The following is a 47,097-nucleotide window of genomic DNA, read 5'->3' on the forward strand; positions in this document are numbered from 1 at the left end:
CCGACCGTGACCGGGCGCTTGAACCGCTCGCCGGTCTGGCCGTCATACAGGTACGACTGGCCCGACCGGTCGAGGCCCGCCTTCTCCAGCAGATCCTCGATGTCGTTGATGTGGGCGCCGTCGAACACCGGGGTGGCGTACGGAATGCCCTTCGACAGGTTCCGCGCGAGTTCGACGAGATCCTCGTCGCTCTCCGGCAGTTCCTCCTCAGGCCCGTAGATGCCACCCAGATAGTCGATCAGGGCCTTGCGCTGCCCGCCGTTCTGCCAGGATTCCAACAGTTCGGCGACCTGACGGCCCAGGCCTGCGGCGGCCCACCCCAGGTGGGTCTCGAAGATCTGGCCGACGTTCATCCGCGACGGCACGCCCAGCGGGTTCAGCACGATGTCCACGTGCTGGCCGCTTTCCAGGTACGGCATGTCCTCGATCGGCAGGATCTTGGAGATGACCCCCTTGTTGCCGTGACGGCCGGCCATCTTGTCCCCGGGCTGAAGCTTGCGCTTCACCGCCACGAACACCTTGACCATCTTCATCACGCCCGGCGGCAGTTCGTCGCCGCGCTGCAGCTTGTCGACCTTGTCCTCGAAGCGGCGATCCAGACGCTTGCGGGCCTCGTCGAACTGACGGCGCAGCGCCTCCAGCTCGGCCATGGCCTTCTCGTCGTCCAGGGCGATCTGCCACCACAGGCCAGGCGAGATCTCTTCCAGCTTGTCGGCGTTGATCTGGCCGCGGCCCAGGCCCTTGGGACCCGAGACGGCGACCTTGCCGACCAGCAGCTGGCGAAGACGCGAGGTCATGTTGCGGTTCAGGATCGCGAACTCGTCGTCGCGGTCCTTGCCCAGCCGGTCGATTTCCGCCCGTTCGATCGCCAGGGCGCGCTCGTCCTTGTCGACGCCGTGCCGGTTGAACACCCGGACCTCGACGATCGTCCCGGCGACGCCCGGGGGCAGGCGCAGGGAGGTGTCGCGGACGTCGGAGGCCTTCTCGCCGAAGATGGCGCGCAGCAGCTTCTCTTCCGGGGTCATCGGGCTTTCGCCCTTCGGCGTCACCTTGCCGACCAGGATGTCGCCCGGCAGGACCTCGGCGCCGATCGCCACGATGCCGGCTTCGTCGAGGTTGCGCAGCGCTTCCTCGCCGACGTTCGGGATATCGCGGGTGATCTCTTCCGGACCCAGCTTGGTGTCGCGGGCCATGACCTCGAACTCCTCGATGTGGATCGAGGTGAAGATGTCGTCGCGCACGATCCGCTCGGAGATCAGGATCGAATCTTCGAAGTTGTAGCCATTCCACGGCATGAAGGCGACGAGGGTGTTCCGGCCGAGGGCCAGCTCACCCAGTTCCGTCGACGGGCCGTCGGCGATGACGTCGCCGGCCACGATCCGGTCGCCCACCCGCACCAGCGGACGCTGGTTGATGCAGGTCGAGGTGTTGGAGCGCTGGAACTTCTGCAGGCGGTAGATATCGACGCCCGGCTTGGTGGGGTCGGTCTCTTCCGTCGCGCGGACCACGATCCGGGTGCCGTCGATCTGTTCGACGATGCCGGGGCGGCGCGCCACCACGACGGCGCCGGAGTCGACGGCCACGATGCTCTCCATGCCGGTGCCGACCAGGGGCGCATCCGACTGGATCAGCGGCACAGCCTGCTTCTGCATGTTCGAGCCCATCAGGGCGCGGTTGGCGTCATCGTTTTCCAGGAACGGAATGAGCGACGCCGCAACAGAAACGACCTGCTTCGGCGACACGTCCATCAGGTCGACGTCGGCGCGCGGCAGCAGGCCCGGTTCGCCGTTGATCCGGCCGGGGACCAGGTCGTCGACGATCACGCCGTGCAGGAGCTTGATGTTGGCCTGGGCGATGACGTGTTTCGCCTCTTCCATGGCCGACATGTAGACGACTTCCTCGGTCGTCTTGCCGTCCTTGATCCGCCGGTACGGGCTCTCGATGAAGCCGTACTTGTTCACCACCGCGTGGGTGGCGAGCGAGTTGATCAGGCCGATGTTCGGGCCTTCCGGCGTCTCGATCGGGCAGATCCGGCCGTAGTGGGTCGGGTGCACGTCGCGGACTTCGAAGCCCGCGCGTTCCCGCGTCAGGCCGCCCGGGCCAAGCGCCGAGAGACGGCGCTTGTGGGTGATTTCCGACAGCGGGTTGGTCTGGTCCATGAACTGCGACAGCTGCGACGAGCCGAAGAATTCGCGCACGGCCGCGGCCGCCGGCTTCGCATTGATCAGGTCGTGCGGCATGACCGTGTCGATATCGACGCTGGACATGCGTTCCTTTATGGCGCGCTCCATGCGGAGCAGGCCCACGCGGTACTGGTTCTCCAGCAGTTCGCCCACCGAACGCACCCGGCGGTTGCCGAGGTTGTCGATGTCGTCGATCTCGCCGCGGCCGTCACGCAGGCCGACCAGGGTCTTCAGCACCGCCAGCACGTCGTCCTTGCGCAGGATGCGCACGTCGTCGGGGCAGTCCAGTTCCAGGCGCATGTTCATCTTCACGCGGCCAACCGAGGAGAGATCGTAGCGCTCGCCGTCGAAGAACAGCGACTTGAACATCGCCTCGGCGGCTTCCACCGTCGGCGGCTCGCCCGGACGCATCACGCGATAGATGTCGAACAGCGCGTCCTCGCGGACGGTGTTCTTGTCCACACGCAGGGTGTTGCGCATGTAGGAGCCGACGGTGACGTCATCGATGTCCAGGACGTCGATGGTGTCGAAGCCCTGTTCTTCCAGGGCGGCCAGCAGCACCGGGTCCAGCTCGTCGCCGGCCTCGGCGTAGATCTCGCCGGTCTCGTGGTTGACCAGGTCGCGGGCCAGGTACTTGCCGGTCAGCGCCTCGGAGGCCAGCAGCAGGGTCTTGAGGCCGGCGTCGGCGAACTTCTTGGCGTTGCGCGCCGAGATCTTGGTGCCGGCCGGAGCGATTTCCTCGCCCGTATCGGCGTCGATCAGCGGGAACTCGGGCTTCACGCCGCGCCAGCGATCGCCCTTATAGGCGGTGGCCCAGCCGCCGGCGGCGCCCTTCTTCTCGATGCGCTTGGCGTACGAGATGGTGTCGTAGAACGTCGAGAGGATCTCCTCCCCGTCCATGCCCAGCGCCATCAGGAAGGTGGAGGCCGGCAGCTTGCGGCGGCGGTCGATACGGACGTAGACGATGTCCTTGGCGTCGAACTCGAAGTCCAGCCACGAGCCGCGGTAGGGGATCACGCGGGCGGCGAACAGCAGCTTGCCCGAGGCGTGGGTCTTGCCCTTGTCGTGATCGAAGAACACGCCGGGCGAGCGGTGCATCTGGGAGACGATGACCCGCTGGGTCCCGTTGACGATGAAGGTGCCCTTCTCCGTCATGAGCGGGATGTCGCCCATGTAGACGTCCTGCTCCTTGATATCCTTGACGGAGCGGGCGCCGGTTTCCTCGTCGGTCTCGAACACGATGAGGCGCAGCTTCACCTTCAGCGGCGCGGCATAGGTCATGTCGCGCTGAACGCATTCCTCGACGTCGTACTTCGGCTCCTCGAACTCGTAGGAGACGTACTCGAGCACGGCGCGCTCGTTGAAGTCCTTGATCGGGAAGACGGAACGGAAGACCGCCTCGACGCCCTCTTCCTTGCGGTCCGCGACGCGGGTTTCGCGCTGCAGGAACTGCTCATACGACGAGCGCTGAACCTCGATCAGGTTCGGCATCTGCACAGCTTCGGGGATGCGGCCGAACGACTTCCGGATCCGCTTCTTGCCGGTGAAGGATTGCGCCATTTTGATCCCTTGAGGGCGACGGGAGGGGGATTCCCGGCGCCGAGTGCTTCATCCTGCGCCCACCCTCGGAAACCCCCTTGCGGGAGCCGGGCGCCGGAATGCCCCCCGTCTCGTCGGGGGCGCCCCTTCGCATGGTCAGAGGGCTGACGACCATGCCTCGAGGCCTGCACGCGCGACGCCCGACGTCGCGTGAGCGCATACGAGCGCATCACGGGAATCCGGGGAATGTCGCGAAGGGAGCTCACATAGGACGATTGGGGCGCCTTGGGAAGACCCTTCAGCGGGAAAAACGCCAGGGTCTTCAGTCCCGGTCCCCGCGACCGGTCCCGCCGCCGCCGCGGGCCCGGTGTTTCGACCGATTGCGCCGGGCGAAGGCCGCGTCCAGTGTCGCGGCGGGTTGCGGGGGTGATCGATGGGTCGGATGGGCAGGGCGTGGCGTCGGACGCGCGGGCTGGCGGGCAAGCTTCGGCGGGCCCTGACCCCCTCCTCACCGGCCTGGACCGCCGCATCCTGGGCGCTGGTGGGGGTCTGGGGCGTCTGGCTGCTGGCCATGCTGCTGGTCGACCCCTTCCCCAGCTACATCCCCATCGTCCTGGCCGGCGAGGTGGGACCGTTCGTCTGGTTCGCCGGGGCCACGCTCGGGCTGATCCTCCTGGCCTGGGTGGTGGCGGCCCTGCCCGGCCGCTTCCGGGCGGCGCTGTTCCTGGCGCTGCCGCCCAGCGTCCTCCTGCTGATGTTCATCTGGGGCGAGGCCGGCGCGGGCATCGCGGCGGCTATCCTGCTCATCCTGGCGAGCCTGGCGGCCGGATCCGTCGCGGCGCTCCGTCGGCGCGACGCGACGCGGGGCGGCCGCATCTTCGCCGGCGTCGTGCTCGGCCTGACGCTGCTGCTGGCGGCGGCCTCGGTCACAGCCCTGGTCTGGCCGCCACGCGATGACGACAAGCGGCCAGTCCTGCACGTTGACGCCCGCGCCTCAACCCTCCCCGACCCGGGGCTGAACGGCCCCTACGCCGTCGAGACCTTCACCTACGGCAGCGGCTCGGACCCGCACCGGCCGGAGTATGCGGGCGGCGTACGGTTCCGGACCCGCGCGGTCGACGCCTCGAAGCTGGACCAGCGCTGGCAGGGGTTGGGCGGCTGGCTTAGGACGAAATACTGGGGCTTCGACCCCAAGGCCTTCCCGATTCAGGGCCGGGTCTGGGCGCCGAAGGGCCCGGGACCCTTCCCGCTCGTGCTGATCGTCCACGGCAACCATTCCATGGAGCGGTTCTCGGACGGCGGCTACGCCTACCTGGGCGAGCTCTTGGCCAGCCAGGGGTTCATCACGGTCTCCGTCGACGAGAACTTCATCAACAGCTCGGCCGCCGACGACGTCGACCTGCTGAAGACGCGCCACGGGGAGGAGAACGACGCCCGCGCCTGGCTACTGCTGCAGCACCTGGCCCAGTGGCGGGCCTGGAGCGACGATCCGGCCCATCCGATGCACGGCAAGGTCGATTTTGACCGGCTGGCGCTCGTGGGCCATTCCCGCGGCGGCGAGGCGGTGGCGACCGCGGCGGCCTTCAACCGGCTGGCGGCCTATCCGGACGACGCCACCCTGCCCTTCCGTTTCGGCTTCAACATCCGGGCCGTCGCCGCCATCGCCCCGGTCGATGGCCAATACAAGCCGCGCGATCGCCCGACGCCGCTGAAGGACGTCGACTACTTCGTGATCCACGGCAGCCTGGACGGCGACCTCACCTCGTTCATGGGCCAGGCGCAGTATGAGCGCGCCACGTTCTCGCCGGGCTTCGACGGCTTCAAGGCCAGCCTCTATGTGAAGGGCGCCAACCACGGCCAGTTCAACACCAGCTGGGGCCGCAACGACCTCGGCGCGCCGCACGACTTCCTGCTCGACGAGCGACCGATTCTGCCGCCCGAGGCCCAGCGGCAGGTGATGAAGGTCTATCTCTCCGCGTTCCTGCGGGCCGCGCTCAACGGCCAGGACGGCTACCGCGCCCTGCTGGCCGATCCGCGCGCTGGCGCCCGCTGGCTGCCGCCGGTGGTGCTGGTCGGCAACTATGCCGACAGCCGCACGACGCCCCTGGCGACCTTCGATGAGGACCTGGACCCCGCAACCGGCGCGGACGCCACCATCAGGCTCATCGGCCACAACCTCTCCGTCCATCGCGAGACGTACGGCAAGCTCAAGTTCCACGACCTCGATACGCAGATCGCCATCGTGGCCTGGGACGAGCGGGTCCACCGCGCCGGGGCTGCCTACGGCCTGGAGTTCACCACCCCGCGCGCGCTGGCGGCCGGGTCGTCGGTCGTGTTCGCCGCCGCGGACGCCGACACCAGCACCCTGCCGGAAGGTTTCAAGCCGCCGAAGGAGAAGAAGGACAAAGCCAAGCCGAAATCCGCGGACGGCCTCGACTGGACCGTGGTCCTCACGGACGCCGGCGGCCGGGAAGCGCGGGTTCCGCTCTCCAGCGACGAGCGGCTCTACCCCAGGATCGTCGGCCGCACCCGCCGCGCGCCCTGGATCGACTTCGACCCGGCCTCCGAGCTGGTGCTGCGCCGCTTCCGTCTTCCTGTCGCCGCCTTCGCCCGGGCCAATCCGCAGCTGGACCTGTCGCAGGTGCGCAGCCTCCGCTTCGACTTCGACCGCAGCCCGCGCGGCGCCGTGGCCCTGGACGACATCGGCATCGCGCCGGGGCCGTGAGGCCTACTCGGCCGCCACGATCGTCGGCGCCGTTCGGCCGGGCCGCCAGGCCACCGCGGCGTAGCGCGCCCGATACTCCGGGTGCTCGGTGCCCATCCAGCGGTCCCACCAGGTGAACCAGGCCGCGTAGTTGTAGCCCGCCTGGGCGTGGTGCAGGTCGTGATGGGTGGTGGTCGCGATCCAGTCCAGCCACGGCCGCCCGTCCGCCCGCGCCGGCATCAGCTCATAGCCGCAGTGCTGCAGGGTGTTGCGGCCGATCTGGTGCAGCATGAACAGGCCGGTAACGCCCCAGGGCGTCGGGAAGATCATCGGCCAGATCGCCACGAACGCCACCATCAGCATCGCCTCTCCCAGGTCGAAGCTGTAGGCTGTGAACGGCGAAGGGTTGTGGCTGCGATGATGGCGCAGGTGCACGCGGCGGAACAGGCGCGGGTCGTGCATCAACCGGTGCGTCCAGTAGAAATAGGCATCGTGGGCGACCACCATGATCGCCAGCGCCGCCCAGAACCAGACCGGCCCCCAGCCCTCGGCGAGGCCTGCCAGTGGATAGGCGCCCGCACGAGCCATGAAGGTGATCCCCACGCCGACGGTAGAGAAGACCGCGATCGAGCGAACCGAATACAGGAACTCGGTGATCAACTGTCGCCGCTCCGGCGTGGCCTCCCGGATCTTGCGGGCCGCCAGGGCGCCGCGAAGCGCCACCCATAGCACCAGCCAGACCGCCACCGCGAAGATGACATAGCGGCGCATATCGACGGTGATGTTGCGCAGCCAGATGTCGGTGACATCGGCCAGGAATATATGCATCGGAACCTCCTATGATCTGTCGCGATCAGGAGGCCCCAGGCGCCGTCCAGGCGTCTCACCGGGGTCCGAAAACCCTCGCCGATTTTGAAATCAGATCGCTTCCGGCAATTCCGGCAAGGTCTGCAGGGCTTGCTGGCGCCACGCCGTGGGGGTGGTGTCCGTCGCTTCACGGAACGCGCGATTGAACGGCCCCAGCGACCCGTAGCCAAGGTCGAAAGCGATGGCCGCCACGGTGGTGCGCGCCTCGCGCGGATCCGCCAGCCGCTGCTTGGCCGCCTCGATCCGAAAACCGTTGAGGAAGTCGGCGAAGTTTCGATGGTCGAGGCGCTGGTTGATCAGGCGCCGCAGACGATGTTCGGGCTCGCCCAGTTCCGTGGCGAGGGCGCCGATGGTCAGGCCCTCGCGGCGCCAGCCGCCCGCGGCCATCAGTTCGTTCAGCTTGCCCAACATCAGCCGTTCAGCGGACTCGGCGCGCGCGTCAGAGCCTTGCCCCGTGCGCCGCGGCGCACCGAACACGACCTGCCGCGCCTGCAGGAACACCGCGGCGCTGGCCAGCATCAGCACCGCGAAAACGGACACGCCATAGACCTCCCCGATCGACCACTGAAGCCAAGCGTCATCCCGATACAGTTTGAAGGCGAACGCGATCGCCACGTTCAGGATCGCGAATAGCGCCGACATGCCGAGCACCAGCGCCCGCAACCGCCGGCGCGTCTCCATGAGGTCGCCGGTCCAGCCCCGCACCACGACGATCCCGGCGTGAACCGCCAATGCGCCGCTGAACAGGTTCCGCGCGGCCCACAGCCAGTCCTGCCCCATGGGCGACAGGAACAGCCAGACCGGCCCGCTGCAGAACAGCACCGCCGCCGGCGCCCAGCTCCAGGCGGAGACCGGCCGGTCGTCGAAGACCGTCATCACGAACAGCCAGAACATGCCGGCGACGGCGAGCGCCGGCATGTTGAGCGGGCCCCACCGGCCGAACACGCTCCAGAGCGTGTTCGACTCCGCGACCAGCCAGCAGGCGATGCAGACGCTGGTGAGCCCCGACACCAGCCGCACCGGCCGGCTGAGGCCGCCGCCCGCCAGGCCAAGACCCAGCACCGCGGCGGCGCCCACGGCGATGCCGCGCACGAACATGTCGATCAGGGTGAGGGAGTCCGCCACGCTCGAAACCTAACACGACCCCGCGCCGGCCCAAGTGAAGCTGTGGTCATGAAAAGGGCCGGGATCGCTCCCGGCCCTTCGATAGTCTGAAGCGGATGACTCCGCCGAAGCGGTCCTACTTGATGATGACCGAGGCGCCGGCGGCTTCCAGCTTGTTCTTGACCTCTTCGGCTTCCTGCTTGGAGACGTTTTCCTTCACGTTCTGCGGGGCGCCTTCGACCAGGTCCTTGGCTTCCTTCAGGCCGAGGTCCGGGCGGACCGAGCGGACTTCCTTGATCACGTTGATCTTCTTGTCGCCACCGCCGGTCAGGATGACGGTGAACTCGGTTTGCTCTTCGACGGCTTCGGCCGGTGCGGCAGCGGCGCCGGCCGGTGCGGCGGCGGCGGCCGGCGCGGCGGCGGAGACGCCCCACTTTTCTTCCAGCAGCTTGGAGAGCTCGGAAGCTTCCAGGACGGTCAGGGCGGACAGGTCGTCCACCAGCTTTTCGAGATTGGCCATTCGGTTAGGTCCTTAAATGAGAGAGGTTTTGTCGGGAAGTGACGATCAGGCGGCGTCTTTGGCGGCGTATGCCGCCATGACACGCGCCAGCTGAGCCCCGGGGGCTTGCAGGACGCCGGCGATCTTGGTCGCCGGGGCTTGCAGCAGTCCGATGAGCTTGGCGCGGAGCTGGTCGAGCGACGGCAGGGCGGCGAGCGCCGTCACCGATTGCTTGTCCAGCACCTGTTGACCCATGAAGCCGCCAATGACGGTGAACTTGTCATTGTCCTTGGCGTACTGGGTCGCGACCTTGGCGGCGGAGACGGGGTCCGGGGCGAAGGCGATGGCGACCGGGCCGGTGAAGAGGGCGTCGCCCTCCGCGCCGATCGAGCCGTTCAAAGCCTTCGTGGCCAGGGTGTTCTTCACCACCTGCAGCTGGGCGCCTTCATTGCGAAGACGGCCCCGCAGATCGGTCATTTCCGCAACGGTCAGACCCATGTAGTGGGTCACGACCACGGCGCCGGCGCCACTGAACACGCCTTTCAGCGCTTCGATGGCATCCTGCTTTTGAGCGCGGTCCATTGCGGTCTCCATACTCAGGTTCGACGGCCGCAAGAGGCGGTCGCCGTCAGCACCTGTCCTGTTGTCGGAGAAGCCGCGGCCTCGCGCCCTCCTGAGTTGCGGAGGAACGACGTGCCGTCATCTTCCCGTCTCCCTATGGCCGAGGACGGGCTCGTCCTCGCGTTCCGGCTGCCGGTGACCCCGACGGCTCCACAGTTCTTGGACAGGATGGACAAGCCCGAAGGCCCATCCGTCCTCGCGTCTCCCCTTTGGGATCGGCGAAGCGGCGGCGTTTACACGAAGGTAGTCAGAAACTCAACTGCCGCGAAACGGCGCCAAGACCGAAATGTAGGTAGTGGGTCAGTTTGAAATCATGCGGCCTTGACCTTTTTGCGGTAGGTCGCGGGCCGCACCGGCTTGGCGTCCTGCGCCTCCACGATGCTCACCAGATCGGCCATCTCCCACAGGCGGTCGGTCACGCCAGCCGCCATCGCCGGGGTCATCCGCAGCGTCTTATGGATGCGCACGAAGTTGTAGTAGGCGAAGTGAAGCGCGATGGCGTTCACGTGCGCCTCGACCTTCTTTGAGAAGCCGTTCGTCAGGCGGGTGAAGCGGCGCATGTGCATCCGCATCGTCAGGTTCTGGCGTTCCACAAACGAGGTGTTGATCTGGGTCACGTCCGGATCGCCTATAACGACGCTTGGCGTGGCAGACAGGAGCTTAGGCGGGCTGTACCGGCGCTGACCCTCTGGCGCAGGACCGTACGTCTTCACGAGTTGCCCGTAGTCCACGTCGTTGTCGAAGACGCGGAAAGCGGCGTTGGCGTAAGAGCGCAGGCCATCGGATGTAAGCTGGAACCGCCCGGTGACCCGGCTCCGAACGTCGCTCAGGAACTCATAGGCGTAGCCGGCGTCACGGCCGCCGACGAGGACAGAGAACACCAGCTTGGTGTCGGCGTCGATGGCCGTCCAAGTCCACGTATCGCCCGCGCCTTCCGTGGCAGCCTTGGCGCTCTCGACGTTCCGCGCCTTGGCGTAGGTGAAGCTCCAAATCTCGTCCACCTGCACGCTCTTGCAGGTCAGGTTGCGGAACACGCGGTCCTGGTAGGCGCCCAGGGCGGCCCCGGCGTCGTTGAGCAGCTTCGCCACCGTGTTCTTGGAGGCGCCGGTGATGCGCGTGATGGCGCGGATCGACATGCCCTCGCAGAGCAGGTGCAGGATTTGAGCCCGTTGCGCTTGTGAGAGCTTGTTCATGACGCCAACATAACGCTTGATGCATATCGGTCAAGCATAAAAGTCAGTTAGAAGGTGAATCAGTTCAAGCCTTTGTCCGTACTCGGAAAAGGCGTTGACGATCAGCGTTTCTGTGCTATTTTGCGATGGCACCCAGACCGGGATTCGGACCCGGAACCTCCACCTTAGCAAGGTGGTGCTCTGTCCTGCTTGAGCTACCTGGGTACATCGGACGGAGCGCCAGGCCTGACGTCGGGGGCGGCTACCCCCGGCGCCAAGGGCCGGCGTTCAGTCACTGCTTACGGGCCGATCTACCACGGCGGGTCCCCCTTCCAGTCGAAATGTAGAGCAACCGGTAGTCCCCTCGAGGGGCTACCGGCCTGCATCCTATACGCCCCGAATCCACACTTCGCAACCGCTTGCGTTTGCGTTCGTACATGATGCGCAAACGCCCAAAACGCCGGGATTGATGTTTGTAACGCCCTCCGTTACAAACGCGCTCATCATCGGAACATGGATAGCCGACCATGGACGACTTCGAGACCTTCACACGCGACAGGATCGCGCGCCTCCGCTCCGAGGCGGACGCTCTTGAGAAGACCCTCAAGGAGTATACGAGCGCCAAGGCGCGAATTTCCGGCGCGTCTCGTCGTTCGGGAAGCGACAACCCGCGCGGCGGGGCCTTCGGCGCCATCATGGATGCTATCCGGGCGGCGGGCATTGATGGCCTAACCCTGGATCAAATGATCGACGTGGCGGCCGACGAAGGCTTTGAGGTGAAGCGCAACACGCTTCGCTCGCAGATCTGGACCGCCAAGAACGACGGCGACTTGGAGCAGGTCAAGACCGGCGTGTACCGGATCGCAGGCGCAGCCGAACTAACTTCCGGCCGCATTGAGTTCAGCCGCGATCTGGACGACGAGATGCCTCCCCGGCGACCTGCGCGCGAGGAGTTCACGCCCTTAGCGGAGGGGCCGGCGCCGGACAGGGGTTTTTCGTCCGGCCCGCTCCGGGCCGCCCCGCGCGAGGAGTTCTCGCACGACCTCGACGACGAAATCCCGTTCTAGTCGGGCGCCCAGCGTTTAGCGGCGGCTTTCCGGGCGATCTCTGATCGCTGCTCAGGCGTCAGCTTCGCCGCCCTTGCCGCCCCGCCCTTGAGGCCGCCACGCTGGCCTAGCTCAGCCATCTGCGACGGCTTCGATGGCGCCGGGTCGCGCGGCGCGTCACCCGTCACCATATCGGCGATGCGGCGGGCCAACTCGTTCGTGTCTTTCGGGCGCGAGGGTCGCTTCGTCATGGCGCCAACATAGCGGCGACTGCGAGGCGGCGCATCTGCTGGTCAATCGCGACTATTTTCAAACTGACCCACTACCGAAATGTAGTGGCGAACGAAACGGGAATTCGGCACAATCTCCCCATGACCAACCGTTTCGCCATCACCCTGACCGACGAGCAGAAGGCCCGGCTCGAACAGATCGCCGAGGCGCGGGAAGAGACGGTCGTGGCGATGGTGCAGGAAGCCGTCACCGAATACCTCGACTACGACGCTGAGTTCCGCCAGGCGGTCCAGGAGGGCCTTGACGACGTGGCCGCAGGCCGCGTCCACGACTGGGAGGACGTCAAGGCAGAACTTCGAACGAAGTACGGCGACCTCGACGATTGATCGTTCAGCTGGCGACCAAGGCTAAAGGCCGAACTCGGCTCCGCGATCGCTTTCGTACAGCGTGACAGCACGCGTGCCGCGGGGACGCTGCGATCCCGCGTCGAGGACGCAATCGGCAGCCTTGCACAACTTCCCAACCGAGGTCGGCCAGGCCGTGTGGCCGGCACCCGCGAACTGCTGGTCCGCGGCACACCCTACATCCTGGTCTATTCGGTCTTGGCCGATCGGGTTATGGTCCTCAGCATGCGACATACGAGCCAGGGCCAGCCGGGCTAGCGCCCTCGCAACCGTAAGCCTCACGCCCGCTCGAACACCGCCGCGATGCCCTGGCCGCCGCCGATGCACATGGTCTCCAGGCCGTACTTACCGTCGCGGCGCTGGAGTTCGCGCAGCAGGTTGGCCAGGATGCGGCCGCCGGTGGCGCCGATCGGGTGGCCCAGCGAGATGCCCGAGCCGTTGACGTTCAGCCGGTCGCGCTCGTCCCAGCCCCAGCCGCGCAGCACGGCCAGCACCTGCGGCGCGAAGGCCTCGTTCAGCTCGACTAGGTCGATGTCGTCCCAGCCCAGGCCGGTGCGGGCGAACAGCCGCTCCACCGCCGGCACCGGGCCGATGCCCATGCGCGACGGCTCGCAGCCCGCCGCCGCCCAGCTGACGAACCAGCCCATCGGGTCCAGGTTCAGCTCGGCCAGCTTGTCCTCCGAGACCACCAGGCAGGCGGCGGCGGCGTCGTTCTGCTGGCTGGCGTTGCCGGCGGTGACCACCCCGTCCTTCTCGATCGCGCGGAGCTTGCCGAGGCTTTCGGCCGTCGCATCGGCGCGGACCCCCTCGTCCCGGTCGAAGATGATCGGGTCGCCTTTCTTCTGCGGCACGCTGACCTTCACCAGCTCGTCGTCGAACTTCCCGGCGGCCCAGGCAGCCGTGGCGCGCTGGTGGCTCATGGCGGCGTATTCGTCGCATTCCTCGCGGCTGATCTGGTAGTCGCGGGCCAAGTTATCGGCGGTCTCGATCATGCCGGAGATCACCCCGAACCGGCCGACCGGCTGGCTCATCACCCGGCCGCGCTGCAGCCGGTCGTGCAGGGTCACCGAGCCCATGCGCGCCCCGCCCCGCATGTCGGTGGTGTAGTATTCGACATTGCTCATGCTCTCGACGCCGCCGGCGATCACCACGTCGGCCACGCCGGTCTGCACCATCATCGCCGCGTCGATCACCGCCTGCAGGCCCGAGCCGCAGCGGCGGTCCAGCTGGTAGCCCGGCACGGCGATCGGCAGTCCGGCCGCCATGGCTGACCAGCGGGCGATGCAGGGCGCCTCGCCGTTGCCGTAGCCCTGGGCGAAGACCACGTCGTCGATCTTCTCCGGATCGATCCCGGTGCGCTCGACCAGCGCCTTCAGCACCACAGCGCCCAGGTCCCCGGCGGTCATGCTGGCGAGGCTGCCCTGGAATTTGCCGACGGCGGTGCGGATGGGCGAGACGATGGCGGCGCGTTTCAAGTGGGTGTCCTCCGGGTGGTTGCAGGGTCCCTGAAGCCGCGGCCTGCCCGCGTCAAGAGCTTCAGCCGGTCCAGGCGGCCGGCCGCTTCTCCATCCAGGCCTTCACACCCTCCTTGTAGTCGGGCTCGCGGGACATCTCGACCAGCAGGGCCTCGGCGGCGCGCACCGAGCCCGCGGCGTCGCGGTGCAGGTCGCGATAGACTTGCCGCTTGGTCTCCCGCGCCGAGCCGGGCGCGACGCTGGCCGCCAGGGTTCGCGCATAGGCCAGCACCTCGTCCATCAGCCGCTCGGCCGGGACGATGCGGTTGAGGAACCCCATGGCCAGCGCCTCCTCCGCCGTGAACACGCGGCTGGACAGCAGGATGTCGTTGGCATGGGTCAGGCCGACGATCCGCGGCAGCACCCACGACAGGCCGAACTCCGCCGGGAAGTTGAACCGCCCATGCGCCGCCGTGAACTTGGCGCCCGGAACACAGAACCGCAGGTCCGCGAAGGCCGACAGCACCAGCCCGACGCCCGCGGCCGCCCCATTGATCGCCGCGATGATCGGCTTGCCCACCCCGAAGTGGTAGGCGAACGACGCGTCGAAGGCCGGGTCCACGCCATATCCCGGCTCGGCGATGTCCTCCGGCGTGCCGGCGTCGTACTGCCCTCTGGCCGAGTGACCCTCCAGCGCCTGCAGGTCGGCCCCGGCGCAGAACGCCTGGCCCTTCGGATCGCCGGTGACCACGATCACCCGCACCGCCGGATCGCGATCCGCCTCGCGCAGGATCCAGCGGTATTCCGTATGCATCCGCCCGGTCCAGGCGTTGCGCCGCTTCGGGCGGGCCAGGGTGACAACGGCGATGCCGCCGGTCAGGTCGTAGCGGGTGGCCTTGAGGTCCATGGGTCCAAATAGAACCCACCCTGCCCGCTCACGCTATGACGAACCGCAGGATCGCGCCGTTCCAGCGCTCGTCATCGACCCACTGCTCGTCGACCTCGCCTGCCGCCATCGCGGCCGCGACGCGGCGCCAGAAGGCCAGGGCGCCGATGTTGGCCTTGACCACGGCGATCTCCCACTGGCCCCGGCGCGCGGAGATCAGCTGGCGGGCCGCCGCGAAGCCGACCCCGCCGCGCCGGTGTTTCCGCACGACGAAGAACTCGGCCACGTCGTGATCCGCCGGTTCCCCGGAATGGCTCGACGCGCTCAGCAGGGCGAAGCCGGCCAGGTGGCCGTTCACCCGGATGAACCAGGCCGACCGCCCCGGCTCGACCCAATATCGTTCAAGCCCAGGATAGTCTTCGAACCGCCCGTCCTCCTCCAGCTCGCCGCGATCCAGCCCGGCCCAGTGCTCCGAGAAGTCGTGGACATAGAGCTGGAACATCGCGTCCATCGACGGGCGGCGCTCGTCGACGCAGGGCTCAAGGGTGACGGTCGGCATAGCCGGCAGAACTCCGGCGAGACTGCCGAAACGTCAAGCCATGTAGGCTATCTGCGTCACGGTGGAGGCCTTTAGATGCAGATGCGCTGGAGCCAGGATGAACTGGCGTTTCGCGACGAGGTGCGGGCCTTCCTCGACGCGAAACTGACGGCGCAGATGCGCCGTGACGTGCGCCGCCTGACCAGCGTCTACGCCCCGCATGAGCTCAGCATGGCGTGGCAGGCGATCCTGCACGCCCGCGGCTGGGCCGCGCCAGCCTGGCCAGTGGAATACGGCGGCTGCGGCTGGAGCGCCGCCCAGCGCTACATCTTCGCCAGCGAACTCGCCGCTAACGACGCCCCGTCCCTGTCGCCCATGGGGATCGGCATGTGCGGCCCGGTGCTGATCGGCCACGGCACGGCCGAGCAGAAGGCCCACTACCTGCCGCGCATGCTGACCGGCGAACACCTGTGGTGCCAGGGCTATTCCGAGCCCGGCTCTGGCTCCGACCTGGCCTCGCTGCAGATGAGCGCGATGGACGACGGCGACGACCTGGTCTGCAGCGGCCACAAGCTGTGGACCACCCACGCCAACGTCGCCAACTGGATCTTCTGCCTGGTGCGGACCAGCCAGGAGGCCATCCGCCAGCAGGGCATCACCTTCCTGCTGATCGACATGGCGACGCCCGGCGTCGAGGTGCGGCCGATCGTCATGCTAAGCGGCGAGCACATCCAGAACGACGTCTTCTTCACCGACGTCCGCGTGCCCAGGGCCAATGTGGTGGGCCGGGTCGGCGAGGGCTGGACCGTGGCCAAGTACCTGATGGAGTTCGAGCGCGGCGGCGGGGTATCGACGCCCGGCCTCAAGGCGCGGCTGGGTCGCATCCGGGCGTTGGCCGCCAGCGAACCCGATGGCGCCGGCGGGCACATCGCCGATGGCGCCGGCTTCATGGCGCGGCTCAATGCGCTGGGCATCGAGGTCGAGACCCTGGAGGCGGCGGAGCTGCAGATCCTGGCCAGCCTCAGCGCGGGCGATGCGCCGGGCGCGCGATCCTCGATGATGAAGATGGTCGGCACAGAGCTCAGCCAGCGCTTAACCGAACTCGCCCTCGAGGCGGCCGGCGCCTATGGCGCCGCCTACCAGCCGCACGCCGTCTGCCCCGGCGGCCCGGTCCTCGGCTTCGTCCCACCGACCGACCAGGGCCACGTCGGCCCCGACCACAGCCTGACCGTGGCGGCCAAATACCTCAACGACCGCGCCGGCTCGATCTACGCCGGGACCAACGAGATCCAGCGCAACATCATGGCCAAGGCCGTGTTGGGGCTGTGAGACGAAAAAGGGCGCGGCGTTTCCGCCGCGCCCTCAGGTCGCAGGATCTCGTCGGCGCTTAGGCGCTGATCGAAGCCTGATCCACCTTGAAGCCCGGTCCCATCGTGGAGGAGAGGCTGATCTTCTTGATGTAGGTGCCCTTGGCGCCCGACGGCTTGGCCTTGTTGAGCGCGTCCACCAGGGCGCGCACGTTGATGGCCAGGGCCTCCTCGGTGAACGAGGCCTTGCCGATGCCGGCGTGGATGATGCCGGTCTTCTCGGTGCGGAACTCGATCGAGCCGCCCTTGGCGTCCTTCACGGCCTGGCCAACGTTGGGCGTCACGGTGCCGACGCGCGGGTTCGGCATCAGGCCACGCGGGCCCAGAACCTTACCCAGCCGGCCCACCAGGGCCATCATGTCGGGCGTGGCGATCACCCGGTCGAAGTCCATGAAGCCGCCCTGGATACGTTCCACCAGCTCCTCGGCGCCGACGATCTCCGCCCCGGCGGCGGTGGCTTCGGCCGCCTTGGCGTCCTTGGCGATCACCGCGACGCGGACGTGGCGGCCGGTGCCGGACGGCAAGGCCACGACGCCGCGGACCTGCTGGTCGGCGTGGCGAGGATCGACGCCCAGGTTGACGGCGATCTCGATGCTCTCGTCGAACTTGGCGTTGGCGTTGGCCTTGACCAGCTTGATGACGGCGTCGAGGGCGTGGGTCTGGGTGCGGTCACCCGTCCAGGTCTTGGCGCGCTTGGGTTGCTTGGCCATAGGCTTAGGCCTCCACGATCTGCAGGCCCATCGAACGGGCGGAGCCCTCGATGACGCGGCTGGCGGATTCGATGTCGATGGCGTTGAGGTCCTTCATCTTCTTCTCGGCGATCTCACGCAGCTGGGTGCGGGTGATCGTGCCGGCGCTGTCGCGGCCGGGCAGCTTGGAGCCCGACTTGATGCCCAGCGCCTGCTTGATGAAGAACGACGCCGGGGGCGTCTTGGTGATGAAGGTGAACGACTTGTCCTGGTAGACCGTGATCACGGTCGGCAGGGGCGTGCCCTTCACTTCCTTCTCGGTGCGGGCGTTGAATTCCTTGCAGAAGCCCATGATGTTGACGCCGCGCTGGCCCAGCGCCGGCCCGATGGGCGGCGAAGGCGTGGCGGAGCCCGCGTTCACCTGCAGTTTGATATAGCCCAAGATCTTCTTGGCCATCTTTGCTCCTCTGTGGCCGGATGACCCGGCCGGTTGAGCCGTGGTGCGGGGTCACGGTGGCCGCCCCCTCCCACGGATTTGAGCCGCTTTCGCGACACCCGCGTAACGATCCACCGGAGCGGGGCCACGCGAAGCGGGCGGCTTTAGCAGCTAGGGGGCCGCGGAGCAACCGGGGGCGGCTATCCCGGCTTGTGGACCCAGAACTGGTACATGCCGCCGAAGGTCATGGGCCAGCGCCGTTCGAACTCGGCCCAGCGGTCGAGGTCGGTCGCGCCGGGATCGTCGGGGAACATCTGCCGGTAGGCGGCGCGCACGTCCGCCGCGACCGTGAAGCCCAGGAAGCGCAGGCCGTTCTCGCCGATCATCCGGGCCAGGTCCGCGATCTCCATCTCATGCTCCTGGACGTGCATCAGCAGGTCGCGACAGGAGCTGGCGGCGTAGAAGTCGGAGAACCGCATGGCGCCCTTCACGGGGTCGGCCTCTGGCGCGGCGACGATCGCCTGGCGCAACGCGCGGACCGTGCCCGGCGTATAGCTCTTCGCCAGGACCTTGGCGGCCTTGAGCCCCCGTCGCGCCGTGGCGCTGTAGAGGCCCAGCTTCATAACGCCGCCCGGCCGCAGCAGTCCGGCCAGGACGCGGGCGCCCTCGAACGGGTCGGCCAGATGATGCAGCACCCCGCTGCATTCGATGACGTCGAAGCTCAGGCCGGTCGAGCCCAGTTCCAGCAGGTCGGCCTGGGCGAAGCCAAGGTTGGCGATCCCCGCCTCCCGGGTCTTGCGCAGCGCATAGCCGAGGCTGGCGCGGCTGAGGTCGACGGCCAGCATCTTCGCGCCGGCATAGCGCTGGCCGGCGTGGATCGCGTGATACCCCGTGCCGCAGCCGGCGAAGAGCACATTGGCCGCCTTCGGGACCGGCCACCCGAAGATCGAGGCGACGGGGGCCACCGGCGTCACCCTGCGCCAGCGGGGATAGGGGCTGGCCTCGTACTGCGCCCGCACCTGCCCGGAGACCTCGTCGCGGATCGGCGTCAGGGCCTGGATCCGCACCTGCAGGGCCTGCTCCCGCCGCACAGTGCCGATCTGTTCCTGCAGCACCGTCCGCACCGGGCCCGACCACACCTTGCCCATCAGCAGGTCGGCGCCTGGCAGGCGCGCCAGCGGCGCGTAGCAGGCCAGGACCATCACCTCGGACGGCGTCAGCGTCTCGACCCGCGCGGCCAGCCCGTCCACCCGGCCCTGCTCCGCCGGCTCGACCGCCCAGGCGTATTCGTTCAGCTGGCACTGGATCGCCAGGTTCGCCAGCAGCGGCTCGGCTGCCGGCCCGCCGCCCTCGGTCAGCAGCCTCTGGCGCAGCTCGGTCATCCGGCGCTCCAGCCAGGCCGGATAGATCGGCACGCTGACCAGCAGTTCGGCCAGCAGGTCGTCGGCCGCCAGGCCCTCGACGGTCGCCGGCCAGTGCGCGCGCAGGTGAGCCGCCGCCGCGCCGATCGTCACGGCCCCCGCGGCGCCCTCACGGAACGCCCGCAGCAGGCTCACCCGCTCGTCCTCCGTCTGCCCGCCCTCGTCCGCCATGCCGCGGAGATAGCGTGCGGGCGGGCGCTTGGATATGCAGGCGCGATGCGCGATCCCGCCCGGTCAGACCGACTCCGCACCCAAGCGGCCCAGGCGCTGGCGGCCGGTCGCCTGGGCGAAGCTCAGGCCCGGCTCGAGTCAGCCGTCCGGGCCGACCCGCGATCGGCCTTCGCCCATCACGATCTCGGCGGGCTCCACAAGCTGCAGGGCCGGCTGCCGGAGGCCGAGACCAGCCTGCGGGCCGCCCACGCGCTGGCGCCCGACGACGCGAAGACCCGCCATGCCCTCGGCATCGTGCTGCTGAGCCAGGGCCGCTACCGCGAAGGCTGGCCGCTCTACGACGCGCGCCACGCGATCCCCGAGCTGCGGCTGCTGAAGCCCGCCCTCCCCTACCCGGCCTGGACGGGCGAGGACGTGGCCGGCAAGCGCCTGCTGATCTTTCCGGAGCAGGGCCTCGGCGACCAGATCCAGTACGCCCGTTTCGCCCCCTGGCTGGCGGCGCGCGGCGCCGACGTCACCCTGATGTGCCACCCGGCCCTGGCCCGGCTGTTCGACCGGAGCCTGGGCGTCCGGGTGATCGCCGCCAGCGGCCAGGTGGACTTCCCGGACCCGGACTATTGGGTGATGTCAGGCTCGATCACCGGCCGCACCGGGCTCGGTCCGGACGCGCTGCCGAACGCGCCCTACCTGCGGTCCGGCGACGGCGGGCCGGCGGCCTCTGGCGGCCTCGGCGTGGTCACCCGCGGCAACCCCGCCCACACCAATGATGCCAACCGCTCGCTCCCGCCCGATCTGGCCGCCCGGCTGCTGGCGCTCCCGGCCGCCGTCAGCCTGCAGCCGGAGGACACCGGCGCGAAGGACTTCGCCGACACCGCCGCCCTGGTCGCCGGCCTGGATCTGGTGATTGCCGTCGACACCGCCGTGGCCCACCTGGCCGCGGCCATGGGCAAGCCGACGTGGATCCTGCTGCCCCGCCTGATGACCGATTGGCGCTGGATGGAGGACCGGCCCGACAGCCCCTGGTACCCCTCGGCCAGACTGTTCCGCCAGCCGCGCGCCGGCGACTGGACGCCCGTCCTTGACGAGGTGCGGGCCGCGCTGGCGGCCCGCCTGCCCTAGCGCGTGTCAGGCGAAAGTGGATCCCGGTTTCGCCGCCCGACGCGCTCTAGTTCAAAGAGTGAGAGCCTTTTTATCTGGTCCAAGTGAGTCCACTTGAACCAGAAAGGCTCTAGCAGGTTGTTGAAATAGGTTTTTTAGGGTGCCTGAGGCGCAAGTTTGCAGCCCTAGAGATTCAGAAAACCCAATTATTTCAACTACGAGATTTTGCCTGTTTGAGCGGAAGGGCCATGAGAGGGCGAAAATCGGCCCTCACCGTCGACTTTTTCAACAGCCTGTTAGAGCCTTTTTATCTGGTTCAAGTGAGTCCACTTGAACCAGAAAGGCTCTAGGCTTGCAGCGCCTTGCGGGTCTGTTCCCAGTATTGGGCGCCGGTGATCAGGGTCACCAGGGCGGCGATCCAGAACAGGCCGTGAGCTGCCCATTCGAAGCCGCCGCGCAACGCCGTGCCGTCCGGCAGCGAGAACGCGCCCCAGGCGGCCACCACCAACTCCATGCTGAGCGCCACCATCTGCAGGGTGGTCTTCCACTTGGCCAGCAGGGTGACCGGCAGCTTGACGCCCTTGCCGGCGCTGACCTCGCGCAGCGCGCTGACCGTGAACTCGCGGAACAGGATCAGGCCGGCCGGCACAACCACCATCGGCTGGGGACCCAGCGACAGCAGGCCCAGGATCGCGCCGCAGACCAGCACCTTGTCGCCGATCGGGTCGAGGATCGCGCCCCAGACGCTCTCGGCGTGCAGCTTGCGCGCCAGCCAGCCGTCGAAGAAATCGGTCACCGCCGCCAGCACGAAGGCATAGACCGCCCATCGCTGCAGGGCGAACTGCTGCTCCGGCTCCAGGCGGTTGGAGAAGTAGGGCACGGCCCCGGTGGACGCCGCCAGGGCGATGAACATGAACAGCGCCATGACGAGGCGCGATCCGGTGAGGATGTTCGGCAAGGATTTCATCTACAGACCGAGCGTCCAAGCTTGAGCTTCGTTCCCGAAGCTTAGCCGCTTCGCGCCGCGCTCATACAGCTATTCGCCGGATCCGCGCGGCCGAAGCCCGCCCTTAGAACTTCGCCCGAACCCCAGCCTCATAGGTCAGGTCGTAGAATTCCCGCTGGATCGGGCGGCTGGCCGAGGCCTCGTAGAAGCGCAGGGGCTCGTCGGTGAGGTTCTTGACGTTGAAGTAGACGTTGTAGGCCGGGGTCACCTGATAGCTGCTGGTGAAGTCCAGGGTGGCGCGCTTGTCCTGGAAGACGTCCGTGGCGCGGCTGCCGCCGATCCCGAACAGGGTCTTGCCGACATACTGATAGGCCAGCCGCAACTGCAGGCCCCGGGCTTCATAGAAGACCGAGGCGTTGGCGGTCCACTTGGAGGCGCCGGGCAGGGCCACCGTCTCGCCGGGGCGCAGCTCGACCCGGGTGTCGACGTAGGTGGCGTTGGTGTCGATCCCCAGACCTTCAAACGGCGCGGGCAGGAAATCGAAGCGCTGCACGTAGGCCGCCTCGACGCCGCGGGCCCGCGCGTTGGAGACGTTGTCGAAGCTGGTCTGGCTGACGATGCCCACCAGGTCGGGATAGGGGCCGCGCACGACGCGCGCGACGATGAAGTCGTCGAACTCCTTGTCGAACAGGCCGAGCGAAACGATGCCGGAATGGGGCAGGTAGTATTCGACCGAAAGATCGAAATCCTTTCCGTAGGTCGGCTTCAGGTTCGGGTTACCGGTGCTGACGGTGTTGGCGCCCACATCGACGCGGCTGGACTGAGTGGTCTGCAGAAAGCCCGGCCGGGCGATGGCGGTGGCGAAGGTGGCCCGGACCACGAGGTCGTCGCTGGGCTGGTAGCGCAGCTGGGCGGTCGGGAAGGCGTTGGTGTAGCTGTGCGAGCGGCTGTTGGGCCGGTAGGAGACCGCGCCCGCCGCATCCTTGACCTGCGACAGGCCGCGATAGGTGGCGTCGGTCGCCTCCACCCGCACCCCGGCCAACAGGCTCCATGGTCCCCAGGCGCCCTGGTACTGGCCATAGCCGGCGTAGACGTCCTCGTCGTCGTCCAGGAACGCCCCGGCGTCGCGCCCCTGGTCGCGTGCCAGCTTGCGGGTGAACAGGGCGGGGTTGTTGTCGAGGAAGCGGCGCAGGTCCACGCCACTGGCGCGGACGCCCACGGCATAGTTGTCGTCATAGAAGACGAACGGGCCGCCGCCTGGGAAATCGCTGAGCAGCTTGGCGGGGCCGGTGTAGGCGAAGCTGAAATTATGCGGCTGCACCTGCTTGCTGCGCAGGCGGACCTTGCCGCCGACCTTCAGGGTGTCGGCGTCCGAGAGCCACTGGCCCGCCAGGCTGGCGTTGGCGGCATAGGACCACTCCTCGTCGCGGTCCTTCTCGTTGGCGTTGTTGATGCCGGTCAGGGCGTAGGCCTTGGGGTCGAGTACATTGCCACCGCTGGCCGACACCACCTTGGGCACGTCGGGATTGGTGGTGTTGTCGTAGACCACGGTCAATGGGTCGGGTCCGCGAAAGGTAGAGTTGATGTCGCGCTCGCGGGCGTAGGTCGCGCGGGAATAGGCGGCCTGGTAGTCGATGAGCAGGCGGCCGAAGCGGTCCTTGCCGCCCACCGCGAAGATCGAGTTGCGGTGGGTTTCCTGCTCGTCGCGCAGGGTGGCGGCGGTGTTGGCGCCGGAGGCGGTGAGGCTGTTCGGCGCGCCGGGCGTAACCGCGGCGTCGTCGCCCAGGCTGTTGTAGGCCAGGATCTGGCGGTTCACCGACTCGCGATAGCCGGCGACGGTGGCGCGGGCGAACCAAGCGTGGTCGTCACTGGCCTTGAAATCCAGCTCGCCGGAATAGCCGAAGCGGCGGCGATGGTACTGGTAGCGGCGCAGCTCGAGGGCGTCGAACACCTTGTCGGGGATGTCCGGCTGGCCGTCGATATAGGCCGCCTCGACGTCGTCGATGCCGCGGCGATCGTTGTTCTGGTACTGGGTCAGGACGAAGGACAGGGGCTCGCTCTCGGTGACGCCGGGCAGGCTCGCGCCCCAGCCAAGGCGGCCGCCGACCACGATCTCGTCGCGAAAGGCCTTGGTCTTGCGAAGCGGCTCATAGCCGCCGCCCAGGGTGACCTCGGCGAACAGTCGCTTGGCGTTGATGGCGGTGCGCGGGGTCAGCTCGACCTGGCCGCCCAGGCCCTCGGCCTCATGGTCCGGCAGGCCGGTCTTGTAGATCTCCAGGCGGTCGACGGCGCCGATCGGCACCGTGTCGAACTCCACGGCCCGACCGGTGAAGTTGAAATAGGTCAAGGTCGGCAGGGTGTTCAGCAGCACCACGCCGCCGAAGGTGGCGCCGTTCAGGTTGCCGTCCAGGCCGCGGATATTGACGTAGCGGCCCTCGCCCGTGTCGATCGACAGGGAGACCCCCGGCATGCGGCTCAGCGCCTCGGCGGCGTTGACATCGGGATATTTGGCGATGGTCTCGGCCGACTGGACATTGACCAGGTTCGGCGCGTCCTTCTGGACGACGCGGGCGGTGGCTTCCAGCCGCGGCGCGGTCACCACGACGCCCTCGACGGTGGAGGCGGGGGTTTCGGCCGGGGCCTCGGCGGCGGCGGCGGCGCCCCCCAGCGAGAGGGCGGAGGCCGCCGCCAGCAACAGATCGCGCCGCACCGTCATGGAATCGCTCCCGCACACCAACACTGCGGGGAGCCTTAGGCCGGGGACGAGACGGGTCTGAGAACTTCCGGTTGCAGAACTGTAACGGAATGGTTGGGAAATCCCAATCTTTCGGTCATGTTGGCGAACGCTCGGTCAGCCCCCCGCGTCGCGCCACTTCAGGATCAGCTTGCGGCCGCGGAATTCGAACGACTCCAGGCGGTTCAGAAAGCTCAGGCCGAGGAGTGAACTGCTGATCGGGGCCTTGTTGATCGTCAGCTTGAAGTCGCCCATCGCGATCGGGCCGATCTCTAGGCTCTGCACGGCGTAGGGCGCGCCATAGCCCGTGCCGTTGGCGGTCTCGGCCTCGGATTCGTAAGCGAGGCTGTCCACCGGGATCCCCAGGCGGCGCGCGTCGTCCGGGCTCAGCACGGTGTCGGTGGCCCCGGTGTCGACGACGAAGCGCACCCGCTGGCCGTTGACCTTGCCCACCACCACGAAGCCGCCCTGGTCGTTCTGCGGGATCACCAGCTCATGGTCGCCGGTGGTCACCGGGGCGCCGGGGCTGAAGGCCAGCCGGAGGCGTTGCGGCACGCCGGCCAGTTCCTCGCGATAGGCAAGGCCCAGCGCCAGCACCGCCACGATCGCCACCCAGATCGCCGCATGCCTCAGGTATCGGCCCACCGCCTCGCGCCGAAACCGCGCCAGGCCGGAGGCCAGCAGGATCAGCACCCCGGCGCTGTAGCCGACCGAGGCCCAATCGTCCCGCGTCCGCAGCGCCTCCGGAAACGCCCGCGCCAGCGCCGCCACGATCCCGCCCAGCGCCACGACGAACAGCAGCCAGAGCCACGGCCGGCGGCGCATCGGCGCCGGGGCCGGCTTCGGCGGCTCGATATCCCACGGCCCCCTGCCATTGCTCATGCGCTCGCTCTCCCCCCGCCGCGAACGGGTCGCGCACCGGGACGCTATCACGGCCTCGCCCAACCGGCAGCCGGGCCAGCCGGAACCAACGGGTGGTCGCGTTACAGGCATCGGTCTGCGGGATAGGCGCCGCGTACACCTTTCCGGATGCATCTTGCGCTGCGCTCAGACATCATGAGGCGAGGTGGGCCGCGAGATGCTCGGTAAGCACGCGATCGATACATTCTTCGTCGGCGCGACGACGCCGGGGCTGTGGCCCAGCGCACTTGAGACCATCGCGCAGGATCTCGGCGCGGACGGCGCAACGCTGACCAACGGCACGGCGATACCTTCGCGGGTCTCGACCTCGCTCGGCATCACGTCCATCGTCGAGGAGTATTTCACCCTCGCCGCCGGGTTCGACAGCCGCGAGGACCGGGTACAGCCCAGCCCAGACGGCGGGTTCGTCGGCGACTTCGACAACTATGCGCCCGACGAGATCGAGCGCGATCCGTTCTACATGGACTTCCTGCGGCCGCGCGGCTTCGGCTGGCACGCCGCGGCGGCGCTGAGCGGCGGCAACAGCCCCCTGGTGCTCAGCCTGAAGCGGCGATGGAGCCTGGGGCCCTTCCAGCGCGACGAACTGGAGCGGATCACCGTGGTGCTGCCGCATCTGCGGGCCGCGGCCTATGCGGCCCAGGTCTCCCTGCGGTTCCGCTCCGAGGACCACCTGCACGCGCTGACGGCCATCGGACAGGGCGGCCTGCTGTTGAACCGCGAGGGCCGGGTCCTGGCCCACAATGCGGCGGTGGAGTTCGGCGACGGGCTGAGCCTGGCGGAGGGTCATCTGAAGGCTGCCTATGCCTCGGAGCAGGGCGCGCTCGACCGGGCGGTGGCCATCGCGGTGAGCCGCTCGCCGCCCAGTGAGCTGCCGGCGCCCAGGGCCGCGGTGCTGCATCGCCCCTCGGGCCGCCGGCCGCTGATCGTGCGGATCGCCAGGTTGTTCGACGTGGCGCCCAACCCGATCGCCCAGGCGCGCGCGCTGGTCAGTGTGATCGATACCTCGACGGCGCCGGTCGCCACCTCGGACCTGCTGCGCCAGTTGTTCGGCCTGACGCCCAAGGAATCCGAACTCGTCCTGCTGCTGGGCCAGGGCCACACGCTGAGCCAGGCGGCCGAGCTTTGCCGGATCAGCCTGCCGCACGCCCGCCAGCGGCTGAAGATCATCTTCCAGAAGACCGAGACCTCCCGGCAGGGCGAGCTGGTCACCCTGGTGATGCGCCTGGCCTGACGGCGGGCTGTCGAGGATGCCATCCCACATGGGCCCTCCTACATGGGCCCTCCTGCATGGGCCCTCCCACATGGGCCCTCCCACATGGGAGTGTCGGCATCGCCGTTTCTTCAGCAAGGTCATCCTCGACGGGCTCGACCGACCTCGGTCAGGAGCGCCCGCAGTTCATTTGCGTAAGGGCATGGGCATGATGCGACTTCGGACAGTTTCCCTGGCGGCTGCCAGCTTCGCGTTTGCGGTGGCGGCGATGCCGGCGCTGGCGGGCACGACCTCCTATTCGGACACCACCTTCAACGTCTCCGACTACACGCTGGGCGCATTCAAGGACGCCGCGGTGACGGTGGATTCGTACGGCCAGACGCCCACCGGCGGCAATCCGGCCGCGGCCCTGCAGGGCACGGTCTCCAGCACCGGGACCAATCTGCAGGGCGTGCTGTTCACCGCGCTGAACACCACGTTCACCTACGATCCGACCGCCAGCGGCGCGATCACCTCGCTCGATTTCGCCCTCGAGCGCTATGCCAACCCCTTCGTCGGCGCGACCCAGAGCAATGTCGGCAGCTACTCGTTGCGGCTGCTCGCCGAACAGGCCGGCACGCTCTACCAGGCCACCTTCGTGTTCGGTCCGTTCAACGTGCCGGGCGGCGACTGGCATGCGCTGTCGCAGACCGGCATCCTGGCCAGCAACTTCTTCGTGCTGGACGGCTCGAACTTCGCGGGCTCGGGCGCGGTCGGCGGGCTGGATTACAGCGGCGGCGCGATCACCTTCGGGTTCGCGATGCGCGGCGGCGGCCTGTTCAACGTCGACGGCTCGCCGTTCACCGGCAGCGCCACCAACGATCTGCGCGCCGACAACTTCGCCCTGACGGTCAACTCGGCCAGCGCGGCCGTGCCGGAACCGGCGACCTGGGCGATGATGATCCTGGGCCTGGGCGGCGTCGGCGGAACCCTGCGTGCGCGCCGCCGGCGGCCGGCGCTGATCTAGCGGCGCCGATCCAGGCGCGGCGAACCTATCCGCCGCGCCGTCCGTTCGACGGCTTCGTATTCCCTTGCCCGCGGCATTGGTGAACAATGACCGACAAGGCCCGGCGGTAGTCCGGGCGAGGCTTAGGGGGATGGCATGAAGCGCTGGGCGTTGGCGGTCGGACTTGCGGTCCTGGCGAGCGCGTCGCCGAGCGGCGCGGCGGATCTTTCGAAGAGCCTCGTGCCCGGGGTGACCGGGGTGCTGGGCGAGTATGTGCAGATCGCCGGGGGCATGGCGCCCGGCACGCCGGCCGCGTTGAACACTGCGACCTTCCTGCGCTTCCGCGCCGCGGCGGACGCCGAGGCGCCCCGGCCGGCCAACGCGGTGATCGTCGCCCTGCCCGGCTTCTCGTCGACGCCTTCGCAGTGGCTGCTGGTCGCCGGCCAGTTGGTGGAGAAGGCCCAGACCCGGACGTGCGAGGGCAAGCCGTGCCGCATCGAGGTGTGGGTGCTGCAGCGGCGCGGCGCCAACCTGGCCGATACCACGGCGCTGCTCGCCGCGCGCAAGGCCCGCGATCCCAGGGTGGCGCTGGCCTATTACTTCGGCACGCCGTCGATGGCCCCGATGCCGGGCAAGGGCGCGCCGGCGCGGATCGTGGCGCCCGGTCCCGACGCGAAGTGGACGCCGCTGACCCAGGGCGACCTGGCGTTCATGGCCGACTGGGGCTTCGAGACCTATGCCGGCGACGTGGCCGCCATGATCGGCCAGATCCGCACACGGACCGGCGGCCGCAACATCTTCCTCGCCGGCCACAGCCAGGGCGGAGGCTTCGTGTCCAACTATGCCGGCTGGAAGCGGCCGGACGGCAGGCGCGGCGTGGAGGGCCTGTCGGGCCTGATCTTCCTGGACGGCGGGCCGTCGGTGGGGGCCGAGGCGCCACCGAGCGAGGCCCAGCTCAAGGCCTATCTGGACCGTGTGGCGTCGCTGCGCAGCGGCAAGGCCAAGGTCTATACCGACGGCAACGGCCTGCTGGGCGCCATCGCCGGGCCGGTCTCGGTCATGGGCCAGTCGGTGACCGGGCTCTATTACGCGTTCTCCGACCCCAAGGCGGAGGCGATCTTCCCCATGCGGGCAGCAGGCATGGCGCCGGCCCCGGGCGACGACTTCCTGGGCGCCTTGCGGGTCACCTGGCTGGCGCGCGCCGGGGTGACCTTTGATACCGAGCCGGTGCCGGGCGGCGGGGTGCAGCTGTCCTTCCTGCGCTTCCTCGGCCAGGGCCTGGGGCGGCTGGATTTCGCCCCGCTGCCGGGAACCGAGGCGCTGTGCGACAAGACCCCCGAGCCGATGCTGATGGGCCCGGTGCGGCCGGGGCCGGCGCCGACCTGCACGCCGACGGCGGCGATGGTGGACCGCGACAAGATCTATGGCTGGATCGAGCCCGGGGACGGCGGCCCGCGGGAGGCCGGCACGGCGAAGCACTGGGTGGACGCCCAGGCCTGGGCGCCGTCGCGCACCAACCTGCGTCCCGTCGCCGTGGACTTCCGCGACAGCGGCCGCAAGACCATCGACGCCGCGTCCATGGTCCCCTTCAACTGGTACCAGTCGGAACGGTGGGACTTCGACGCCGGCTTCGTCGGCCGCTACCGGACGCTGAAGATCAAGCAGGACGGCGTCGACCTCGACGTGGACAAGGCCGCCATCGTCGGCGTGCCGGTCTATGTCGCCCGCCAGGTCGCCCCGCCGGGCCAAGCGGGCAATCCGTTCCCGGGGGTCACCGACTACACCGAGATCAACCGCACCGGGACCCAGCAGAGCGACGCGGCGCGGGCGATCACGCCGCTGGATCCGAAGATCAACTCGACGATCTACAACCACAGCGACTTCATCGCCGCCGACGATTCCAAGGCGGGCCAGGTCCGCCCCGGCGAGCCGGGGGCGGCCCTGGTGTCGGACACCCTGGTGGACTGGGTGCTGAAGCGCTCACGCGGCGTAGCGACGACGCCGACCCCGGCGGCGATGGGCGTGCGCGCGATCTTCTGAGGCCGGGCTTCAGGCCGTCGCCAGGGTCTCCAGCCGGGTCAGCCAGTAGTCGGCGTCGTAGCGGTCGTCGCCGGTGAGGTAGCGCCACAGGCGCACGCGGTTGACGAACTCCAGCCGGCCGGTGTCCTGCTCGAACCAGGGCTCCGGCGTCATCAGGATCTGCTCGACGGTCTGGGGCTGGGCGGTCTTCACCAGGAAGATCGGGCGCTGGGCGGCCTGGGGCGCCAGGGTCGAGACGTCGAACTTGCGGCCCTGCGGCGCGCTGGGGTTCATGCGGATCTTGAACATGGTCCGCGTGCGGTCCGACAGGTTCACCCCGCCGCCGTGCCAGAGGCCGGAGTGCAGGAACAGCAGGGTCCCGGCCTCGCAGACCATGTGCTGCTGGCCGCGGATGTTCTGGTAGCGGCCGATGGCGACCTCGCTGACCCGGCGCAGGTGGGTGCCCGGCACGAAGCGGGTGCCGCCCATCTCGCGGGTCACGGCGTGCGGGTAGTACATGATCTGCAGGTCGAAGGCGGTCCGCGGGTCGATGGTCGAGTCCTGGTGGGTGTGCTGCGAAACGTTCTCGCCGCCGGCGGCCTCATGGTAGGCGCTGGGGAAGGTCACGTGCAGGAAATGGTGGTCGAAGACCGGGTCGTCGCCGACCAGGCTGCGGATCGCCCCGGCCACGACCGGCAGCGCCAGCAGGCGGGAGAGCGCCGATCCCTGCGGATAGGCCTGGCCCAGCGGGACGCCGGCCGACACCTCCGGAATGCCGCTGGCGGCCAGCATCTCGCCGTAGGTGCGCAGCAGCTTGCGGCCGGCGACGGCCTGCGGTGGGGGTCCGGCCTCGGCCAGGAACTGGGCGTTGATGGCGTCGGGGACCACGGCGTCAAGCCGCAGGAAGCCGCGGGCGGCGAAGCTGGCCATCGACAGCGCGTCCAGCAGGGGCAGGTTGCTCACGGCGCCGTCTCCACGATCTGCTCGAACCAGAACTCGTACTTCAGGTAGCTGACGTCGAACTCCGCGCCGCGCGGGTGCGGCAGCAGCTGCGAGGCCTGGAACAGCCGCCAGCCGTCCTTCAGCGCGTCGACGCCGGAGCGATAGGGCGGCTCGTCGGCGTCGCCCGCCATCGGCCGGGTCGCCCCCGTGCCGTCATAGACCGCCCAGGCGATCACCGGCGAATCCAGCGCCGAGTTCGCCAGATAGAGCACCAGCACCTTCTGCCGCGGCATCGCGCCTCCCCGTTCCGGCGGCGACGATGGCATGCCGGGGCGCCGCGCCGCCAGCGGGTTTGGGTTGACAGCGGCGGCCGGCCGCCATGACCTGTGATCCCGGCGCCCGCGAACGCATAACGGCGCGCCGGAAATACCGCGGGAGGTCATCATGGACGGATCGACGCCTCAGGCCGGAGGGCCGGCCCGCGAGGATCCCTGGCGCCTGCCGCTGGAGGGGCTGGACCCCAGCCGCGCGGAGCTGTTCCAGACCGGCGACCAGCATGAGGTGTTCCGCCGGCTGCGGCTGGAAGACCCGGTGCACTATACGCCCGACAGCCCGTTCGGGCCCTTCTGGTCGATCACCCGGTTCCACGACATCGTGGCGGTGGACTGCGACCACCAGACCTTCTCGTCGAACCGCGACATCGTGATCGGCGACAACCCGGAGGGGTTCGCCCCGCCGATGTTCATCGCCATGGACCCGCCGCGCCACGACGTGCAGCGCAAGGTGGCCAGCCCCGCCGTGGCGCCGGCCCGGCTGCAGGATCTGGAGATGCTGATCCGCCAGCGGGTGGGCAAGATCCTGGACGCCCTGCCGCGCAATGAGACCTTCAACTGGGTCGACCACGTCTCCATCGAGCTGACCACTCAGATGCTGGCGACCCTGTTCGACTTCCCGTGGGAGGACCGCCACCTGCTGCCCTACTGGTCCGACGTCACCACCACCTCGGAGACGGTGGGGGTGGTCGCGGACATGGCCAACCGCGAGAAGGTGCTGCATGAGTGCCTGGCCTATTTCACCGGGCTCTGGCGGGCGCGCGCCGCCCAGCCGCCGAAATTCGACTTCATCTCGCTGCTGGCCCACAGCCCCGACACGAAGGACATGATCGACGACCCGATGGAGTTCCTGGGCAACCTGATGCTGCTGATCGTCGGCGGCAACGACACCACCCGCAACTCGATCACCGGCGGCGTCCTGGCCCTGAACCAGTTCCCCGACCAGTACGCGAAGCTGAAGGCCGACCCGTCGCTGATCCCCAACATGGTGCCGGAGATCATCCGCTGGCAGACGCCGCTGGCCCACATGCGCCGCACCTGCGTCAAGGACGTGGAGTTCCAGGGCAAGCTGATCCGCCAGGGGGAGCGGGTGATCATGTGGTACGTCTCGGGCAACCGCGACGAGACCGTGATCGAGGCGCCGGAGCAGTTCATCATCGACCGCGACCGCTCGCGCCACCACCTGTCGTTCGGCTTCGGCATCCACCGCTGCATGGGCAACCGGGTGGCCGAACTGCAGCTGAAGATCCTCTGGGAGGAGATCCTGGCGCGGTTCGAGCATGTGGAGGTGGTGGGCGAACCGGTCCGCTTGGCCTCCAACTTCGTGCAGGGCTACACGCACCTGCCAGTGCGCATCCGCGGCTGACGCGCGGCCGGCCTTGACCCGAAACCCGCCGTCGCGCGTTTGATAGGCCCGAGCCTGGGAGAGTCGCGCTTGTCGGAAAATCTGGTCGCCAGCCCACCGCCGGCGGCGGCGAAGCTTCCGGACCTGGGCGCGGTGTTCGACCACGCGCCGGCCCCGCTGCTGCTCGTGGCGGCGGACGCGCCGAAGTACACCATGCTGCGGGTCAACCTGGCGCACGCGCGGGCCTTCAACTCGACGCCCGAGGCGTTGGCGGGGTGGGGTGTGCTGGAGGTCTTCCCAGCCGATCCGCCCCCGGAGGTCGCCGGCTTCGTCGAGGCGATCCGCACCTCGTTCGAGCGGGTGATCGCGACCGGCGCGGCCGACCAGATGCCGGTGCGGCCGTTCTCCGTGGCGCTGGACGACGGCCAGGCCGAGCAGCGCTACTGGTCGGCGACCAACGCCCCGATCCTGGGCCCGGACGGCGTGGTCACGCACATCGTCAGCGCTGTGCGCGATGTGACCGGCGAGGTGCTGGAACGCCGCAGCGAAGAGGCGCGCAAGCTGCTGATGCGCGAGGTCGACCACCGCGCGCGCAACGCCCTGACCATCGTGCAGTCGTTCGTGCGGCTGACCACCGCCGACAGCCTCGACCAGTTCCGCGAGACCGTGGACGGCCGGGTGGCGTCCCTGGCGCGCGCCCAGACCTCGCTGGCGGCGCGGCGCTGGGAGGGCGGCGACCTGCGCGAGGTGGTCGATTCCGAGCTGGCGGCGATGTCGGCGACCGGCCGCTACCGGGTCTCCGGCCCCGCGGTGCTGCTGCAGGCCGAACACGTGCAGGCGATGAGCATGGTGATCCACGAACTGGCCACCAACGCCGGCAAGTACGGCGCGCTGTCGAGCGCCGGCGGCATGCTGGCGGTGACCTGGACGGCCGACCCGGACGGACGCCTGCGCCTGACCTGGCAGGAGGACGGCGGCCCGCCCGCCCGGCCCCCGAGCCGCGAGGGCTTCGGCTCACGCCTGATCGTCCAGCTGAGCCGCCAGCTCAACGGCGAGGTCGCCTTCGAATGGCGGCCGGAGGGGCTGAAGGTCGAGATGGACCTGCGGCTGGGGGAGACCGCGCAGGGCTAACCGGCGGCGGCCGGTCAGGTCTTCGCCTTGGACTTCGCCTTCCCCTTCGACTTGGCCTGACCGGGCCAGGCCGTGTCGATCGGCAGCTTCGGATTCGCCGTGACCTTCAGGTCGCCGCAGTGGTGGTAGGTGAAGCGGCCGTCGGCGTTCACCCCGTGCTCCTCCATGAACTGGATCACCTGGATCGTGCAGTGGTCGCAGTCGATGTTGGGGATCTTGACGTCGGTTTCCCACTCCTGGGCGGGCTTGCGTTCGTGATGCTCCCAGAGGCCGTCGACGAGGACCGGCGGCTTGGGGTTCGGATCGATCTTGCCGGAGACCGAGATCGGCCCGCGCGGCCCGTCCTTGGTCACGTCCTCCGGATCGGCCGGCAGCTCGGCGCGGTCGAGCACCGCCAGGGCGATCCGGTAGTGGCCCGGGTGGTAGACCGTCTCCTTGACATGGATGTGCAGCAGTTCGCCGCCGGTGAGCGCGGTGATGTCGCCGGTCGGCATGCCGGGATTGGCGGTCGTGCCGCCGCAGGGACCCGCCTTCTGGGGATCGCCCAGCACGTTCTCCACCAGCCAGGACTTGGGCTGCATCAGGATGAAGTGGGCGGGGGCGGCGACCGGGACGGCCAGGGCGACGACGCCGACCCCGAGCGCGGCGGCCATGCGGAGTTTCATGTGGCGTTTCCCTGGTGGGTTTGTGACGACCCACTCGATAGCATGACTCGCGCGGGGCCTTGGCGAACGGTCTCGAATTGCCGCAATGTAGGCGCGGGTGCTGCTGCTGGAGGCTGGCGGCAGGGACCGACTGGGTGTGGACGAACGCCTGCCGGTGATCAGGCTGGAGGACGGCCTGCGGCGAGGGTAAGCGCCCGCGCTGCAGGCGCTGTTGTATTGAACCACGAAGACCACCAAGACCACGAAGGGCGTCGGACAGCCTCAGGCGCTCCGCATCGCTGGGCGCCTTCGTGGTCTTCGTGGTCTTCGTGTCAGGTTGGGAGGCGCTGGCGCGCCCATACGCTCACGCTCCGCCCCTACTCCGCGCAGAAGCGGGCGAGGTCGGCGGCGGTGTCGCGGCTGATCTCGGGGCAGGCGATGCTGAAGATCTCCGCGCCGTGGGTGGTGCCCATCACCTGGCGGCAGCGGGCCGGGACGCCGGCGGCGACCAGCAGGCGATAGAAGCCGACGCCCTCGTCGCGCAGCGGGTCGCATTCGTTGACGCTGATGATCGTCGGCGGCAGGCCGGCCACGTCGGCGGCGACCGCGAAGCCCGGCCAGGCCAGCGGGTTCTTCGCCTCGAGTTCCGCGATGCCATAGGCCATGGCGCCGCGGTTGTTGTGCAGCTCCAGCAGCAGGCCGTTGTTCTCGATGGAGGACGGGTTCTGCGGCAGCGGCCACTGGCCGGCGATGTAGGGGCAGAGCGCATAGAGACCCTTCACCAGGCCGATATCCCCGTCGCGCGTCAGCTTCAGGCCGGTGGCGATGGCGAGGTTGCCGCCGCCGCTCTCGCCGGCCACCACGATCCGCGCCGGGTCGATGTCGAACTGGGCGGCGTGGGCGTGCAGCCAGCGCAGGCCCGAGACGCAGTCGTTGAGGCCGGCCGGGAACGGCAGCACCTCCGGCGCGGACGACGGGCGCAGGCAGTTGCGGAAGTCGACCATGGCCACGGCCACGCCCCGGCCGGCGATGATCCGGCCCCAGGCGCTGTACATGCCGTTGAAGGCCGACATGCTCTGCATGCCGCCGCCGTGGATGTAGTAGACGCACGGGTGCGGCCCGGGACCCGCGGGGCGGATCAGCTGGACCTTGATCGGGTTGCCGTCCGGCGCGGAGACGAAGGTCTCGGTGGTGACGGTCAGGCCGGCGGCGGGCGCGTTGGCCTCGGTGTCGCAGGCGCCGAACAGCATCTGCATCGCCTGTTCCGCGGCCAGGGCCTCCGGGGTGTTGGCCTCCGCGATCAGCGCCTCGCGGCTCGCGATGTCGCCCACCGGCGGGCGGTCTGGAAAGGCGAAGACGGCCTTGAGGCGCGGGTCGATGCGGGGGTCGAGGGCGATCTTGGAGGACAAGGCTGGAGCTCCCGGTGGCATGGCGGGCGGAGGGTGTGAGCGCCAGATAGCGCGTTGACCGGGCGGGAAGGAAGCGCGGCCTGCTCTTGCCCGGCCGCGGCGCGGCGGGCACGGTAGGGGCAATGCGGGGACACCGCGCACCGGGGAGACGAACACCAGATGGCCACCTTGAAACGCTGGGTGCTGCGCCGCCGCCCCACCGGCGAGATCCAGCCGGGGGACCTGGAACTGGTCGAGGAACCGATCCGCGACCTGGCCGACGGCGAGGTGCTGGTGCGCACCCTCTACCTGTCGCTGGATCCCACCAACCGCATCTGGATGAGCGACCAGGACCAGTACATGCCGCCGGTGCAGATCGGCGACACCATGCGCGGCGGGTCGCTGGGCATCGTGGAGCGCTCGCGGTCCGACCGGTTCAAGCAGGGCGACGTGGTCAACACCGGCCTGGGCGGCTGGACCACCCATGCGATCGCCAACGGCGCGATGCTGTTCCCGGCGCCGACGCTGCCCGGCGTGCCGCTGACCGCCTACATGAGCGTGCTCGGGGGCACGGGGCTGACCGCCTGGTTCGGTCTCTGCGAGATCGGCAAGCCGCAGCCCGGCGAGACCGTGGTGGTGTCCGCCGCCGCCGGCGCCGTGGGCTCGATCGTCGGCCAGGTGGCGAAGCTGAAGGGCGCGCGGGTGATCGGCATCGCCGGCGGCCAGTCCAAGTGCGACTGGCTGACCGGCGAGCTCGGGTTCGACGGGGCCATCGACTACAAGCACGAGGACGTCGGCGCGGCGCTGGACCGGCTGTGCCCGAACGGCATCGACGTGAACTTCGAGAACGTCGGCGGCGACATCATGGACGCCGTGGTCTCGCGGATGAACAACTTCGGCCGCATGGCCTTGTGCGGGATGATCTCGACCTACAACGACAGCGACCGGCCGGCCGGGCCCACCGACTTCGTGCGCGTGCTGATGCACCGGCTGACCATCCGCGGCTTCATCATCACCGACTTCCTGCCCCGGGCCGGCGAGGCGATGGCCGAGCTGATCCCGTGGGTGATGGAGGGCAAGCTCAAGTGGAAGGTCCACGTGGACCAGGGGCTGGAAGGCGCCATGGACTCGCTCCAGCGCCTGTTCACCGGCGCCCACGACGGCAAGCTGCTGATCCAGGTCTCGCCGGAGCCTTAGGGCCGAGAAGAAGCCGGGTCCTCTTCTCCACACCCGTAGGGGGAGGGGGACCATGCGCAGCACGGTGGAGGGGGTTTGCAGGATAGGTCTGGGCGGTGGCGGTCCCCCTCCACCCCGCTTCGCGCGGTCCCCCTCCTCCTACGGGTGAGGAGAAGGGCGGTGACCGAGCGGCCTCAGAACCCAGCGGTGTTGGTCGGCAGGCCGAGGAACAGCCGCCCCGTGGTCTCCAGGATGTTGGGGGAGACCATGAAGTGCTGGGTGGCGACGTGGATGTCGCGGAACTGCCGCTGCAGGGGCGAGGTCGCGTAGACCGAGGTCCCGCCGGCCAGGGTGTACATGGCGTCGACCACGGCGGCCGACTCGCCCACGGCATGGTTCACGGATAGGCGCATGTTGCGGCTGAGGGCCAGCGGCACGGGCTCGCCGGCCAGGGTCAGGGCCCAGGCCTCGTCGAGGGCGCCGTAGAAGAAGGCGCGGGCGGCGCGCAGGCGGGCCTCGGCGCGGGCGATCTCGATCTGGGTGTGCGGGCGTTCGGCCAGGGGCGCGGACGCCCCGCCGCGGCGCTTCTCGCCGGCCACGCGGGTGGCCTCGTCCAGCGCGGCGCGCGCGATCCCCAGCGCCACCGCGCCGATCCCCTGGGCCAGCGGGGAGAACGGCGGAAACCGGAACAGCGGGCGGTCCGGCAGGCGGGTGCGCAGGACGCCGGCGGCGTGGCGGTCTTCCACGAACACGTCCCTGACCTCGAAGGCGGTGCTGCCGGTTCCGCGCAGGCCCGACACCTGCCAGGTGTCGAGCGAGGTCACCTGGTCGGCGCGGAAGAACAGCATGTGGTTGCGCGGCAGCCCCGCCGAGTTGAGCAGCGGCTGGCCGTCCTCCAGCAGCACGCAGCCGCCGCCGATCCAGTCGGCGTTCGGCGAACCCGAGCCCCAGTCCCAGCGGCCGGTGACCCGGAACCCGCCGGAGACCCTGGTGGCCCGGCCGTTGGCGGCGAACACCCCGGTGGCCAGGCTGTCCGGCCGAGCCATGATCTCGCGCGTCGCCTCGTCGGTCAGCCGGCCGAACGCCAGCGTGGTGGTGCAGGCGATGAAGGTCACCCAGCCGCAGGCCGCGTCGCCCTGGGCCAGGGCCTCGCAGACCTCGGCGACGGTGCGCGGCGCGGCCTCGAACCCGCCGCAGGCCTGCGCCAGGAACAGCCGGTAGAAGCCCGCCTCGCCCAGGGCGCGGGAGAGGTCGGGGGGGATGCGGCCGGCGGCCTCGATCTCTGCCGCGCGGGGCGCCAGGTCGTCGGCGGCGACGACGCGGGCGCGCGCGACGAGGTCCTGTTCGGTGGTCATCTGCGCCCTCCCCGGCTGTGCGGGTCAGCCGAGGAGGTTTGCGCCGCGCTGTCAATGCGCAGCCGGGGGGCGCCTAGCCCAGGGCGGCCGCCAGCTCGGGCCACTGGCGCACCAGGGTCGCGACGTCGAAGTTGTCGCGCCACAGCACGATGCTGCCATCGCGGACCTCGAAGACGCCGGTGACGGGAAATTCCGCCCAGCGGTCGGGGCCGAGCTGGTGGCGGTCCAGCCGATCCAGGAACACCGTGTCGCCTTCGACGGCCTTGCGCAGCACGATGAACTCGTTCCTGAGGGTCGGCGCGAAGAACGGTTCGAGCACGGCGCGCACGCCGGCCGGGCCGTGCACCGTGGCCATCGGGACGTTGGTGTATTCGCAGTCGTCGGCGATCAGCGGCAGGGCCGTGTCGTAGTCCTTGGTCTCCATGGCCTTCAGGAAGGCCAGGATGACGTCCAGGGGCGATGTGGGCGAAGAGGTCATGGGGATGGGGTTTTTTGCCGTGAGCAGCCGCTTCTGGCCCAGGCGGGCGGCGGGGGCGATTACGTGAGAGGTAAGCACGGGGCGGCGTGGACGGCCGCGCCATGAGCCGCGATGGTGGCGTCCCCGCCGTCGTCCGGAGACCCCGCGCCATGCCGAACACCACGCCGCCCCCGGGCTCCGGGCTCGATCGCCGCCAGCTGGTGACCGCTGGCCTGGGGGCCGCGGCCCTCGCGGGCGCAGCGCGGACGGCGGGGGCTGAGGTCGCCGCGCCGCTGAAGCTGACGACACCGTGCGTGATCTCCACCTGGGACTTCGGGGTCGCCGCCAACGCCGCGGCCTGGAGCGTGCTGGCCGGCGGCGGGGCGGCGATCGATGCGGTGGAGGCCGGGGCGCGCATCCCCGAGGCGGACCTGAAGAACCACAGCGTCGGCCGCGCCGGCTATCCCGACCGGGACGGCCACGTCAGCCTGGACGCCAGCATCATGAACCAGCGGGGCGACTGCGGCGCGGTGGCGGGGCTGGAGCACATCGCCCATCCGATCTCGGTGGCGCGCCGGGTGATGGAGCGGACCCCGCACGTGCTGCTGGTCGGCGAGGGCGCGCTGCAGTTCGCCGTGGAACAGGGGTTCCCGCGCGAGGAACTGCTGACGCCGGAGTCGCGGGCGGCATGGCGGGCCTGGCTGCGCGAGAAGTCATACCGGCCGATCGCCAACCGCGAGGTCGGCGACTATGGCCGCAAGCTGGGCCCGCCCGGCGGCCGGGCCAACCACGACACCATCGGCATGCTGGCCATCGACGCGCACGGCGACCTCTGCGGCGCCTGCACCACCAGCGGCATGGCCTGGAAGATGCGCGGCCGGGTCGGCGACAGCCCGATCATCGGCGCCGGGCTCTATGTCGACAACGAGGTGGGCGCCGCCACCTCCACCGGGGTCGGCGAGGAGGTGATCCGCAACGTCGGCAGCTTCCTGGTGGTGGAGCTGATGCGCCAGGGCCGCTCGCCGCGCGACGCCTGCAAGGAGGCGGTGACGCGGATCCTGCGCCGCAAGGCGGTCCACGACCCGGACTTCCAGGTGGGCTTCCTGGCCCTCAACCGGGCCGGCGAGGTGGGCGCCTGGGCGGTCCAGTCGGGCTTCACCTACGCCACCTGCGACGCCCGGTCCCAGACCCGGATCACCCCCAGCGAGAGCTTTTCGTGAGGTGACCCCGGCCGGCAGCGGGTCCTGGTCATGGCGCGCGCGCCGGCGCGGCGGCGGGGATCAAGCGCCTTCCCGGCCGCGGTGGATGTAGGCCACCAGGCTCTTGATCTCGTCGCGGCTCAACGGCGTGGTCGGCATCTCGTAATGGCCGACGTCGTTGATCGCCTCAAGCTCGTTTGGCCTGCCGGCGCATGACGCTCTCCCTGGACATCGCATCGACGCGGTCGGCACATGGGCGATGCGAACGCGCGGCGGAGGTCTACGTCAGGCAAACGCCATTCGCGAGCCAAGCGCTCCAATAGGCCTCCGCAACCTTGCGAATTATTCGGCCCATCCGGCGAACTCGGTCAGTTCGCTGAGCCTCAGGCTGCGGCGATGAGCGGGGTTGGGGGCGGCTCGCCGTTCAGCGAACCGTCTGCGTCTCCCTGGGGGCCGAAACGCGGCGCGTCCGGGCCTGGGCCTTGGGCTTCGGCAGCAGTCGGAAGCGGGTCTGGCACCACGCGAAATCGACGCCCACATCGAGCAGGGCATCGGAACGTCCGCAGGGGCAGGCGAAGTCCATGATCCCGATGACCCGGTAGGTCTCCCCGGCCCGGAGCGGCGTCGGCCATCCCGTGGCATGGTTCGGGGCCGCGTTGACGCATAGAACCAGGTCGCCAGGGCCAACAGCGTCGCTCATAGCCTTCATCCTCTACCCTTGGGCGAAGACTAGACCCTGGCCCGCAACGGGCAAAGACCGGTTTCCACCCGTCGCGGACTCCACACAGCGCCTCCGGCGCAGCGCCAGGCCCGCGGGGGTGGCGCGTGGGGCGGCGCCTCACCTGGGCGTGGCGGATTCCGGCGGGTAGGTGAAGGGGCGGTCGTGGATCCAGGTCTCGGCCAGGCGGTCAGCCTCGTCGAAGCCCTCCAGCAGCGCCGCCTCCTCGCCGGCCTTGGGCGGGCAGGCCTTGGCGAAGTCCTTGAAGGCGTCGTGGATCTCGTCCTTCACCTGCGCCACGCGCGCGGGGATCGCGCCCTCCAGCGAAAGGCCGGAGTTCCACTTCAGGCCGTCGCAGCGGGAGAACCTGATCGCCACGCCCGCGCCGTCCGGGTCCGAACGATGCAGGACGAAGTCGACGGTCTCCAGGCTGCGTGCCAGCCGGACCTCGCGGTCGCTGTCGTCGCCGGGCTTGGCGCCCAGGTCGCTCACCGTCCAGCCGCCGACCTGCTGGGTACGCTCAAGAGGCCCGGTGGGCGCGGGCTGCGGCGGCGGCTGGGCCGAGGCGGCGCCGGCCAGGGCCAGGCCCAAGCTGAGCGGAACGAACAGCTTCACGGTCTACCCCTTCGCCGACCCGCGATCCTCTTATCACGGACCGCGGTCGGCGAGGCGGCCTGATCGCTACGCGGCGCCTTTGCGCGAACGGGGCGCTTTCTCGACAACCGGCACATAGCCGGCGTCCTGGGCCTTGTCGCGCCACTGCTTCGCGGACTCCAGGAAATGTGCGCGCGTGATGCCGAGCGACTTCTCGGCGCGGGCTTCCGCGGCCTGAGCGCGTTTGTGGAATTCTGCACCCTTGGTCATGGCGCAGAGCGGTACCCCTCGCCCGCGATCAGTTCAATCGCCATGACGATCCTACGACAAAGCTGCGTCGAACTGACCCGCCTCAGCGGCTCGGTCATCAGGACTGAGCCCGAATCGGCTTTTGCGCGCCAACCCCGCGCCTCACAGCCACTGCGCGTCGTCCTCGCCCTCCGGCCCCAGGCCGATCTCCGCCGGATCGACCCCCTCCTCGACCGCCCGCTTGCGCGCCAGCCTGCGCAGTTGCCGCTTGTGCCTCTCGGCCTGCGCCGCGTCCCCCGGCGGCGGCGGATGGGTCCACGGCCCCACGCGGTCGCGCACCGGCCGCATGGTGTCCGGGTCGGCGCAATAGCTGACCACGCGGTGCTGCCCGGTCTCGAAGTGTCTCTCGACGTGGAAGTGGCGGAACAGGATCACCTGCGGTCCCTCTGGCGCCACCGGCGCCGCCGGCGCCTCCACCGGCTTCATGCGCCCGTGGGTGCGCGGCGACTTGGTCCCCGCCAGCCAGCGCAGGTGGCCCAGCTGCATGCGGGTCATGAACGTGGTCTGCGGCGTCGCCGCCAGCGCCATCTTCCAGCCCGTCTCCCCCATCCGCTCCGCCTGCGCCTGCCGCGCCATGGCCAGCGCCTCGGCGAACGCCGCCTGCGTCGTCTGCCAGTAGAAGATGACCCGCAACGACGGCATCGCCGGGTCCTCGGCGATGTCGCAGAGTGGCTCGCCCTCCGACACCCGCACCACGATCTCGTGCGCCGTCACCGGGCAGTAGCTGGAGGGCCGCCCCGGCGCGGTCCGCTTCCCGAACAGCTTCGCCCGCTGGTACAGCGCCGCGACCCGCGGGTTCTCCCGCACCCAGGCGTTGAAGCTCGCCCGGGTCGGCATGTCCGCGTCCCGGCAGATCGCCAGCACCGTCTCCCCCGCCGCCACCCGCCGACAGATCGCCCGGATCGCCCGCGCCGAATACCGCACCGGCGCCCGCGCCGTCGCCCGCTCGTCCTCGCTCCGCCCGTCCTGCATGCCAACCGCCCTCACCGCCCGGTCACCCGCAGGCGCCGCGACAGTCCGAATGAATGAATGGAAGCCGGCCCGGCGGGGTGCTGCGTCTTGAACCGCAATCCAGGAGCCTCGGAGACCCTAGCCCAAAGGCAATGCCACGTCAAGAACAAACAAAGAACATGAGTCCAGCGCTTCAGCCGCAGTCCCCGCGCTCCTTCCTCTGCTTCTAGCCTCCGCCGTTCACGGGGGAGGGGAACCATCGGCTGAAGAGCCGATAGTGGAGGGGGCGAGGGCGGATTTTCGCCCTCTCATGGCCCTTCCGCTCAAACAGGCAAAATCTCGTAGTTGAAATAATTGGGTTTTCTGAATCTCTAGGGCTGCAAACTTGCGCCTCAGGCACCCCAAAAAACCTATTTCAACAACCTGCTAGGCCCTGGGTAACCTGGCCGTCCCTCACTTCCGAAAATACCCCCAAACCCGCTCCGCCAGCGCCTCGCTGACCCCCTCCACCTTCGCCAAATCCTCCACGCTCGCCCGGCTCACCCCCCGCGCCGACCCGAACGCATGCAGCAGCGCCCGCTTCCGCCCCGGCCCCACCCCCTCGATCTCGTCGAGCGGGTTCTTCTTCATGTCCGCCGCCCGCTTCACCCGGTGGGTCCCGATCGCGAACCTGTGCGCCTCATCCCGCAACCGCTGGAGGTAGTACAGAACCGGCGATTTCGGCTCGAGCATGAAGTACGGCCGGCCCGGGATGTAGAACCGCTCCAGGCCCGCGTCGCGGTCCGGTCCCTTCGCCACCCCCACCACCGGGATGTCGTCGACGCCCAGGTCGGCCATGATCTCCACGACCACGTTGACCTGGCCCATGCCGCCGTCGATCAGCACCAGGTCGGGCCGCGCAAACCCCCCGTCGTCGACCCCGGCCTCCTCGTCCTTGACCATCCGGGCAAACCGCCGGCGCAGGACCTCCTTCATCATCCCGAAGTCGTCGCCGGGAGTGATCTCGGTGCTCTTGATGTTGAACTTGCGGTACTGGGATTTCTGGAAGCCGTCGGGGCCGGCGACGATCATGCCGCCGACCGCGTTGGTCCCCATGATGTGGCTGTTGTCGTAGACCTCGATCCGCTCGGGCGGGGTCTCCAGGCCGAAGGCTTCGCAGACCCCGGCCAGCAGCTTGGTCTGGGCCGAGCTCTCGGCCATCTTGCGCCCCAGCGCCTCGCGGGCGTTGGTCAGGGCGTGGTCGACCAGCTGGCGCTTCTCGCCGCGCTGGGGTTTGCCGATCTGCACCTTGCGGCCGGACTTCTGGGCGAAGGCTTCTTCCAGCAGCTCGCGCTCCGCGGGCTCCACGCTGGTGAGGATCAGCTTGGGGATCGGCTTGTCGTCGTAGAACTGGCCCAGGAAGGCGCCCATGATGTCGGCGTCCTCGTCCGACTTGTCCACACGCGGGAAATAGGCGCGGTTGCCCCAGTTCTGGCCGGCGCGGAAGAAGAACACCTGCACGCAGGCCTGGCCGCCCTCGGCATTCAGGGCGAAGACGTCGGCCTCCTCCAGGGTCTCGGGGTTGACCGAGGTCTCCTGGGCGACGGAGGCCAGGGCGCGGATGCGGTCGCGCAGGCGCGCGGCGTATTCGAACTCCATCTCGTCGGAGGCGGCCTGCATCTCCTGCGACATGCGCTGCATCACCAGCCGCGACTTGCCGCGCAGGAAGTCCTCGGCCTGTTCGACCAGCTGGGCGTAGTCGTCCAGGGCGATGAGGCCGGTGCAGGGCGCCGAGCAGCGCTTGATCTGGTGCAGCATGCAGGGGCGCGTGCGGCTCTCGTAGACGCTGTCGGAGCAGGAGCGCAGCAGGAAGGCCTTCTGCAGGGTGTTGAGGGTCTTGGTCACCGAGTGGGCGCTGGCGAAGGGGCCGAAATAGTCGCCCTTGATGGTGTGGGCGCCGCGGTGCTTGCGCAGCTGGGCGGCCGGGTGTTCCCGGCGGATGACGATCTCGGGGAACGACTTGTCGTCGCGCAGCAGGACGTTGAAGCGCGGCTTCAGCTGCTTGATCAGGTTGATCTCGAGCAGCAGGGCGTCGGTCTCGGTGCGGGTGGTGATGAACTCCATCGAGCGCGTCAGGTCGACCATGTGGGCGATGCGCTGGGTGTGGAAGCGGCCCTGGGCGTATTGGACGACGCGCTTCTTGAGGCTGCGCGCCTTGCCGACGTAGAGCACTTCGCCGTCCTCGCCCATCATCCGGTAGACGCCCGGCCGGTCCGGCAGCCGCCTGACCTCGTCCTTGATCAGCGCCGCGCCCTTCAGGGGGGCGGTGGCGTTCACGGTCGAAGGGGGAGCGTCCGACATGGGGAGAGATATAGGCGAGTCCGCGGAGCCGCGCAGGGGGCCTTCCCGCCCCTCCCGTTTTCGCGCGCCAGCCGGCAAGCTGGACCCTTGGCCGCGGCGCCGCCAGGATCGGGGCGGGCATGGACCTTGGGAGACGCGCGTGGGCCGACTGACCTGGTGGATGTTCCGCGCCCGGCTGGCGATGGAGGATCCGAAGAGCCGCGCGTGGGATGCCCGCCATGGGGTCGAGACCGCCGCCGAGACGGCGCTGGGCGACGCCGGGGTGGCGGGCGATGCGGTGGCGCGCGGGAACGGCGTCTACCGGGTGACCTGGGGCGGGCTGATCGGCAAGGCGCTGGGCGCGCTCGACATCGCCGATCCTGGGCTGTGGACCTTCGTCGACTACGGGTCGGGCAAGGGCAAGGCCATGCTGATGGCCGCGGACTATCCGTTCGCCCGGATTGTGGGGGTGGAGTTCGCGCCGCAACTGCACGCCGTGGCGGTGCGCAACTGCGCTGCCTATCGCAGCCCGGACCAGGCGTGCCGGGCCCTGGAGCCGGTGCTGGGCGATGTGCTGGATTATGAGCCGCCGGCGGGGCCGCTGGTGGTGTTCATGTGCAACCCGTTCGACGAGGCGACGCTGAGCGCGGTGTTCGACCGCTGGCGCGTGCGGGTGGCCGGGGGCCAGACCGACCTGCGGGTGCTGTACCTGAACATGCGCGAGGTCGCCGAGAGCCGCGGGGTGCTGGACGCCCAGACCTGGCTGAAGCCGGTGGCGCGGGCCAGGCAGTTCGTGGTGCTGGCGCCCGTCTGAGCCGGCCGGCGCTAGAGCCTGTCTGGTTCAAGTGGACTCACTTGAACCAGATAAAAAGGCTCCAACGCTTTGAATTAGAGCGCGTCGGGCGGCGAAACCGGGATCCACTTTCGCCTGACGCGCTCTAGATCCTGAAGGCGCCGGCCGCCAGCCGCTCGGACACCGACCGGGTCAGCTTCACATAGCCCCGCTTGGGGTCGTGGAAGTAGAGCGCGCCCTTGATCTTCGCCGGGTCGTAGCCGTCGGCGACCAGGTCCATCTTGCGGATCTTGAAGGTGCCGGTGGCGTCCAGGGCGGGCAGCAGGCGCAAGAACAGCGGCTGGGCGTAGGAGGGCAGCTCGCGGGCCACATAGTCGCCGAACGCCTTGGGGTCGAACGGGCGGTCGGCGACCAGGGCGGCCATGCCGGCGCGGCCGTCGGCGCCGTCGACGCTGACGCCATAGACCGTGGCCTCGTCGATGCCAGGGAAGGCGGTCAGCCGCTCGGCCACCTCGTTGGTGGAGACGTTCTCGCCCTTCCAGCGGAAGGTGTCGCCGATCCGGTCGATGAAGTAGAAATAGCCCTCGGCATCCATCCGCATCAGGTCGCCGGTGGCGAACCAGGCGTCGCCGCGCGCCAGCACGTCGTGCAGCACCTTCTGCTCCGAGGCGGCCTTGTCGAGGTAGCCGGAATATTCGGTGCGCGCGTCGCCGCTGATCTGGCCGAGGCATTCGCCGACCTGGCCGGGGCCGCACTCGACGCCCAGGCCATTGGCGCCCCGCACCACCGCCTCGGCCTCAACATCGTACTGCACCAGCCGCAAGTTGGCCCGCTTGCGCATCCACTTGGGCACGCGGCCGATCGAGCCCTCGTGGCCGTCGAAGTTGAACAGGCTGACGTTGCCCTCGGTCGAGCCGTAGAACTCCAGGATCTCGGGAATGCGGAAGCGGCGCTTCAGCGTCGGCCAGACGTCGGGGCGCAGGCCGTTGCCGAACGCCAGGCGGATCTTGTGGCGGGCCTCGTCCGGGTCCTCCTCATGGTTGACCAGGTAGCGGCACAGCTCCCCGATGTAGACGAACATGGTGCAGCCCTCGGCCACGACCTCCCCCCAGAAGTGGCGGCTCGAGAACTTGCGCCGCAGCACCACCGAGCCGCCGTTCAGAAGCGCCGCGCCGATCGCGCAGAGCCCGCCGGTGGCGTGGTAGAGCGGCAGGGCGATGTAGATGCGGTCGGTCTCCTTCGCCCCCGTCGCCCCGGCGAAGCCGCGCATGTACAGCTGGGCGCGCATGTGGGTGATCCGTGCGGCCTTGGGCAGGCCGGTGGTGCCGGAGGTATAGATCAGCAGCGCCGGGTCCGAGGCGGTCATGTCCTCGCGCACCGCCCGGTCGGGGGGCAGTTGGCTGCAGCTCTGCAGGGCGCGGACCAGGTCGCGCTGGTCGCCGTTGGCGGGGCCTAGCACCCACTGATGCAGGGGGTGCTCGACCAGGGTGCGGGCCTGTTCGAAGACCGGCGAGGTCTCGGCGTCGACGATCAGGTGGGCGGCGCGGGAGATGTTCAGACAGTGGGCCAGCGGCAGGCCGGCCAGCTGGTTATTGATCAGCGCGGTGACCACGCCGACCTTCGACAGGCCGTACCAGACGGCGAAATATTCCAGCCGGTTGGGCATGAACAGCGCCACCACCTGGCCGCGCCGCAGGTTCAGGCTCTTGGCCCAGTGGGCGTAGCGGTTGGCGATGGCGTCCATCTCGCCATAGGTGACCGTGGTCCCCTCGAAGGTGATGGCGGGCCGGTCCCGCCAGCGATCCACGGCGGCCTCGAGGTCATCGGTGAGCAGGTGGGGCGAATCGGCGGCGATGGAGCGCACCCGGCCCAGCGTGCGGGTCAGGCCGCGCAGGAAACGCCACTCCCGCTTCAGACGAGCCATGAAACTCATGTCTCGCCCTCCAACGCGACGGACCAGAGTGAGGTCACGGCGATCACAAGGTCAAGGCGGCGAAGGCGCGCGGCCGGCGCGGGGCCGGCTTTGCCCCGGGGCGTGACCGCCGCCGTCAGTTCCCACCCGCGTTCGCGTCCGGCAGGCCGAGGATGCGCTTGGAGATGATGTTGTTCTGCACTTCGTGGGTCCCGCCGAAGATGGAAAAGGCCTTGCCGGCCAGCCATCCCCGCACCTCGGACAGTTCGTTCGCCTGGAAGGCCTCG

At 69.2% G+C, this 47,097-nt stretch carries 40 protein-coding genes, 1 tRNA gene and 1 pseudogene; 14 read left to right on the forward strand and 28 right to left on the reverse strand.

Annotated features, from left to right (window positions below; genetic code table 11):
- Positions 1–3,743, reverse strand: a 3,743-nt coding sequence (gene rpoB / locus Q0R13_RS09005) for a DNA-directed RNA polymerase subunit beta (RefSeq protein ID WP_293902681.1), incomplete at its 3' end; no start/stop codon positions are given.
- 421 nt (positions 3,744–4,164) lie between these two features.
- Here rpoB and Q0R13_RS09010 point away from each other — a divergent pair.
- Positions 4,165–6,447: a hypothetical protein gene (locus Q0R13_RS09010; protein WP_293902684.1), complete on the forward strand. Its 2,283-nt coding sequence runs from the start codon at positions 4,165–4,167 to the stop codon at positions 6,445–6,447.
- 3 nt (positions 6,448–6,450) lie between these two features.
- Here the strand turns inward: Q0R13_RS09010 and Q0R13_RS09015 are convergent, their stop codons facing one another.
- From Q0R13_RS09015 to Q0R13_RS09040, 6 genes are all read right to left on the reverse strand, one after another.
- The gene (locus Q0R13_RS09015) at positions 6,451–7,254 is read right to left on the reverse strand and encodes a sterol desaturase family protein (protein WP_293902687.1); all 804 of its coding nucleotides are present in this window, start codon (positions 7,252–7,254) and stop codon (positions 6,451–6,453) included.
- Positions 7,255–7,344: 90 nt separating this feature from the next.
- On the reverse strand, positions 7,345–8,385 hold the full coding sequence (locus Q0R13_RS09020; RefSeq protein ID WP_293902690.1) for a helix-turn-helix domain-containing protein: 1,041 nt from the start codon (positions 8,383–8,385) through the stop codon (positions 7,345–7,347).
- Positions 8,386–8,533: 148 nt separating this feature from the next.
- The gene (rplL, locus tag Q0R13_RS09025; RefSeq protein ID WP_293902692.1) at positions 8,534–8,917 is read right to left on the reverse strand and encodes a 50S ribosomal protein L7/L12; all 384 of its coding nucleotides are present in this window, start codon (positions 8,915–8,917) and stop codon (positions 8,534–8,536) included.
- Between the two features lie 45 nt (positions 8,918–8,962).
- Positions 8,963–9,478, reverse strand: coding sequence for a 50S ribosomal protein L10 (gene rplJ / locus Q0R13_RS09030; RefSeq protein WP_293902694.1), 516 nt, complete (start codon positions 9,476–9,478; stop codon positions 8,963–8,965).
- A gap of 350 nt (positions 9,479–9,828) precedes the next feature.
- Positions 9,829–10,710 carry an IS1 family transposase gene (locus Q0R13_RS09035; protein ID WP_293902696.1) on the reverse strand — a complete coding sequence of 294 codons (882 nt, stop codon included), beginning with the start codon at positions 10,708–10,710 and terminating at the stop codon, positions 9,829–9,831.
- A gap of 126 nt (positions 10,711–10,836) precedes the next feature.
- Positions 10,837–10,914, reverse strand: a tRNA-Ser gene (locus Q0R13_RS09040).
- A gap of 302 nt (positions 10,915–11,216) precedes the next feature.
- Between Q0R13_RS09040 and Q0R13_RS09045 the strand changes: the two genes are divergently transcribed.
- The 3 genes and pseudogenes from Q0R13_RS09045 to Q0R13_RS09055 all read left to right on the forward strand — a co-directional run.
- The gene (locus tag Q0R13_RS09045) at positions 11,217–11,756 is read left to right on the forward strand and encodes a hypothetical protein (protein WP_293902699.1); all 540 of its coding nucleotides are present in this window, start codon (positions 11,217–11,219) and stop codon (positions 11,754–11,756) included.
- 350 nt (positions 11,757–12,106) lie between these two features.
- The gene (locus Q0R13_RS09050; protein WP_293902702.1) at positions 12,107–12,352 is read left to right on the forward strand and encodes a hypothetical protein; all 246 of its coding nucleotides are present in this window, start codon (positions 12,107–12,109) and stop codon (positions 12,350–12,352) included.
- Between the two features lie 18 nt (positions 12,353–12,370).
- Positions 12,371–12,628 (forward strand): annotated as a pseudogene (locus tag Q0R13_RS09055) (type II toxin-antitoxin system RelE/ParE family toxin); the annotation flags it as partial.
- Between the two features lie 20 nt (positions 12,629–12,648).
- On the opposite strand, the gene Q0R13_RS09060 reads toward Q0R13_RS09055, so the two are convergent.
- The 3 genes from Q0R13_RS09060 to Q0R13_RS09070 all read right to left on the reverse strand — a co-directional run bounded on the left by Q0R13_RS09060 (position 12,649) and on the right by Q0R13_RS09070 (position 15,269).
- Positions 12,649–13,845: an acetyl-CoA C-acetyltransferase gene (locus tag Q0R13_RS09060; protein ID WP_293902704.1), complete on the reverse strand. Its 1,197-nt coding sequence runs from the start codon at positions 13,843–13,845 to the stop codon at positions 12,649–12,651.
- A 61-nt stretch (positions 13,846–13,906) separates the two neighbouring features.
- Complete coding sequence (locus Q0R13_RS09065; RefSeq protein WP_293902706.1) at positions 13,907–14,731, reverse strand: enoyl-CoA hydratase-related protein; 825 nt, start codon at positions 14,729–14,731, stop codon at positions 13,907–13,909.
- Between the two features lie 28 nt (positions 14,732–14,759).
- Positions 14,760–15,269 carry a GNAT family N-acetyltransferase gene (locus Q0R13_RS09070; protein WP_293902709.1) on the reverse strand — a complete coding sequence of 170 codons (510 nt, stop codon included), beginning with the start codon at positions 15,267–15,269 and terminating at the stop codon, positions 14,760–14,762.
- Positions 15,270–15,344: 75 nt separating this feature from the next.
- On the opposite strand from Q0R13_RS09070, the gene Q0R13_RS09075 reads away from it, so the two are divergent.
- Positions 15,345–16,577, forward strand: coding sequence for an acyl-CoA dehydrogenase family protein (locus tag Q0R13_RS09075; RefSeq protein ID WP_293902712.1), 1,233 nt, complete (start codon positions 15,345–15,347; stop codon positions 16,575–16,577).
- A 58-nt stretch (positions 16,578–16,635) separates the two neighbouring features.
- Here Q0R13_RS09075 and rplA read toward each other — a convergent pair whose 3' ends face one another.
- The 3 genes from rplA to Q0R13_RS09090 form a co-directional block, all read right to left on the reverse strand.
- The gene (gene rplA / locus Q0R13_RS09080; RefSeq protein WP_293902715.1) at positions 16,636–17,325 is read right to left on the reverse strand and encodes a 50S ribosomal protein L1; all 690 of its coding nucleotides are present in this window, start codon (positions 17,323–17,325) and stop codon (positions 16,636–16,638) included.
- 4 nt (positions 17,326–17,329) lie between these two features.
- Positions 17,330–17,761, reverse strand: a complete 432-nt coding sequence (gene rplK / locus Q0R13_RS09085) for a 50S ribosomal protein L11 (RefSeq protein ID WP_293902718.1) — start codon at positions 17,759–17,761, stop codon at positions 17,330–17,332.
- 179 nt (positions 17,762–17,940) lie between these two features.
- Positions 17,941–19,332 carry a class I SAM-dependent methyltransferase gene (locus tag Q0R13_RS09090; RefSeq protein ID WP_293902721.1) on the reverse strand — a complete coding sequence of 464 codons (1,392 nt, stop codon included), beginning with the start codon at positions 19,330–19,332 and terminating at the stop codon, positions 17,941–17,943.
- A gap of 45 nt (positions 19,333–19,377) precedes the next feature.
- Between Q0R13_RS09090 and Q0R13_RS09095 the strand changes: the two genes are divergently transcribed.
- Positions 19,378–20,451 (forward strand): tetratricopeptide repeat protein, encoded by a 1,074-nt coding sequence (locus Q0R13_RS09095; protein ID WP_293902724.1) that lies wholly within the window; start codon positions 19,378–19,380, stop codon positions 20,449–20,451.
- 325 nt (positions 20,452–20,776) lie between these two features.
- On the opposite strand, the gene pgsA is transcribed toward Q0R13_RS09095, so the two are convergent.
- The 3 genes from pgsA to Q0R13_RS09110 form a co-directional block, all read right to left on the reverse strand.
- The gene (pgsA, locus tag Q0R13_RS09100; RefSeq protein WP_293902727.1) at positions 20,777–21,397 is read right to left on the reverse strand and encodes a CDP-diacylglycerol--glycerol-3-phosphate 3-phosphatidyltransferase; all 621 of its coding nucleotides are present in this window, start codon (positions 21,395–21,397) and stop codon (positions 20,777–20,779) included.
- Between the two features lie 103 nt (positions 21,398–21,500).
- A complete protein-coding gene (locus tag Q0R13_RS09105) occupies positions 21,501–24,092 on the reverse strand; it encodes a TonB-dependent receptor (RefSeq protein ID WP_293902730.1) in 2,592 nt (863 codons plus the stop codon).
- Positions 24,093–24,227: 135 nt separating this feature from the next.
- Complete coding sequence (locus Q0R13_RS09110) at positions 24,228–24,992, reverse strand: TIGR02281 family clan AA aspartic protease (RefSeq protein WP_293902733.1); 765 nt, start codon at positions 24,990–24,992, stop codon at positions 24,228–24,230.
- Positions 24,993–25,188: 196 nt separating this feature from the next.
- Between Q0R13_RS09110 and Q0R13_RS09115 the strand changes: the two genes are divergently transcribed.
- The 3 genes from Q0R13_RS09115 to Q0R13_RS09125 all read left to right on the forward strand — a co-directional run bounded on the left by Q0R13_RS09115 (position 25,189) and on the right by Q0R13_RS09125 (position 29,266).
- Complete coding sequence (locus Q0R13_RS09115; protein ID WP_293902736.1) at positions 25,189–26,262, forward strand: helix-turn-helix transcriptional regulator; 1,074 nt, start codon at positions 25,189–25,191, stop codon at positions 26,260–26,262.
- A gap of 187 nt (positions 26,263–26,449) precedes the next feature.
- Positions 26,450–27,247 carry a PEPxxWA-CTERM sorting domain-containing protein gene (locus tag Q0R13_RS09120; protein ID WP_293902739.1) on the forward strand — a complete coding sequence of 266 codons (798 nt, stop codon included), beginning with the start codon at positions 26,450–26,452 and terminating at the stop codon, positions 27,245–27,247.
- A gap of 135 nt (positions 27,248–27,382) precedes the next feature.
- Positions 27,383–29,266 (forward strand): hypothetical protein, encoded by a 1,884-nt coding sequence (locus tag Q0R13_RS09125; protein ID WP_293902742.1) that lies wholly within the window; start codon positions 27,383–27,385, stop codon positions 29,264–29,266.
- A gap of 9 nt (positions 29,267–29,275) precedes the next feature.
- On the opposite strand, the gene Q0R13_RS09130 is transcribed toward Q0R13_RS09125, so the two are convergent.
- Positions 29,276–30,208 (reverse strand): phytanoyl-CoA dioxygenase family protein, encoded by a 933-nt coding sequence (locus Q0R13_RS09130; protein ID WP_293902745.1) that lies wholly within the window; start codon positions 30,206–30,208, stop codon positions 29,276–29,278.
- Complete coding sequence (locus tag Q0R13_RS09135; protein ID WP_293902748.1) at positions 30,205–30,480, reverse strand: hypothetical protein; 276 nt, start codon at positions 30,478–30,480, stop codon at positions 30,205–30,207. The genes Q0R13_RS09130 and Q0R13_RS09135 overlap by 4 nt, the downstream gene beginning before the upstream one ends.
- A gap of 151 nt (positions 30,481–30,631) precedes the next feature.
- Here Q0R13_RS09135 and Q0R13_RS09140 point away from each other — a divergent pair, with 151 nt between their 5' ends.
- Positions 30,632–31,885 (forward strand): cytochrome P450, encoded by a 1,254-nt coding sequence (locus Q0R13_RS09140; RefSeq protein ID WP_293902751.1) that lies wholly within the window; start codon positions 30,632–30,634, stop codon positions 31,883–31,885.
- 69 nt (positions 31,886–31,954) lie between these two features.
- On the forward strand, positions 31,955–32,995 hold the full coding sequence (locus tag Q0R13_RS09145; protein ID WP_293902754.1) for a PAS domain-containing sensor histidine kinase: 1,041 nt from the start codon (positions 31,955–31,957) through the stop codon (positions 32,993–32,995).
- Positions 32,996–33,009: 14 nt separating this feature from the next.
- On the opposite strand, the gene Q0R13_RS09150 is transcribed toward Q0R13_RS09145, so the two are convergent.
- Positions 33,010–33,660 (reverse strand): SCE4755 family polysaccharide monooxygenase-like protein, encoded by a 651-nt coding sequence (locus tag Q0R13_RS09150; protein ID WP_293902757.1) that lies wholly within the window; start codon positions 33,658–33,660, stop codon positions 33,010–33,012.
- Positions 33,661–34,016: 356 nt separating this feature from the next.
- The gene (locus tag Q0R13_RS09155; protein WP_293902759.1) at positions 34,017–35,048 is read right to left on the reverse strand and encodes an alpha/beta hydrolase; all 1,032 of its coding nucleotides are present in this window, start codon (positions 35,046–35,048) and stop codon (positions 34,017–34,019) included.
- Between the two features lie 159 nt (positions 35,049–35,207).
- On the opposite strand from Q0R13_RS09155, the gene Q0R13_RS09160 reads away from it, so the two are divergent.
- Complete coding sequence (locus Q0R13_RS09160; protein WP_293902762.1) at positions 35,208–36,224, forward strand: NADP-dependent oxidoreductase; 1,017 nt, start codon at positions 35,208–35,210, stop codon at positions 36,222–36,224.
- Positions 36,225–36,397: 173 nt separating this feature from the next.
- On the opposite strand, the gene Q0R13_RS09165 is transcribed toward Q0R13_RS09160, so the two are convergent.
- On the reverse strand, positions 36,398–37,558 hold the full coding sequence (locus Q0R13_RS09165; protein ID WP_293902765.1) for an acyl-CoA dehydrogenase family protein: 1,161 nt from the start codon (positions 37,556–37,558) through the stop codon (positions 36,398–36,400).
- A 73-nt stretch (positions 37,559–37,631) separates the two neighbouring features.
- Positions 37,632–38,036 carry a limonene-1,2-epoxide hydrolase family protein gene (locus Q0R13_RS09170; protein ID WP_293902768.1) on the reverse strand — a complete coding sequence of 135 codons (405 nt, stop codon included), beginning with the start codon at positions 38,034–38,036 and terminating at the stop codon, positions 37,632–37,634.
- A 149-nt stretch (positions 38,037–38,185) separates the two neighbouring features.
- Between Q0R13_RS09170 and Q0R13_RS09175 the strand changes: the two genes are divergently transcribed.
- Positions 38,186–39,235, forward strand: coding sequence for a N(4)-(beta-N-acetylglucosaminyl)-L-asparaginase (locus Q0R13_RS09175; RefSeq protein ID WP_293902771.1), 1,050 nt, complete (start codon positions 38,186–38,188; stop codon positions 39,233–39,235).
- A gap of 403 nt (positions 39,236–39,638) precedes the next feature.
- On the opposite strand, the gene Q0R13_RS09180 is transcribed toward Q0R13_RS09175, so the two are convergent.
- The 5 genes from Q0R13_RS09180 to uvrC form a co-directional block, all read right to left on the reverse strand.
- Complete coding sequence (locus Q0R13_RS09180; protein WP_293902774.1) at positions 39,639–39,914, reverse strand: hypothetical protein; 276 nt, start codon at positions 39,912–39,914, stop codon at positions 39,639–39,641.
- Positions 39,915–40,052: 138 nt separating this feature from the next.
- Positions 40,053–40,547 carry a hypothetical protein gene (locus Q0R13_RS09185; RefSeq protein WP_293902777.1) on the reverse strand — a complete coding sequence of 165 codons (495 nt, stop codon included), beginning with the start codon at positions 40,545–40,547 and terminating at the stop codon, positions 40,053–40,055.
- Positions 40,548–40,613: 66 nt separating this feature from the next.
- Positions 40,614–40,796 (reverse strand): hypothetical protein, encoded by a 183-nt coding sequence (locus tag Q0R13_RS09190; protein ID WP_293902780.1) that lies wholly within the window; start codon positions 40,794–40,796, stop codon positions 40,614–40,616.
- Between the two features lie 141 nt (positions 40,797–40,937).
- Positions 40,938–41,807, reverse strand: coding sequence for a hypothetical protein (locus tag Q0R13_RS09195; RefSeq protein ID WP_293902783.1), 870 nt, complete (start codon positions 41,805–41,807; stop codon positions 40,938–40,940).
- A gap of 432 nt (positions 41,808–42,239) precedes the next feature.
- Entirely contained in the window at positions 42,240–44,126 is a 1,887-nt protein-coding gene (gene uvrC / locus Q0R13_RS09200; protein WP_293902785.1) for an excinuclease ABC subunit UvrC, read from the reverse strand.
- A 139-nt stretch (positions 44,127–44,265) separates the two neighbouring features.
- Between uvrC and Q0R13_RS09205 the strand changes: the two genes are divergently transcribed.
- Positions 44,266–44,919: a class I SAM-dependent methyltransferase gene (locus Q0R13_RS09205; protein ID WP_293902788.1), complete on the forward strand. Its 654-nt coding sequence runs from the start codon at positions 44,266–44,268 to the stop codon at positions 44,917–44,919.
- 124 nt (positions 44,920–45,043) lie between these two features.
- Here the strand turns inward: Q0R13_RS09205 and Q0R13_RS09210 are convergent, their stop codons facing one another.
- The gene (locus Q0R13_RS09210; RefSeq protein ID WP_293902791.1) at positions 45,044–46,831 is read right to left on the reverse strand and encodes a long-chain-acyl-CoA synthetase; all 1,788 of its coding nucleotides are present in this window, start codon (positions 46,829–46,831) and stop codon (positions 45,044–45,046) included.
- Positions 46,832–47,097: the final 266 nt, after the last annotated feature.

The organism is Phenylobacterium sp. (assembly GCF_025351295.1).
Lineage (GTDB): Bacteria > Pseudomonadota > Alphaproteobacteria > Caulobacterales > Caulobacteraceae > Phenylobacterium.

Bases quoted from the DNA above. Each gene is read 5' to 3' on its own strand.
- rplA (WP_293902715.1), bottom strand. From the start codon at position 17,325: ATGGCCAAGCAACCCAAGCGCGCCAAGACCTGGACGGGTGACCGCACC.
- Q0R13_RS09160 (WP_293902762.1), top strand. From the start codon at position 35,208: ATGGCCACCTTGAAACGCTGGGTGCTGCGCCGCCGCCCCACCGGCGAG.
- Q0R13_RS09125 (WP_293902742.1), top strand. From the start codon at position 27,383: ATGAAGCGCTGGGCGTTGGCGGTCGGACTTGCGGTCCTGGCGAGCGCG.
- Q0R13_RS09095 (WP_293902724.1), top strand. From the start codon at position 19,378: ATGCGCGATCCCGCCCGGTCAGACCGACTCCGCACCCAAGCGGCCCAG.
- Q0R13_RS09035 (WP_293902696.1), bottom strand. From the start codon at position 10,710: ATGAACAAGCTCTCACAAGCGCAACGGGCTCAAATCCTGCACCTGCTC.
- rplL (WP_293902692.1), bottom strand. From the start codon at position 8,917: ATGGCCAATCTCGAAAAGCTGGTGGACGACCTGTCCGCCCTGACCGTC.
- Q0R13_RS09150 (WP_293902757.1), bottom strand. From the start codon at position 33,660: ATGAAACTCCGCATGGCCGCCGCGCTCGGGGTCGGCGTCGTCGCCCTG.
- rplK (WP_293902718.1), bottom strand. From the start codon at position 17,761: ATGGCCAAGAAGATCTTGGGCTATATCAAACTGCAGGTGAACGCGGGC.
- Q0R13_RS09195 (WP_293902783.1), bottom strand. From the start codon at position 41,807: ATGCAGGACGGGCGGAGCGAGGACGAGCGGGCGACGGCGCGGGCGCCG.
- Q0R13_RS09170 (WP_293902768.1), bottom strand. From the start codon at position 38,036: ATGACCTCTTCGCCCACATCGCCCCTGGACGTCATCCTGGCCTTCCTG.
- Q0R13_RS09165 (WP_293902765.1), bottom strand. From the start codon at position 37,558: ATGACCACCGAACAGGACCTCGTCGCGCGCGCCCGCGTCGTCGCCGCC.
- Q0R13_RS09015 (WP_293902687.1), bottom strand. From the start codon at position 7,254: ATGCATATATTCCTGGCCGATGTCACCGACATCTGGCTGCGCAACATC.
- Q0R13_RS09180 (WP_293902774.1), bottom strand. From the start codon at position 39,914: ATGAGCGACGCTGTTGGCCCTGGCGACCTGGTTCTATGCGTCAACGCG.
- Q0R13_RS09120 (WP_293902739.1), top strand. From the start codon at position 26,450: ATGATGCGACTTCGGACAGTTTCCCTGGCGGCTGCCAGCTTCGCGTTT.
- Q0R13_RS09065 (WP_293902706.1), bottom strand. From the start codon at position 14,731: ATGGACCTCAAGGCCACCCGCTACGACCTGACCGGCGGCATCGCCGTT.
- uvrC (WP_293902785.1), bottom strand. From the start codon at position 44,126: ATGTCGGACGCTCCCCCTTCGACCGTGAACGCCACCGCCCCCCTGAAG.
- rplJ (WP_293902694.1), bottom strand. From the start codon at position 9,478: ATGGACCGCGCTCAAAAGCAGGATGCCATCGAAGCGCTGAAAGGCGTG.
- Q0R13_RS09135 (WP_293902748.1), bottom strand. From the start codon at position 30,480: ATGCCGCGGCAGAAGGTGCTGGTGCTCTATCTGGCGAACTCGGCGCTG.
- Q0R13_RS09140 (WP_293902751.1), top strand. From the start codon at position 30,632: ATGGACGGATCGACGCCTCAGGCCGGAGGGCCGGCCCGCGAGGATCCC.
- Q0R13_RS09110 (WP_293902733.1), bottom strand. From the start codon at position 24,992: ATGAGCAATGGCAGGGGGCCGTGGGATATCGAGCCGCCGAAGCCGGCC.
- Q0R13_RS09190 (WP_293902780.1), bottom strand. From the start codon at position 40,796: ATGACCAAGGGTGCAGAATTCCACAAACGCGCTCAGGCCGCGGAAGCC.
- Q0R13_RS09075 (WP_293902712.1), top strand. From the start codon at position 15,345: ATGCAGATGCGCTGGAGCCAGGATGAACTGGCGTTTCGCGACGAGGTG.
- Q0R13_RS09010 (WP_293902684.1), top strand. From the start codon at position 4,165: ATGGGCAGGGCGTGGCGTCGGACGCGCGGGCTGGCGGGCAAGCTTCGG.
- pgsA (WP_293902727.1), bottom strand. From the start codon at position 21,397: ATGAAATCCTTGCCGAACATCCTCACCGGATCGCGCCTCGTCATGGCG.
- Q0R13_RS09070 (WP_293902709.1), bottom strand. From the start codon at position 15,269: ATGCCGACCGTCACCCTTGAGCCCTGCGTCGACGAGCGCCGCCCGTCG.
- Q0R13_RS09050 (WP_293902702.1), top strand. From the start codon at position 12,107: ATGACCAACCGTTTCGCCATCACCCTGACCGACGAGCAGAAGGCCCGG.
- Q0R13_RS09045 (WP_293902699.1), top strand. From the start codon at position 11,217: ATGGACGACTTCGAGACCTTCACACGCGACAGGATCGCGCGCCTCCGC.
- Q0R13_RS09115 (WP_293902736.1), top strand. From the start codon at position 25,189: ATGCTCGGTAAGCACGCGATCGATACATTCTTCGTCGGCGCGACGACG.
- Q0R13_RS09175 (WP_293902771.1), top strand. From the start codon at position 38,186: ATGCCGAACACCACGCCGCCCCCGGGCTCCGGGCTCGATCGCCGCCAG.
- Q0R13_RS09090 (WP_293902721.1), bottom strand. From the start codon at position 19,332: ATGGCGGACGAGGGCGGGCAGACGGAGGACGAGCGGGTGAGCCTGCTG.
- Q0R13_RS09210 (WP_293902791.1), bottom strand. From the start codon at position 46,831: ATGAGTTTCATGGCTCGTCTGAAGCGGGAGTGGCGTTTCCTGCGCGGC.
- Q0R13_RS09105 (WP_293902730.1), bottom strand. From the start codon at position 24,092: ATGACGGTGCGGCGCGATCTGTTGCTGGCGGCGGCCTCCGCCCTCTCG.